Source organism: Chloroflexota bacterium (genome assembly GCA_023475225.1).
Taxonomy (GTDB): Bacteria; Chloroflexota; UBA6077; order FW602-bin22; family JAMCVK01; genus JAMCVK01.
In genome coordinates, this window is record JAMCVK010000045.1 from 1 (window position 1) to 57,671 (window position 57,671).

At 51.8% G+C, this 57,671-nt stretch carries 49 protein-coding genes, 3 tRNA genes and 2 other annotated features (1 of these 54 running past the window's edge); of the genes, 23 read left to right on the forward strand and 29 right to left on the reverse strand.

Annotated features, from left to right (window positions below; genetic code table 11):
• The first annotated feature begins 487 nt into the window (after nt 1-487).
• The gene (locus M1136_11455) at nt 488-2,482 is read left to right on the forward strand and encodes an endo-1,4-beta-xylanase (GenBank protein MCL5076239.1); all 1,995 of its coding nucleotides are present in this window, start codon (nt 488-490) and stop codon (nt 2,480-2,482) included.
• 489 nt (nt 2,483-2,971) lie between these two features.
• Here the strand turns inward: M1136_11455 and M1136_11460 are convergent, their stop codons facing one another.
• Nucleotides 2,972-3,802 carry a hypothetical protein gene (locus M1136_11460; GenBank protein MCL5076240.1) on the reverse strand — a complete coding sequence of 277 codons (831 nt, stop codon included), beginning with the start codon at nt 3,800-3,802 and terminating at the stop codon, nt 2,972-2,974.
• Between the two features lie 101 nt (nt 3,803-3,903).
• Nucleotides 3,904-4,425 (reverse strand): GNAT family N-acetyltransferase, encoded by a 522-nt coding sequence (locus M1136_11465; protein ID MCL5076241.1) that lies wholly within the window; start codon nt 4,423-4,425, stop codon nt 3,904-3,906.
• 166 nt (nt 4,426-4,591) lie between these two features.
• On the opposite strand from M1136_11465, the gene argS reads away from it, so the two are divergent.
• Nucleotides 4,592-6,244, forward strand: a complete 1,653-nt coding sequence (argS, locus tag M1136_11470; GenBank protein ID MCL5076242.1) for an arginine--tRNA ligase — start codon at nt 4,592-4,594, stop codon at nt 6,242-6,244.
• Between the two features lie 8 nt (nt 6,245-6,252).
• On the opposite strand, the gene M1136_11475 is transcribed toward argS, so the two are convergent.
• Both M1136_11475 and M1136_11480 read right to left on the reverse strand, forming a co-directional pair.
• Nucleotides 6,253-6,933 carry a PHP domain-containing protein gene (locus tag M1136_11475; protein MCL5076243.1) on the reverse strand — a complete coding sequence of 227 codons (681 nt, stop codon included), beginning with the start codon at nt 6,931-6,933 and terminating at the stop codon, nt 6,253-6,255.
• The gene (locus M1136_11480) at nt 6,933-7,736 is read right to left on the reverse strand and encodes an HD domain-containing protein (GenBank protein MCL5076244.1); all 804 of its coding nucleotides are present in this window, start codon (nt 7,734-7,736) and stop codon (nt 6,933-6,935) included. The genes M1136_11475 and M1136_11480 overlap by 1 nt, the downstream gene beginning before the upstream one ends.
• A gap of 216 nt (nt 7,737-7,952) precedes the next feature.
• Between M1136_11480 and M1136_11485 the strand changes: the two genes are divergently transcribed.
• The 4 genes from M1136_11485 to M1136_11500 all read left to right on the forward strand — a co-directional run bounded on the left by M1136_11485 (nt 7,953) and on the right by M1136_11500 (nt 15,690).
• Nucleotides 7,953-11,354, forward strand: a complete 3,402-nt coding sequence (locus M1136_11485; protein MCL5076245.1) for a CPBP family intramembrane metalloprotease — start codon at nt 7,953-7,955, stop codon at nt 11,352-11,354.
• A 112-nt stretch (nt 11,355-11,466) separates the two neighbouring features.
• Complete coding sequence (locus tag M1136_11490) at nt 11,467-14,307, forward strand: exonuclease domain-containing protein (protein ID MCL5076246.1); 2,841 nt, start codon at nt 11,467-11,469, stop codon at nt 14,305-14,307.
• Nucleotides 14,308-14,688, forward strand: coding sequence for a hypothetical protein (locus M1136_11495; protein ID MCL5076247.1), 381 nt, complete (start codon nt 14,308-14,310; stop codon nt 14,686-14,688). It begins immediately after the preceding gene.
• Nucleotides 14,689-14,697: 9 nt separating this feature from the next.
• Nucleotides 14,698-15,690: a CehA/McbA family metallohydrolase gene (locus tag M1136_11500; protein ID MCL5076248.1), complete on the forward strand. Its 993-nt coding sequence runs from the start codon at nt 14,698-14,700 to the stop codon at nt 15,688-15,690.
• Between the two features lie 77 nt (nt 15,691-15,767).
• Here M1136_11500 and ftsH read toward each other — a convergent pair whose 3' ends face one another.
• From ftsH to M1136_11525, 5 genes are all read right to left on the reverse strand, one after another.
• Nucleotides 15,768-17,624 carry an ATP-dependent zinc metalloprotease FtsH gene (gene ftsH / locus M1136_11505; protein MCL5076249.1) on the reverse strand — a complete coding sequence of 619 codons (1,857 nt, stop codon included), beginning with the start codon at nt 17,622-17,624 and terminating at the stop codon, nt 15,768-15,770.
• Nucleotides 17,625-17,699: 75 nt separating this feature from the next.
• The gene (gene hpt, locus M1136_11510; protein MCL5076250.1) at nt 17,700-18,254 is read right to left on the reverse strand and encodes a hypoxanthine phosphoribosyltransferase; all 555 of its coding nucleotides are present in this window, start codon (nt 18,252-18,254) and stop codon (nt 17,700-17,702) included.
• 9 nt (nt 18,255-18,263) lie between these two features.
• On the reverse strand, nt 18,264-19,721 hold the full coding sequence (tilS, locus tag M1136_11515) for a tRNA lysidine(34) synthetase TilS (protein ID MCL5076251.1): 1,458 nt from the start codon (nt 19,719-19,721) through the stop codon (nt 18,264-18,266).
• Nucleotides 19,722-19,939: 218 nt separating this feature from the next.
• Nucleotides 19,940-20,014: transfer RNA gene (locus M1136_11520), tRNA-Met, on the reverse strand.
• Nucleotides 20,015-20,023: 9 nt separating this feature from the next.
• Nucleotides 20,024-20,656: a mechanosensitive ion channel family protein gene (locus M1136_11525; GenBank protein MCL5076252.1), complete on the reverse strand. Its 633-nt coding sequence runs from the start codon at nt 20,654-20,656 to the stop codon at nt 20,024-20,026.
• A gap of 224 nt (nt 20,657-20,880) precedes the next feature.
• Between M1136_11525 and M1136_11530 the strand changes: the two genes are divergently transcribed.
• The 3 genes from M1136_11530 (at nt 20,881) to M1136_11540 (ending at nt 25,235) form a co-directional block, all read left to right on the forward strand.
• Nucleotides 20,881-22,524 carry a CTP synthase gene (locus tag M1136_11530; protein MCL5076253.1) on the forward strand — a complete coding sequence of 548 codons (1,644 nt, stop codon included), beginning with the start codon at nt 20,881-20,883 and terminating at the stop codon, nt 22,522-22,524.
• Between the two features lie 243 nt (nt 22,525-22,767).
• Nucleotides 22,768-24,018 carry a transcription termination factor Rho gene (gene rho, locus M1136_11535; protein ID MCL5076254.1) on the forward strand — a complete coding sequence of 417 codons (1,251 nt, stop codon included), beginning with the start codon at nt 22,768-22,770 and terminating at the stop codon, nt 24,016-24,018.
• Between the two features lie 8 nt (nt 24,019-24,026).
• Nucleotides 24,027-25,235 (forward strand): M23 family metallopeptidase, encoded by a 1,209-nt coding sequence (locus tag M1136_11540; protein ID MCL5076255.1) that lies wholly within the window; start codon nt 24,027-24,029, stop codon nt 25,233-25,235.
• 31 nt (nt 25,236-25,266) lie between these two features.
• Here M1136_11540 and M1136_11545 read toward each other — a convergent pair whose 3' ends face one another.
• From M1136_11545 to M1136_11565, 5 genes are all read right to left on the reverse strand, one after another.
• Nucleotides 25,267-25,908, reverse strand: coding sequence for an MBL fold metallo-hydrolase (locus M1136_11545; GenBank protein ID MCL5076256.1), 642 nt, complete (start codon nt 25,906-25,908; stop codon nt 25,267-25,269).
• Nucleotides 25,909-25,991: 83 nt separating this feature from the next.
• On the reverse strand, nt 25,992-26,570 hold the full coding sequence (locus M1136_11550; protein MCL5076257.1) for a DUF4340 domain-containing protein: 579 nt from the start codon (nt 26,568-26,570) through the stop codon (nt 25,992-25,994).
• A gap of 3 nt (nt 26,571-26,573) precedes the next feature.
• The gene (locus M1136_11555) at nt 26,574-28,142 is read right to left on the reverse strand and encodes a GldG family protein (GenBank protein MCL5076258.1); all 1,569 of its coding nucleotides are present in this window, start codon (nt 28,140-28,142) and stop codon (nt 26,574-26,576) included.
• A 1-nt stretch (nt 28,143) separates the two neighbouring features.
• A complete protein-coding gene (locus tag M1136_11560) occupies nt 28,144-28,854 on the reverse strand; it encodes an ABC transporter permease (protein ID MCL5076259.1) in 711 nt (236 codons plus the stop codon).
• A complete protein-coding gene (locus M1136_11565) occupies nt 28,851-29,786 on the reverse strand; it encodes an ABC transporter ATP-binding protein (GenBank protein MCL5076260.1) in 936 nt (311 codons plus the stop codon). The genes M1136_11560 and M1136_11565 overlap by 4 nt, the downstream gene beginning before the upstream one ends.
• 239 nt (nt 29,787-30,025) lie before the next feature.
• On the opposite strand from M1136_11565, the gene M1136_11570 reads away from it, so the two are divergent.
• The 4 genes from M1136_11570 (at nt 30,026) to M1136_11585 (ending at nt 33,529) form a co-directional block, all read left to right on the forward strand.
• Nucleotides 30,026-30,667 (forward strand): hypothetical protein, encoded by a 642-nt coding sequence (locus M1136_11570; GenBank protein ID MCL5076261.1) that lies wholly within the window; start codon nt 30,026-30,028, stop codon nt 30,665-30,667.
• Between the two features lie 104 nt (nt 30,668-30,771).
• The gene (locus tag M1136_11575) at nt 30,772-32,109 is read left to right on the forward strand and encodes a site-specific DNA-methyltransferase (protein MCL5076262.1); all 1,338 of its coding nucleotides are present in this window, start codon (nt 30,772-30,774) and stop codon (nt 32,107-32,109) included.
• A 5-nt stretch (nt 32,110-32,114) separates the two neighbouring features.
• Nucleotides 32,115-32,801 carry a BsaWI family type II restriction enzyme gene (locus M1136_11580; protein MCL5076263.1) on the forward strand — a complete coding sequence of 229 codons (687 nt, stop codon included), beginning with the start codon at nt 32,115-32,117 and terminating at the stop codon, nt 32,799-32,801.
• A 41-nt stretch (nt 32,802-32,842) separates the two neighbouring features.
• Nucleotides 32,843-33,529: a DNA methylase gene (locus tag M1136_11585; protein ID MCL5076264.1), complete on the forward strand. Its 687-nt coding sequence runs from the start codon at nt 32,843-32,845 to the stop codon at nt 33,527-33,529.
• A gap of 828 nt (nt 33,530-34,357) precedes the next feature.
• Here M1136_11585 and M1136_11590 read toward each other — a convergent pair.
• A complete protein-coding gene (locus M1136_11590) occupies nt 34,358-34,570 on the reverse strand; it encodes a hypothetical protein (protein ID MCL5076265.1) in 213 nt (70 codons plus the stop codon).
• Between the two features lie 686 nt (nt 34,571-35,256).
• Between M1136_11590 and tsaE the strand changes: the two genes are divergently transcribed.
• The 5 genes from tsaE to mutM are packed head-to-tail and all read left to right on the forward strand — an operon-like array spanning nt 35,257 to nt 41,054.
• Nucleotides 35,257-35,904 (forward strand): tRNA (adenosine(37)-N6)-threonylcarbamoyltransferase complex ATPase subunit type 1 TsaE, encoded by a 648-nt coding sequence (gene tsaE, locus M1136_11595; protein ID MCL5076266.1) that lies wholly within the window; start codon nt 35,257-35,259, stop codon nt 35,902-35,904.
• Nucleotides 35,888-36,601 (forward strand): tRNA (adenosine(37)-N6)-threonylcarbamoyltransferase complex dimerization subunit type 1 TsaB, encoded by a 714-nt coding sequence (tsaB, locus tag M1136_11600; GenBank protein ID MCL5076267.1) that lies wholly within the window; start codon nt 35,888-35,890, stop codon nt 36,599-36,601. Before tsaE ends, tsaB begins: the two co-directional genes overlap by 17 nt.
• A gap of 4 nt (nt 36,602-36,605) precedes the next feature.
• Complete coding sequence (gene rimI, locus M1136_11605; GenBank protein MCL5076268.1) at nt 36,606-37,310, forward strand: ribosomal protein S18-alanine N-acetyltransferase; 705 nt, start codon at nt 36,606-36,608, stop codon at nt 37,308-37,310.
• Nucleotides 37,307-40,195, forward strand: a complete 2,889-nt coding sequence (gene polA, locus M1136_11610; GenBank protein ID MCL5076269.1) for a DNA polymerase I — start codon at nt 37,307-37,309, stop codon at nt 40,193-40,195. Before rimI ends, polA begins: the two co-directional genes overlap by 4 nt.
• A complete protein-coding gene (mutM, locus tag M1136_11615) occupies nt 40,188-41,054 on the forward strand; it encodes a DNA-formamidopyrimidine glycosylase (protein MCL5076270.1) in 867 nt (288 codons plus the stop codon). The genes polA and mutM overlap by 8 nt, the downstream gene beginning before the upstream one ends.
• 58 nt (nt 41,055-41,112) lie before the next feature.
• On the opposite strand, the gene M1136_11620 is transcribed toward mutM, so the two are convergent.
• Nucleotides 41,113-42,378: an insulinase family protein gene (locus M1136_11620; GenBank protein ID MCL5076271.1), complete on the reverse strand. Its 1,266-nt coding sequence runs from the start codon at nt 42,376-42,378 to the stop codon at nt 41,113-41,115.
• 269 nt (nt 42,379-42,647) lie between these two features.
• On the opposite strand from M1136_11620, the gene M1136_11625 reads away from it, so the two are divergent.
• Nucleotides 42,648-42,944 (forward strand): zinc-ribbon domain containing protein, encoded by a 297-nt coding sequence (locus M1136_11625; GenBank protein MCL5076272.1) that lies wholly within the window; start codon nt 42,648-42,650, stop codon nt 42,942-42,944.
• A gap of 267 nt (nt 42,945-43,211) precedes the next feature.
• Entirely contained in the window at nt 43,212-43,358 is a 147-nt protein-coding gene (locus tag M1136_11630) for a DUF5679 domain-containing protein (protein ID MCL5076273.1), read from the forward strand.
• A 50-nt stretch (nt 43,359-43,408) separates the two neighbouring features.
• On the opposite strand, the gene M1136_11635 is transcribed toward M1136_11630, so the two are convergent.
• Both M1136_11635 and M1136_11640 read right to left on the reverse strand, forming a co-directional pair.
• Nucleotides 43,409-43,822, reverse strand: a complete 414-nt coding sequence (locus tag M1136_11635; GenBank protein MCL5076274.1) for a hypothetical protein — start codon at nt 43,820-43,822, stop codon at nt 43,409-43,411.
• Nucleotides 43,823-43,933: 111 nt separating this feature from the next.
• Entirely contained in the window at nt 43,934-45,142 is a 1,209-nt protein-coding gene (locus M1136_11640) for an alanine--glyoxylate aminotransferase family protein (protein ID MCL5076275.1), read from the reverse strand.
• A gap of 205 nt (nt 45,143-45,347) precedes the next feature.
• On the opposite strand from M1136_11640, the gene M1136_11645 reads away from it, so the two are divergent.
• Both M1136_11645 and M1136_11650 read left to right on the forward strand, forming a co-directional pair.
• Complete coding sequence (locus M1136_11645) at nt 45,348-46,226, forward strand: MTAP family purine nucleoside phosphorylase (protein ID MCL5076276.1); 879 nt, start codon at nt 45,348-45,350, stop codon at nt 46,224-46,226.
• Between the two features lie 37 nt (nt 46,227-46,263).
• Entirely contained in the window at nt 46,264-46,884 is a 621-nt protein-coding gene (locus tag M1136_11650) for a class II aldolase/adducin family protein (protein MCL5076277.1), read from the forward strand.
• Between the two features lie 171 nt (nt 46,885-47,055).
• On the opposite strand, the gene M1136_11655 is transcribed toward M1136_11650, so the two are convergent.
• The 11 genes from M1136_11655 to M1136_11705 all read right to left on the reverse strand — a co-directional run bounded on the left by M1136_11655 (nt 47,056) and on the right by M1136_11705 (nt 57,136).
• On the reverse strand, nt 47,056-48,084 hold the full coding sequence (locus M1136_11655; protein MCL5076278.1) for a zinc-dependent dehydrogenase: 1,029 nt from the start codon (nt 48,082-48,084) through the stop codon (nt 47,056-47,058).
• Nucleotides 48,085-48,179: 95 nt separating this feature from the next.
• A complete protein-coding gene (gene lsrF / locus M1136_11660; protein MCL5076279.1) occupies nt 48,180-48,983 on the reverse strand; it encodes a 3-hydroxy-5-phosphonooxypentane-2,4-dione thiolase in 804 nt (267 codons plus the stop codon).
• Nucleotides 48,984-49,165: 182 nt separating this feature from the next.
• On the reverse strand, nt 49,166-50,947 hold the full coding sequence (locus tag M1136_11665) for a cellulase family glycosylhydrolase (protein MCL5076280.1): 1,782 nt from the start codon (nt 50,945-50,947) through the stop codon (nt 49,166-49,168).
• A gap of 31 nt (nt 50,948-50,978) precedes the next feature.
• Complete coding sequence (locus M1136_11670; protein MCL5076281.1) at nt 50,979-51,386, reverse strand: DUF4760 domain-containing protein; 408 nt, start codon at nt 51,384-51,386, stop codon at nt 50,979-50,981.
• A 35-nt stretch (nt 51,387-51,421) separates the two neighbouring features.
• Nucleotides 51,422-51,841, reverse strand: a complete 420-nt coding sequence (locus M1136_11675) for a DinB family protein (protein MCL5076282.1) — start codon at nt 51,839-51,841, stop codon at nt 51,422-51,424.
• Between the two features lie 12 nt (nt 51,842-51,853).
• Complete coding sequence (locus M1136_11680) at nt 51,854-53,005, reverse strand: acyl-CoA dehydrogenase family protein (protein ID MCL5076283.1); 1,152 nt, start codon at nt 53,003-53,005, stop codon at nt 51,854-51,856.
• Between the two features lie 234 nt (nt 53,006-53,239).
• Nucleotides 53,240-53,530, reverse strand: a complete 291-nt coding sequence (locus M1136_11685) for a GYD domain-containing protein (protein ID MCL5076284.1) — start codon at nt 53,528-53,530, stop codon at nt 53,240-53,242.
• 258 nt (nt 53,531-53,788) lie between these two features.
• Nucleotides 53,789-53,887, reverse strand: a tRNA-Sec gene (locus M1136_11690).
• Nucleotides 53,888-54,067: 180 nt separating this feature from the next.
• A complete protein-coding gene (locus M1136_11695; GenBank protein ID MCL5076285.1) occupies nt 54,068-54,835 on the reverse strand; it encodes a DUF4115 domain-containing protein in 768 nt (255 codons plus the stop codon).
• Between the two features lie 188 nt (nt 54,836-55,023).
• Nucleotides 55,024-56,796 (reverse strand): threonine--tRNA ligase, encoded by a 1,773-nt coding sequence (gene thrS / locus M1136_11700; GenBank protein ID MCL5076286.1) that lies wholly within the window; start codon nt 56,794-56,796, stop codon nt 55,024-55,026.
• Nucleotides 56,797-56,811: 15 nt separating this feature from the next.
• Nucleotides 56,812-57,053: a binding site (T-box leader), on the reverse strand.
• Nucleotides 57,054-57,062: 9 nt separating this feature from the next.
• Nucleotides 57,063-57,136 (reverse strand) — tRNA-Val (locus M1136_11705).
• 130 nt (nt 57,137-57,266) lie between these two features.
• Nucleotides 57,267-57,554, forward strand: a binding site (T-box leader).
• 46 nt (nt 57,555-57,600) lie between these two features.
• Here M1136_11705 and thrC point away from each other — a divergent pair.
• Nucleotides 57,601-57,671, forward strand: the 5' end (the start) of a protein-coding gene (thrC, locus tag M1136_11710) for a threonine synthase (protein ID MCL5076287.1). It continues 1,171 nt past the right edge of the window; only the first 71 of its 1,242 coding nucleotides appear in the window; the start codon lies at nt 57,601-57,603; its stop codon lies off the right edge, out of view.

Genomic DNA, 57,671 nt, shown 5'->3' on the forward strand with positions numbered 1-57,671 from the left:
ATATAATTACTTTGGCGGTCAATTCGATCGTCGGCATAGGCTCTCCTCTGTAAGTATTTGGTTTCTCTTATATGAGAGCCTATCGCTTTTTTCCCCCACTTGCAACTGCGAACTCTTGGACGCATCCGTCCTCCAATCGCGTGCTGTTCCGTCGGGCGGCGGTGTGGGAATATTATACCATGCGAAGGCGACAGGTACGGTCACTTTGTGAGTTAGTGGAACCCTCTCCAAATATATTCTTGTCGGTCTTCTCATCCCATGTTATAATCCCTCCCGCCGATTGCTCCTTAATTCGGGGAAGTCCTCCGCCTCTAGCCACCAACGATCCTGACGAGGAGCACCCCGATCCTAGATCTCCCTAAAATTAGGCCCAGGCAAACCATTTAAGATGGAGGTGAAGACAGCAGGATTAACCAGTAGCCTCAAACGAGGGCATACACTTCAGCGAATAGAGCTAACCCCAAACCAAACTGAGGAGGCAAGGTAAATGAGGAGGCTGACTTGGGTTCTTTGCTCTCTGCTCTTACTGGCCGGAATATTCCCCCCAACTAACGGAATCGCTACCAGCGCGGTGGCGCTGGCCGAGAGGCCACGGACGACTGCCGCAAACGTACAGGCGGCTCCTGATCCCCGTTATTTTGCCGAAACCGGATTCAGGATAAGTGATGATAAATTCTGGGACTACTTCAACAAGCGTGGCGGCATACGCACCTTCGGCTATCCAGTTTCCCGCAAGTTCACCCTGCTGGGATCGCCGGTGCAGTTTTTCCAGAGAAGGGTAATGCAGCTCCAGAGTGACGGTACAGTTGGACAACTCAACCTACTCGATCGTGAAGTAATGCCTTACAACGTGATCCAGGGAGCAGTACTTCCCTCTTTCGACCAAAATATTGCCAATCAGGCACCAGCGGTTGGTAGCCCTGGCTACGCTACAGCGGTCATCACCTTTGTTAAAAACAAGGCCCCGGATACCTGGAACAATATTCCTACGGCTTTTTACCGCACATTCGCCACCACCGTTTCCTTCAGCGATGCTTATCCTGATGGCAATGGTGACCCCAACTGGATGCCCGGCGTCAACCTGGAGATGTGGGGCGTGCCCACCAGCGCACCCACTTACGATCCCAACAACCGTAATTTCGCCTACCTGCGTTTTCAACGTGGGGTGATGCACTACGACCAGGCGACCGGTCTGACACAGGGTCTGTTGCTCGGTGATTATTTTAAATCCATTATAACCGGCAATAACTTACCCCCTGACCTCGACTCCCAAGCGAAGGGCAGCCGTTTCTACAAGCAGTACAACAATGCCGCCCCCAATGGCCTCAACCGGCCAGGCGAACTACCGAATACTAATATGAAAGATGCCTTTGAGGCAGATGGGCCGCTGACAAGTCCAAGCCCTGCCCCCGTTTCAGACTCTACCCCTAACCCTACGTCGACCCCCACCCCGGTCGCTTCGCCACCCAGCCTCACCGCTTTTGGCTACGGCATGCAGGCCCATCTGCCCTTCCAAGATCAGGCACGCATATTTGGGCTAATTCGCAATGCCGGTTTCGGTTGGGTGAAGCAGCAGATCCGCTGGTCCGATATGGAGAAAAGCGAGGGCAAGATTGACTGGGAAATCACAGATGCCATAGCCAATAATGCCCAGCACTATGGGATCAATGTGCTTTTCAGCATCGTCACCGCTCCAGCCTGGTCGCGCCGGGCAGGCGGCGTAGATGGCCCCCCCGACGATCTGAACAAATTAGGGAACTTCGTTGCCGCTCTCGCCCAACGTTATAAGGGTAAAGTGCAGGCGTACGAGATCTGGAACGAACAGAATTTCAGCCGCGAGTGGGGTGGTGGCCGCATCAACGCTGGTGATTATGTGGAGATGTTAAAGGTAGCCTACAACCGCATCAAAGCGGTGGACCCCAATGCCATCGTCGTCTCTGGCGCCCTCACCCCTACCGGCTGGAACGATCCCAATGTAGCGGTAGATGATCTCATCTACTTTGAGCAGATGTACACCTACAATAACGGTGAGATCAAGAAGTATTACGATGTTGTGGGGGCCCATCCGGGAGGCTATAACAACCCGCCGGATGACACACCAGATCACCGCACCGTTCCCTCGACCACTTTCAAGGGACATTGGAGCTTCTATTTTGATCGGATTAAGCAGCTGCGCGAGGTGATGGTAAAGTGGGGAGACACTGACAAGAAGATCTGGTGCACCGAGTTCGGCTGGAGCACCAATAACCTGGCCCCTGGTTATGAGTATGGGCGAGACAATAGTGATATGGATCAAGCGCGCTATATCGTGCGTGCCTTCGAGAAGGCCAAGCAGTGGGGCTGGGTAGGAGCAATGTTCATCTGGAACCTCAACTTCTCTACCGCCGTGCCTCCTACTGATGAGAAATACCCGTTCAGTATCATCAACTCGGATTGGAGCCCTCGTCCTGCCTATAGCGCAGTGAAAGATATGCCCAAGTAGAGTCCGCCAACTCGGGCGAGGGGGGCGTGTTAAAACACGCCCCCCTCGCCTCCTCCATCCACGTATGAAACCGTCCTCCCTAGTGAGTTGAAAATCGTGACAGCAATCAGGATCTCCTCCCCCGGATCACAAATAAGCCGAGGGCTCGCAGAGCTGCGAGCCTATACCCAAAAAGAGAGCGTTGAACAACAGGGGTTCCAAGGGGGCGTAGCCCCTTTGGCAAGGGTCTCTCGGATGTGCCCCACCAAGATTGTGTGTGTCGACGTGCGGTCAATGGTCAGATCCCTCTTTTCCCACCGGAGCGGGGGTAGTCCAGAAGGGGATCACCCCCTTCTGGGAGGGTTCTAGAGCTCCGCCCTAGCTTCACTCCCCCCTCTCCCGCTTTGCGGGAGAGGGGGCCAGGGGGTGAGGGCACCCCACAAAAAAGCCCGCAGGGCTACTTTGAGCCCCCTGCGGGGGTTTGGGGGGGATATGCAACACTCTCTCTAATTAGGATGAAAAGCGCAAGGGGCGCGTGGTCACCTCCGCCCCCTTGTCTATAGCCTTCTCTCCTTTGATACCCCTGACCAGCTCGAAGGCACGGGCAACCTGTTCATCGTTGCCCTCCAGCACGAGCACCACAGAGCCCTCAGAGCCAGCGATACCCCCAGAAGCTACATGGGTAGCTGTCACACCGCTCAAGATATGTAAAGATTGGATCTCGGTGATGACCGTGGCATTGACCAGGGGCATCAATCCAACCGGGCTGCCCAAGCTATACTTAAAACGGAATATACCACACTTCCTTGAGGCCTCAATCACTGATGGGACCATCTTCTCCAAGCCCACCGGTACGATCAGATGTGATCCGCGCGCCAGCAGTATACCCAGGACAGCCCCAATCGTTCCCCCCGTGTCATCAGCTGTCAGGACACCGGCATATCCCTGAGGATCAACGGCATTCCCTCCTTTGATGAATACGTCATTGCCGTCAAACTCCTTGACGATCTCCAGCAAGGATGTGTTGACCACTTGCCCCCGGCGGAAAATGCATGGGGAAGTGCGCCGCTCCCGCGGAGTCTCAGCCAACTGTCCAGCCGCGATGACACCGGCGGCGTAATCAAACTTGGAAAGGGGCTTCCCCAGCACCTCTTCGGCGATGAAGGCGTTGGTAGTCCCGGCCGCAATTGCCAGGCGACCATGCTCCCTTGCCCAGCGAACCTGCGGTAGGGTGACCACCGCTTTGGCGATCAGCCGTTTCGACTCGGCCGGAGTCAGCACGATGATTCCACGCACTTCCGGAGATATTTCGGGTGGTTTGTTTGCTATTGAACGGCTCATAAATCAATCCTCCATCAGTAAGTTTCACTGGAACCGGACTGGCTCTACGTCAGACAAACAGGTCGTCATCTTGCCTTCAGGACAGCGGCAGGTCCGGGCCCTTAAACAAGCTCGGTGCGAAGCACGCCCATGATCAGCTCATCGATATAACGGCCGTTATTATAGGTATGCTCACGCAAGCGACCTTCTTCTCTAAAGCCACATTTCTTATAACAAGCTATAGCTCTGGCATTAAAATCGGCTACCCGCAGGTATATCCGCTGTAGATTCATCTTCTCAAAGGCAAAGCGTACCATTGTTTTAATCACATCAGTGCCATAGCCTTTGTCCCAGTAATCTTTTTCACCGATCATTATACCCAACTCAGCATGGCGTGCCGGCCAATTGATATGGTGGAGACCCACGTTGCCGATTAAGAGCCCCTCTTTAGTTTCGATGGCAAAGACCTTATCCGTTTGGCTCCCTTGTACTCTTTGGAAGAACTCTTCGGCATCGGCCCTGGAGTAGGGATATATCCTCTCAGGATAATATTGCATGACCTCAGCATCGTTAAACCAGCGGCACCAGTGATCGAGGTCCTCCCGCTCCAGCGATCGCAGCTTGACCTTCTCACCCTGTATCACACCTTACGCTCCTTCCAACCACAACTCTCAGAAGTCCCCTAACTATGGTCAGGACAGCAAGCGACCAGGTTCGCCGTAGGGAGATTATACTGGTGCACGAACCCATACGCAAGACGATGGAAACTGCTATAATGCGGCGAGATATTCTGAGTCTGGGAGACAAACGGTGATCAAGGGTGAGTTGGTACACCTGCTTAGAAAGGCAGGGGAAAGGGCAAAGACAACAGGTGCCCTTCCTGACCTAGATATAAATGACATTCCTATCGAGTGCCCCTCAAATCCAGCGTATGGAGACTATGCCAGCAGCTTACCCTTGAAACTTGCTAGAGCGGCACGCCTGAATCCCCTGTCCATAGCGAAGATTCTGGCTGACCACCTGCCGCGAGCGGAACTCGTAGGGAAGCTAGAGGTGGCCCCACCGGGTTTTCTCAATTTCACGCTCAGTGACGCCTGGCTGGCCAAGCAGGTGGACGTCATCCTCGAGGCTGGCCCAGATTATGGCCGAATCGGCCTCGGCCGGGGGGCCAAGATACAGATAGAATTTGGCAGCGCCAATCCAACGGGACCACTCACCGCTGCCTTTGGGCGCGGTGGTACCCTGGGAGACGTCTTAGGAAATATCCTGACGAAAGCCGGCTACCGGGTCACCCGTGAATATTATGTAAATGATGCGGGCAGCCGAATGGACGCTTTCAATAACTCCATCTACGCTCGTTATCTCCAGCAGCTGGGACAGACAGCCCAAATGCCCACCGATGGCTATTACGGCCACTATATGATCGACCTGGCCAAGGAGATTGTCGCCGAGTATGGCCACTCTTTTCAGCCGCTACCTCCTGAGCAGGCTGCCGCCGAACTGGGTAAGATTGCTATGACAAAGATCTTAAACTCAGCACGCTCAGACCTGGCCGCCCTGGGCATCAACTATGACGTCTGGTTCAGCGAGCAAAGCCTTTTCGAGCGTAGCCTGGTTGACAAGACGCTGGAGATGCTCCGGGAGAGAGGCTACTTGGAGGAGCGAGAGGGCGCTATCTGGTTCGCCTCCACGGCCATGGGGGAGGACAAGGATAACGTCCTCGTCCGCAGCACAGGCATACCCACCTACTTCGCTACCGATATAGCCTATCATTATGACAAGTTTGTGGAGCGTGGGTTCGAGTGGGTCATCGACATCTGGGGCGCTGATCACCAGGGACACGTTCCCCGCATGAAAGCGGCCATCGCCGCCTTGGGTATCCCAGAGGAAAAGCTACGAATAATCATCCATCAGATGGTCACCCTCCGGCGCGGCGCTGAGATCGTCCGCATGTCCAAACGCAGTGGTGACCTCATCACTCTGGGCGAAGTACTCGATGAGGTGGGTGCAGATGCCTGCCGCTTTTTCTTCCTCTCCCGTTCAGCTGACAGCCAGATGGACTTCGACCTTGACCTGGCTAAGACCCAGTCGGCCGAAAACCCCGTATATTACGTTCAATATGCCCACGCCCGTATCGCTAGCATCTTGCGCTACGCCGGAGAGCGCGATCTGAGTGATGCCGATCTCCGCCTACTGCGGAAAGAGCCAGAATTACTCCTCATAAAAAAGATGCTTCTTCTGCCTGAGCTGGTCGAGACCATCGCCCAGCAGCTGGAACCACACCTGTTACCGTACTACGCCCAAGACCTGGCCACCGTCTTTCACGCCTTCTATAAGCAGTGCCGTGTCGTCTCTAAAGATCAAGCCCTCTCCAAGGCCCGCCTTAAGCTGGTAAGGGCAGCCAAAATAGTGCTGGCCAACACCTTAAACCTTATGGGAATACATGCGCCCGATCATATGTAGCGCAACGATCAACCCCGATTTGGGGTGAGATACTTGCGCTGAAACTTGCCCCACGTCGTAGCCAGATGGACAAGGGGGGTAGACGTCCTACCGCTTACTTTGCCCTCGCTTAAGGCCACCAGGAACTCCTGCGCCGTATCAAATGACGGCAGATCAACATAGGTGCGGCCGATTTCACAGGCCATATGCGCATCGCTTCCCCCGCCAGAGAGTAGATTATGTCTCTGAGCAAAGGAAAGGGCACGGCGATTATCCTCAGGCAGAGTAACCCTGGAGTTGAACACCTCTATGATATCAATCAAGGGCACCATCTTCAGAAGAATTGTTTCCTTCAACCGTGAGCGGCGTAGTCGATCAAATGGGTGCGGTATACAAATGAGGCCATCTTGTTCCCGGATACGAGCGATCGTTTCCTCCGGCGACAACCGCGGCGGAATCCCCTCCTTGAGAAATAAACCTGTTATTTCCCCCGCCGAGGTGTCTATCTCTTCGCCTACAATGACCTTGAAGGGGGCGATCTCCTGAAGATGCAAGGCGCCAGCGATTGTATTGTGATCCACCAGAGCGATACAGTCCAGTTCACGCTTCCGAACAACAGCGACAATCGTCGCCAGCGACATCTGGCCATCCCCAGAGAACTGGCTATGTACGTGCAGATCGGCCCTTAGCAACCGACTCTCCCCTTCCATCACCCAATCTCAAAATTACGTGGCTGACGTCCGGTAGCAGCCTCGGTGATGACCTCTACTATGCACCTGGGTGCCTCGCGAGCACGTTTAACAATGTGGCGGGCTCGCTCCAGCTGACGCATGCGCCCCAACGAGCCAGTTAACACGAACCCTCGCTCCTGCCATCGCCGCCGTAGCTCGCGCCCATCGTCGACCCGCTCAGCCCGACAGGCCTCCTTCAAACGCTGGTATACCACGCTCGTGCTAACATCAAGTTGGGCAGCAATGGTCTTGAGGGATAACCCTTCCTCTAATAAGGGCACGATATCATTGGCATCGACCGGTGCCACCCGATGCTGTGTCGCAGAGAGGTAGTCGCATTGATGGACAAGGGCTGCTTCGGGTGTCCAAGGGGATACCTTCCCCCACGTACCGTGGTGGGAGGCGATAATATGCCAGATATGATCGAGCTCCCCCAGTGTAAGAAGGATACCTGTCCGCAGCTGTATCTTTTCGAGCAAATCTATCGCCTCAGCCACAGCCTGCGTAGGCTCACTACTCATAATCTGGCTATGGGTGGTGGTTTTAGACCGCCGGGCAGCTACCTTACTCAGATCGTGCAGTAGGCTACCAACGATCACCACGGTAAGATCCATGGTGGGGAACTTCTCGCGCCACTCCGGGAAGGCCTCGAGACAAAGAAGAGCGACGTCGATCGTGTGCGCGAATACGGGCATACCCCGATCCTTGATTTCCCAAAGACTTTGCATCTGAGGGGAAGCAAATAGCTCTTCGACAAAATAGCTGAGTTCTTCGCTGGTCACACAGGGCTCCTCAGCAGGAATCCACGTATGGAAAAATTGTAACATATACTCTGGGATGCCACAAGGCGAGGAGCCCTGAGCGATATCGGCTCGACCAAAGGATTAGTCCCCTCTTCCTTGTTATGCCAGTCAGTTCCTCTTATAATGGGATAGCAGCGAGGCCCTACCTCCTCTATTGAGGAAAAAACGAGGTGCTACCCTAGGAGCATAAGGGATATGGGTTCAACGCAAGGCAAGAGGGACTGGGTATTCCCGTTCATCATCCTCCTGGGTTGTCTTGGACTGATCGTCGCTCTCTTCCTGCAAGAGTACAGCTTCCCGATCGCCTCCATCGATTTTAAAATTCTTCAACCAGCAGCCCGCCGCCTGGCCGAGCAGTTCCTTCAGGAGCGCGGCTTTGATCCCTCTGGCTATCACAGTGTAGTAAGCTTCGAAAGCAACCAGGCCGCACGCAGCTATATCGAACACCTCGCCGGTTCAGCCACCCTGAACCGCTTAGCCAAAGAGGTCTCTATCTGGTATTGGCGAGTCAGATTCTTCAAGCCTTTTCAGGCCGAGGAGTTCAACGTCTATCTCAATCCATCCTCTCGCCTCGTTGGATTCAGGCGCACCCTGTCCGAAGAACGCTCAGGTGCCAGCCTTACCACCACAGCTGCCCAACAGCTGGCCGAGCAATTCTTGCGTGAAGACCGCCATATTGACCTCACCAGCTACCACTTGATTGGCAGCAGCAGTGAGCAAAAGATAAACCGTGTTGATCAGCAATTCACCTGGGAACGCGATAGCCCCGTTTTGGGCGAGGCCACTTACCGACTCTACGTCACCATCCAGGGAGGCCAGGTTGGTGCCTTTGGCGAATATGTTAAGGTTCCTGAAACATGGTTACGCGGACAGACGGAGGAGTCTGACCGTGGACGACTCCTTGCTCTGGTCGGCTGGACGTCCTATTTCGGCTTGAGCTTGGCTATAGCCATCATGTTTCTATTCCAATTGCGTCAGGGCGAAATTCGTTGGGGCTTCGTCCTGCCTTTCACCATTGCCCTAGTCGTGCTCGCTGCGGCGGCTGGGCTCAATTCTCTACCACTGCTTCTTACCGATTATCCAACCACATCCAGTCTAGCAGGATACCTATTAGACCGGATGCGCACCCTGTTGATGGGGCTTATACCGCTGGGGGCGATCGTTGTGCTCGCTGGCGCGAGTGGAGCGGCGTTATACAACAAAATGTTCAGTGAACGTGTGCCGTTACACCTCCTAATAACGAAAAGGGGATTACATTCTCAGGAGTTCGTCAAGGCCATCGCCGTCGGCTACGCTATGGCTGGGGTTTGCCTGGGATATGTCTGTCTCTTCTACTGGCTAGGCATCCGCTACTTTGGTGTCTGGTCACCAATGGAACTTCCTTACTCGGATCTAATGAGCACCTTTCTACCCTTCCTCTACCCTCTTACTGTGGGCGCTGGGGCGGCTATAAGTGAGGAATTCGTCTTCCGCCTCTTCGCCATACCATTCTTTCTCGTCATCGCCTCTCGCTGGCTAGCCGACAAATCGTTCAAATTGACCCTCAAGGTTCCCAGATCGCTCATAGTAGCCTCAGCCCTCATTCCCCCAGCGCTTATCTGGGCCTCGCTACACAGCACTTATCCTCAACAGCCATTTTTTATTAGGGCTATCGAGCTATCCGTTGTGGGCGTCGTCTCTGGCTTGATTTTTCTGCGTTATGGCCTCCTGGCCACGCTCACCAGCCACTACGTGTATAACGCTAGCGTTGTCGGTGGGCTCTTTCTGCTTTCCGGCAACCGTTACCTGCAAGTCTCAGCCATCATAGTCATAGCTTTACCAGCTGTGTTTCTTATCCCTGCAGCCCTCGCCAAACTGCAAGGGAAATTCCTGCTGGCTAATAAAGAGTTACGGCCAGGAGAACAGGTAGCGGTGATACCGCTGCGAAGAACCGCCGTTCTTCGTGAGGTGCAACCACCCATTGCCCTTCCCAAGACACGACTCATGTTCCTGGCCACCTTGTCACTGGTGGCCCTTCTCTTTTTGCACCTGGTCGGCACACCACGCCTGGGTGATTCCCTAAATCTCAGGATCGGAGAGGGCCAGGCCAAATCTATAGCCGACGATTATCTGTCCAAAATAGGCGTTAGCCAGCAGGGATGGTCAGTTGTAACCACCTTTGTTGACTGGTCCCAGGACAATGATACCACCTACCTACTTAGACACCTGGGCACTGCTGCCACCAACGAGCTCCTGATTCAGGAACTCCATCCCTACCTTTGGCAAGTTCGCTACTTTAAACCCCTTGAAAAAGAGGAGCTCTACATATGGGTGGGGCCTGAAGGCACAGTGCGTGGCTTCAATCATGTTCTACCCGAGGCAGCCCCAGGGGCGCCAATTGACTTAGCCGAAGCAAAACGTATCGCCGAACACTTTCTGGACAAGCAAGGGGTGAACTTGAGCCTCTACAAGATCGTCAGCTCGACAAGTCAGAAACGACCAGCGCGAGTTGACCATTATTTCATCTGGGAGAGGCAAGATAAGTCCATCGCCGCGGGCCGTTTTCGCCTATTTATTCATATTCAGGGTGATCAAATTGGCGAGTATCGCTCCTTTTTCAAGACGCCAGAATCCTTTGACCGCTCACTGGCCGAGAACACGACCTTAGATGCCATCCTCGCCACCATTCGTAGCGCTGTCGCGCTAGCGATAGCCGTAGCCCTCCTCCTGCTCTTCGTTCTCAGATTCAAGTCCAGCGACCTCAAACTACAGCTGCCAATAAGCGCCGCTACCCTCGTTGTTCTCGCCACGATCATTGGCGATGTGAATCACCTTCCCAACTTGATGGCCAGCTATTGGAGCACCATCAGTGTCGACCATTTCCTCATCTGGCGGGCGGCCGATTACCTGAGAAATATTGGACTCCTCTTTGCGCGTACCGTCATCGTCGTCGGTGTGGCTGATTCCCTTTACAACGAGTTGTTTCCCAACAGGCCCAAACTACACCACCAATTCATGAGATTCTTTGCCTTTCCAGAACGGACCTTTTACGATGCCGGTTTGACCGCCATTTTACTCCTACCCCTAATTTTTATGGGTACACTCGCTTATCGGTTGGGCCAGGAGCACTTCCTTCTAGCCACTGCACGCGCCCAATCGACCGTTCCTGTAAACCTGATCAACGCCTCGCTGCCCTCTATCGACGCCATGACGGGTGCCGTCAGTACGATCCTTCTCGATGGCTTCACCATGCTGGCCGTCGTGCTACTTATCTGGAAGATGGCCCGTCGGCCGATGCTGGTGGGCCTGTTTATCTGGTTAGGAGCGGTGCTATTCACCAATCAGGAGGCGAGGGTTCCAGCCGATTATATCTTCTTAGCTATCGCTTGGCTCCTGGTTGTGCTCTCTGCAGCCGTGATCATCTCTTACTACGCAGACCACAGGGCGGCAATCTATCTATTTACGGCCTGGTCCATCCTCCTATTACGCGATAGCTTATTCCTCATCCGGCAATCGAATTCTTTCTTTGTCCTTAATGGTTGGCTCGTACTCATTTTGGCCTTCCTACCTCTCTTGCCCGTGATCAAGCATGTTCAAGCGAGACGGTCTTCTCTATAAGAGAAGCCCTATTCCCCCTGCATCGTGCCCAATGCTATAATCAGCAATGAGCAACCATCGCTCCCTAATAAAGATAATGTTCAGACGTTTCCATCTAAGACCAGAGTAAAAAATGATGAACCAAATCTATGTCTCACTTGACCTGGAAATGACCAGCCCACGAGCTGAGGAGCAGGAAATAATCGAGATCGCCGCCATAAAGTTTCGTGGTGATACCGTTATTGATACCTGGTCAACCCTGGTGAATCCGGGCCGCTCCATACCCTTTAATATCCAAATCCTCACTGGCATCAAGCAGGCCGATGTTGATCGGGCCCCAAAGTTGCCCCAGGTGGCTGGGCCATTGGTCAAGTTGGTCAAGGATCACCCTATTGTGGCCCACAGCGTATCCTCCGACCTCAATTGCCTTCAACGCAAGGGGATCACCCTGACTAACCCCCAAATCGATACGTTCGAATTGGCCAATATCCTTATTCCCCAGTTAACTAACCGTAGTCTAGCTGCCCTGGCCGAGCATTTTCACTTGGAACATACCCTACAACACCGCGCTGCGGCCGATGCGCTTGTTACGAAAGAGCTCTTCGTAGCCCTCACGAACTTGGCTCTCGAGTTAGATATCTCAGTGATACAAGAGATCAACCATCTTACGGCCAAGAGTAGTTGGCCGCTACGATGCTTCTTCCTGGAGATTGAGAAGGAGAAAAGTCGCCTGGCTTATAACGGTACCTCAATTCGCCAGAGACTGGCCGCAAAAGAGGAGGGCGACAACGCTATTCTGGAGTTGCTCCTCCTCGGTGAGAAATATGAAACCCTTACGCCTAGCGAACGAAAGAAACAGCTGGGGGAAAGCAAACTTGTTGAGATCTTCGAGCCAGATGGCTTACTGTCCAAAACGCTATCCAGCTACGAATATCGGCCGCAGCAGATTGAAATGACCAAATCCATCATAAAGGTCTTCAATGAAGGAGGACAGCTCATCGTGGAAGCCGGGACCGGCACGGGCAAATCGATGTCCTACCTGATGCCGGCCATCTATTTTGCTGTCGAGAACAGCGAACATATCGTCATCTCTACAAACACCATAAACCTTCAGGATCAGTTGTATACGAAGGATATTCCTCAGCTCAAACAGATCTTGCCCCTAAATTTTAAGACCGCTTTGCTGAAAGGACGTAGCAACTATCTGTGTCGGCGAAGGTTCGCCACGCTGCGGCATCATCCGGGACTTACTGAAGATGAAATAGCGACCCTGGTCAAGATTCTGGTCTGGCTACAATGGACCCTAACCGGAGACTTGGCTGAATTGAACCTCACCGATACCCAAAAACCAGTTTGGGCCAAGATTTGGTCTCCAGCTGAGCTGTGCCTCGGAACACGCTGCCCATACAATGCTAAAGGGACATGTTTTCTTTACCACGCTCGCCATCAAGCGGAAGCGGCACACCTCATTATCGTTAATCACGCTCTTTTGCTCTCTGATATGGTGGCCAACAGTCAGATACTTCCGGACTATCGCCACCTCATCATCGATGAGGCCCACCATTTCGAGGATGTGGCCACCGACCAGTTGGGATTCAACACTACAGAGCGGGATATTTACAGCTACCTGGACGATTTGAGTCAAGTTCTCACTCCCGAACGACGTGGCGGATTATTAGCTGAGATAAAGAGCTGTTTTCATAATAGCACCGTGCCGGCCACGGTACAGGGAGATGTAGAGGTACTGATTCAAGAAATCTACGGGTGCATCAACCGAGCCCGGGAATCAACCCAGCGCTTTTATTCGACCCTCAATAGCTTCCTGCGACAACACGCTCAGGAGAGTCGCGGCTATGATACCCGCTTACGCCTGACCAGAAACACCCGTAGCCAACCCAACTGGGGTGGAGTGGAGATCGCCTGGGACAATCTACATCTGCAATTAGCTGAAATCCAAGATAAGCTCGCTAAGATCGCCCTCACCCTCGAGCAAATGAAGGGACAGGCTATCGCCGAGTATGACGAATCGATCACAGAGATCTCAGCCTCACTCCTCCTCAACCAAACACTTCAAGCACAGATTAACGCCGTTGTTTCTAATCCTTCGGACAACCAAATCTACTGGATAACGGGCAGTGGCAGCAATGGGGAAATCACCCTCAACGCCGTGCCACTGCGCGTCGGTGAAATCCTGGCTAAGCAGCTCTTCGCTACAAAGGAGACGGTCATTCTTACCTCAGCCACACTCAGCATCGCTGGTCGTTTCGATTATATTAAGGAACGCTTGGGGTTACCTTACGCCGATGAGCTCCTCCTTGATTCACCCTTCGATTATGAACGCTCAACGCTGATTTACATCCCCGATGATATCCCAGAACCAGAGAAGCCGCACTACCAACATCATCTGCAACAAGCTATTATGGCCATTTGTCGAGCTACAGAGGGGCGTGCCCTTATACTCTTCACTTCGCGTGCTCAACTACAACAGACCCACCAATCTATTCGACAGCCTCTTGAGAGAGAGAATATCCTGGTTTTAGGACATGGACTTGATGGCTCATCACGACAGCTGCTCCAAACATTTAAGACTAATCCCAGGACAATTCTGCTCGGAACGAACAGTTTCTGGGAGGGGATTGATGTTGTTGGAGAGGCCTTGAGTGTTCTCATCATCACCCGACTGCCATTCGCCGTACCAACAGATCCCGTATTTGCCGCCCGCAGTGAAATGTATGAAGAGCCATTCAATCAGTATAGCGTTCCTCAAACAATTCTCCGTTTCAAACAAGGCTTTGGGCGGCTCATTCGCAGTCGGACAGACAGAGGGATATTCATTGTTCTCGATCGCCGCCTTCAGACAAGGCCATACGGACAGTTCTTCCTTCGCTCATTGCCTCACTGTACGCTCCGTTATGGCCCGATCAGCAACCTGCCGGCCGCCGCTGCCGACTGGCTGAGGAGGGTTGTTGACTAAATGAGATATGTCTTCGAAGGTGAGCTGACACCATCCGACAAAGAGATCAAGGATTATCACTACCTGCCCTTTGAGGTACCACCACATACCCACCGGATCAACGTCACCTACACCTATAGCGACCCCCTCGGCGCGGAGCCGAGTTCGAAGGGCGGTAATATACTCGATATTGGTATCTTTGATAGTCGAGGTATCGCTTTTCTAAGTGGAGGATTTAGGGGGTGGAGTGGTGTCTCCCATTCTCGCTTCTTCATCAGTGAACAGGAAGCTACCCCCGGCTATCTGCCCGGACAGCTGTTGCCTGGACAATGGCATATCATCCTTGGGCTTCATGAGATTGCTAGCTATGGTTGTCATTACATCGTTGAAGTAGAGTTGTAAGCACAAAAGATGCATCTGAAAGAGGGGCAGTGGTATAAGGGCGACCTGCATTGTCATAGCCAGCACAGCGATGGGGTCAACACGCCCGCTGAGTTGATCGCCCAAGCCATAAGCAGGGGACTTCATTTTCTCTCCATCACTGACCACAACACTGTTAGCCAGATTCTAAGCTTACCTGAGCAAGTCGATAGCCCGATTATACTGATTCCTGGACAAGAGGTAAGTACCTACTATGGCCACTGTAACGTCTGGGGGACAAGAGAGTGGATAGACTTCCGAGCGCGCTCAGATACAGAGATGAACGCAATTATCAAGCATGCCCATTCCTATAGCGCCCTTGTGTCTGTGTGCCACCCCAAACATCTTGGGCCTGATTGGGAGTACAAAGAGGTCAAGGGCTACGATTGTTTCGAGGTCTGGCAAGCCCCTTGGTTCCGCTGGAATCACGAGTCGCTGCACCGCTGGCAGAAAATCCTCAATGCAGGTGGACGGATAACGGCCGTTGGGGGTAGCGATCTTCATCGACTTCCCCCCACAACAGTCGCAGCACCTTATGACCTCGGCACACCGACAACCTGGGTCCAGTGCAGCGGGGAGGCATCGCTTGGGGCGATCCTAGAAGGAATCAAGCAGGGAAGTGTTTTCATTTCCGAGAATGCAGATGGACCCCAAGTATTCTTAACTGTGAGTCAAGAGGGGCACCCCGCTTCTACCGTCTCCCTTGGCAAGACCTTACACCTAGCCGGGAAGGCGAGGCTGCACATAAAGGCATACGTGCTTGATGGACAAGGCAAAACTATGCGACTCGTAGCCAATGGTCACACCATTGCCTTTATCCCCATCAGCGGACAGGATTTTATCCACGAACTGACCTGGGAGGTGGAGGAGAATACTAATCTACGTCTTGAGCTATTCCATCTTCGGGGGAGCGATATAAGGCACGAGATCAACATGAGCGCGCTGACCAATCCCGTGTATATCGAAGTGCAAACCGAACCCTGAAAGTTCAGCCCGCCGGCACGTGCCGGTGGGCTGAATTAACTATCGTATGCGACCGATCGTCTGCCTTATCCTAGACTCTAAGAAGCTGCCACCAAACTGGGCTTAGTCTCCGCTGCTGGTGCAGCAAATATCTCTTCCAGATCCGGACCCTCGAGCGTCTCTTCCTTAACCAGTTTCTCTGCTAGTCGGGTCAAGCGGTCCCTCTCCCTGGTCAGGATCTCTTTAGCCTCGTTGTAGGCCTGCTTGATGAGCGTTTGTATCTCCTCGTCGATAAGCTCAGCGACCCTTTCACTGTAGTTCTTCTGCTCACCGATCTCACGTCCCAGGAAGATCAACTCATCTTTATGCCCTAGCGTAACTGGGCCCAGCCTCTTGCTCATCCCATATTCGGTGACCATCTTACGGGCGATACCAGTTGCCCGTTCAATATCGTTCTCCGGACCCGTAGTCATCTCGCCAAAGACTAGCTCCTCAGCCACGTGTCCCGCCAGCAATACGGCTAGCGTAGCCTCAAATTGCGACTTCGTCCAGAAATAGCGATCCTCTTTCGGCAGCAGGCGTGTATAACCACCCACCACACCCCGGGCGATGATGGATACTTTATGCACCGGATCCGTATTTGGGAGCATCATGGCCACAAGGGCGTGCCCCGCTTCGTGATAGGCGGTGATCGTCTTCTCTTTCTCGCTGATAATCCTGCTCTTACGCTCCGGGCCGGCGATAACCCGATCAATAGCCTCTTCAAATTCGGCCATGCTGATTGAACACTTGTTGCGACGAGCAGCGAGAATAGCCGCCTCATTGACCAGGTTCATAAGGTCAGCGCCAGAGAATCCAGGTGTCTGCTTAGCCAGAACTTCCAGACTCACGTTTTTGTCCAGCGGTTTACCCTTAGCATGTACTTCGAGAATCCCTTTTCGCCCAGCCAGGTCCGGGCGATCCAGAACAACCTGACGATCAAAGCGACCCGGTCGCAACAAGGCCGGGTCTAAGATGTCCGGCCGGTTTGTGGCCGCAATAACGATCACATTGGTATTAGTATCGAAGCCATCCATCTCCACCAGAATCTGATTTAACGTTTGTTCACGTTCATCATGGCTACCGCCTAATCCAGCCCCACGTTGTCGGCCTACCGCATCGATCTCATCTACGAAGACAATGCAAGGCGCGTTCCGCTTAGCTTGATCAAATAGATCGCGCACCCGTGAGGCACCGACACCCACGAACATCTCCACAAACTCAGAGCCACTAATGTTGAAGAATGGTACACCCGCTTCGCCAGCCACCGCTCGTCCCAGCAACGTCTTGCCTGTGCCAGGAGGACCAACCAACAATACACCCTTCGGAATACGCGCCCCCAGAGCGGCGAACTTCTCCGGATATTTCAGGAACTCTACTACCTCTTGTAGCTCTTGTTTTGCCTCCTCCACACCCGCTACATCAAGAAAAGTAACCGTTGGTTTATTACCCATAAACATGCGCGCCCGACTTTTGCCAAAAGAAAGGGCCTGGTTATTCGTGCCCTGCGCCTGACGCATCATAAAGAGGAAAAAGCCTGCCAAAAGAATGAACGGAAGGAGCTGAGCCAACAACCCCAACCAATTTCCGAATTCAGCCGGCTTCTTAACCTCATATTGAATCTTCTGAAGCTGATCCTGGGGTACGCCAGCCTCCCGCAGCAATTCATATACGGTGACGTTAGATTCCTTACGTAAAGTGGCCTTGCTGCCATCAGTACGCTCAACCGTGACGTTATCGCCTTCAACGATGACCTTCTTGACCTGCCCACTGCGCACCTCTTGCACAAGGTCGCTGACCATCATCGTCTGAGCCTCTTTCCCCCCGTTCGGTGGGAAGGCCGAAAAGAAGAGCGCCATCAGGGCCACTAAAATCAGTAAATATACAAAACTATTTCTCAACCACTTGCTGTCCATAGACCGTCAAATTCCTCTAAACTTATCACCAATTATTTTTATTCTATATCCATTATAGCAGAACCATCTCTAAAATCAAACCTTGGCGGCGTACAGCTCCGCTTTCAGGATTCCTACAAACGGCAGATTACGGTAATTCTCGACAAAATCGAGACCGTAGCCGATCACAAAATGATCCGGAATCTCGAAGCCGACATAATCCAGCTGAACATCAGCCTTGCGGGCTTTCTGTTTGTTCAAGAGGGTACAGACACGCAAACTGGCCGGATTACGAGACCACAAATTCTCCCTGATATATCTGAGTGTTAGCCCTGTATCGACGATGTCCTCAACGATGAGAACGTCTTTATCCTCCAGGCTTGTATCAAGATCCTTTAAGATACGAACAACGCCACTCGATTCCGTGCTGGCTCCATAGCTTGAAATGGCCATGAAATCGATCTCCAGGGGCAAGTCGATCGCTCGAATCAAGTCAGCCATAAACATCACGGCCCCCTTTAAGATCCCCACTAACATCAGATTCTTTCCCTGATAATCATGCGTGATCTGCTTGCCCAGTTCCCGAATCTTCGCCTGTAGCTCTTCCGGGGAGATAAGTATTCGATCGACATCGTTTGCTATACTGGTCATAGCACCTCCTCATTCAGCCAGCGCTGGCTTAATTTCATCCTGTCGTTCAGCAAATCTTATACAGAGCACATTGCGTGTCTGTTCAGTAACCTTGACCCGCTCATCTATGCGAAGCCCCACCACCCAGAGGATTCCCTTAGGAGAAACAAGAATAGGAACTGCATCACGTTTATAGCGTGGAATCTTGGCATCGACGAAGAAATCCTGTAGCTTCTTCTCTTGCTGCATACCCAGCGGTTGAAAGCGATCTCCCACCTCCCTTCTCCGCACAGTTAGCGGATAGCCGACAGCATCGTAGTCAAGATCGGCATGCCAAGGATCATCACTGGCATCGCTGCATCTCTCCTTCGACAGCCGTGTACTCACCTGCCAATTGGTGCCGCCTATCCTCGTTTCTCCGGGAATAACGATCGGTTCCGTGTCCTGTGGCCACAGAGAGCACTCAGGGGGACTTAGACAAAGCAAGAAGGATTTATATAATTTTAACAGATTGAGGCCATGTGGCCAAGAGAGTTTGCTACCCGCCCGTCCCTCTGAAATGAGCTCCAGCGCTTTTTCGATATTAGCGGCGGATAGTTCGCAAAGATCACCTCGCAGTTGGGCTACAGCCCGCTTTAGCAGGTGGCGTCGCAGCGCCGACGATAACGTTAGCCAGGTGGATAAATCGAAATAGAGGCCCTCCGCTCCCTCACGAACCACGCTGTTCCAAACATCAGAGACCTTCTCCTGAATATAGGCGTAATCATCAGCCACCAGGCGAGCCATACGGATGATCCCTTCCCGCAGGCGAGGATTCAATGTCTCCAAATAGGGGATGACCTCGTGGCGGATACGGTTGCGCCGGAAGCTCAGATCTAGGTTAGAACTGTCCAGACACGGTTGAAGCCAATTCTTTTGACAGTAGTCCTCCACTTCAAACCTCGTCACTTCGAGCATTGGGCGCACAACACGCAATCCCAGCGTTTGTGTCCCATCCATTGTCTTTAACCGATAGGTATTGACTGGCAACATGCCGCGCAAGCCAGCCAGTCCGCTACCTCGCAACCAGTGCATCATAACCGTTTCTACCTGGTCATCAGCCGTATGCCCAATGGCTACACAACGAGCCCCCAAGTTCTTGACCAGCTCGGCAAAGAATGTGTAGCGGGCTATTCTGGCCGCCTCTTCGAGGGATGTTCGTCTTTGGCGACGCAGCGCCGGCACGTCTCTCTTCGCTATAGTCACCGGCCAACCCAGACTCTTCGCCAGAAGCTCAACATATTCAGCTTCATGAGCAGCCTGCTCACCGCGTAACATATGGTTCAAGTGGGCCACGTGCAAAGCAATATCATCCTGGCGGGAGATGGAGGTGAGGGCATGCAGCAGGACCACGGAATCTGGTCCACCGGACACGCCGACGACTACCAGATCACCACTTCGAAACATCTGGTACTTGGTGATGGCTGTTCGCATCTTCTCCACTAACATTCTATCGTAATCCCTGTCCCTTTTCTCAGCTCTTCTTGCTATTTAGCAACCTTCGCCGCTAGCCTTGCTCTAACCTCTCCCTGACATCAAACTGTGTGAAAACCCTTTCAGTATCCAAGTTATCCTGATATGATTCTACACAAAATGCATGGCTAAAAGAAGTTTGCGTAGCAAACACAGAAGGGCACGGATCTTAATCCGTGCCCCTCGATTTCGACTGGTAGCGGGGGTTGGACTCGAACCAACGACCTTCGGGTTATGAGCCCGACGAGCTTCCACTGCTCCACCCCGCGTCGCCTCTATTATACAATATTGCCTTCTCGACCGTCAACTATAGCACGACTTTCCCCCTTTGCTGTCCCAGATGCCCCAGCCTTGCTGGCCTGGGCACTATAAGTGCCCTTGTTCACCAGTACTTCCATAAATATTGTGGCATTAGGAATGATAACTTGTTGATCATCTGGGGTGCGCAAGACAGTTGTTCGTAACCTCACATCCTCAACCAGGCCGCTGAAATCCCTTACCGTAATCTGTTCACCGATACGGAAGGGACGCTCTATGAGTAAATAGAGACCCGCGAATATATTCTTCAAGATGTCCTGTGCCGCCAGGCTGATAGCTAAGCTGATTACCCCTAAGAAGGTCAGCAAGGTTGTCCAACTTACCCCGAGGATACCGAGTACCCAGACGGTTCCCAGCAAGATGACGGTTAAATAGGCGATACGAGAAATAAGGATAACGACGTTGAGATCGGCGCGTGTGCCTCCGAGACTCTTACGCACAACGCTTCGCACCCAGCTGGCCAGCAACCAGGTGATGCTGAGCACCACTATACTTTGAATCAACGGTAAAATTAGCGGGCCGATAGTCGTTTCGAAGGTTAGCTCCCAGTTCGTCAGCCAATGTTGTGGGTTGGCCTTCCATAGCTCAGCCATCTGCCTCACCTCCTCATCTATTATAACACTGAGTTAGACAACATCGCGAAAGAGAAATATACTTAAAAATATACCCAGAATCTGGTAAAATATTGCTGTTAAATAAGGGCGATGATCTACGGTTTGGGAGGATAAATACAGCAATCGACCATATCCTTCAGCAGGCGATCAGATGCAAAATATGGCGACCTTGATCCTATACCCATCAATTAGGAGGAAGCCAAATGGCTAAATACGTTTTCGTCACGGGCGGTGTAGTCTCTGGGGTAGGGAAAGGGGTCACCGTCGCCTCTTTAGGTAGGTTGATGAAGAGCCGTGGATTATCGGTAGCCGTCGTCAAGGTTGACCCCTACCTCAACGTAGACCCCGGCACGATGAACCCCTATCAACACGGCGAGTGCTTCGTCACCGAAGATGGGGCAGAGACCGACCTGGATCTTGGACATTACGAGCGTTTCATCGACGAGAATCTCTCCAAAGCCTCCAACGTGACCACTGGCCAGGTGTATTCCTCCATCATCAACCGAGAAAGGCGTGGAGACTTCCTCGGCGGCACCATCCAGGTCATTCCGCATATCACCAACGAAATCAAACAGCGCATCGCCAAAGTAGCCAAACAGACCGGTGCACAGCTAGTCATCGCTGAAATAGGTGGCGTGGTTGGCGACATTGAGGGACTGCCCTTCCTTGAAGCTATTCGCCAGATGCACCGGGAGCTTGGGAGCGATAACGTGCTGTACATCCATACCACCTGGCTCCCTTATATCGGCGCCACTGGTGAGTTAAAGACCAAGCCCACCCAGCACAGCGTCAATGAGCTGCGCCGCATTGGTATCCAGCCAGATGTTATCGTTTGTCGATCAGATCACCCGATGAGCGATGATCTCAAAGATAAGATCGCCCTCTTCTGCGACGTAGAAAGGCGAGCCGTGATTCCCCTACCTACAGTCGAGACCGTTTATGAGGTACCGCTCATCCTGGAAAATGCGAATCTCGGTAATTTCGTCGTCGAACACCTCCAACTGCCGGCTGGTGAGCCTCAGTTGGACGAATGGCAGATCATGGTCAATAAGATCAAACAACCCAAACCGGAGCTACGCATCGGTCTGGTTGGAAAATACGTCGAGTTGGCCGATGCTTATCTCTCGGTCAGAGAAGCACTGCACCACGCAGGCATATACTATGACCGCGCTATTGTTATCGATTTAATCGATTCAGACTCGCTCCTCCATGAGGGTAATGAGGACAGGCTTTCTTGCGTGAACGGCATCGTCATCCCGGGGGGTTTTGGCTACCGTGGCATCGAGGGCAAGATCCGTGCCGCCAGATACGCGCGGCGCATGAAGATACCATATCTCGGTCTTTGCCTGGGTATGCAGGTAATGGTCATCGATTTGGCCCGTGAGGTTTTTCGATCGGATGCGCCCAACAGCACCGAATTTGATCCTAATACCCCCTGTCCAGTCATCGATCTCCTGCCAGAGCAACGCGCTATGTCTATGAAAGGAGGAACAATGCGGCTGGGTGCCTATCCGTGCCGGCTTATCCCGGGCACGAAGGCGGCGGCTGCCTATGATCAGCCATTGGTCCAAGAGCGGCACCGGCACCGCTATGAATTCAATAATGAGTACCGCGATATCCTCGTCGCGGCGGGTTTAGTCGTCAGCGGTGTCTCGCCGGATGAACGCCTCGTTGAGATCGCAGAGATCGCCGATCACCCCTGGATGGTCGGCACACAATTTCATCCTGAGTTTAAGTCACGACCCAATAGACCACATCCCTTGTTCCGTGATTTCATCGGCGCGGCGATGCAAACCTTGCGTGAGGGTGACCAACAACCACTACCGCTCGAACAGGCATTAATTTGACAGTCCTTGACAAGCATGATATAATCCCAATTGAAGGTGAGACGCCAAAATATTATATTCTCCTCGTGTAACAACCCCACAGTTAAAAGCAACTCTGATATAGAGTAGTGTGTTGAATCCTTCTTTTGTTATTTGCAAGAAACCCGATTACCAGGTATCCCAAATGAGGCGTATGGGCTGCGTAGAAGCAAACTATTGAGGTTGTTTTGGGCCATTCGGAATATATTTTGAATGGAAGGTCAAATGAACATCGCTGAACTTGAATCAAAAACGCGTGATGAGTTGCAGGATATAGCTAAGGATCTGGGCATCTCCGGCTACAGTGGACTAAGGAAGCAGGAACTAGTTTTCCGTTTGCTCCAGGCTAAAACTGAACAGCAGGGTTATCTATTCGGTGAAGGTGTATTGCAGATCATGGACGATGGCTATGGGTTCCTGCGCCATGATCGCCTTTTGCCCGGATCGTCTGACGTATACGTGTCTCAATCACAGATACGCCGATTCGGGCTTCGCACCGGAGATATGATCACCGGGCAGGTACGCCCGCCAAAGGAGAGCGAGAAGTTTTATAGCCTCCTGCGCGTCGAAGCCGTCAACGGACTCGATCCGGAGATAGCCAAACATCGTCCCCACTTCGATTCCCTAACACCCATCTTCCCCCGCGAGATGTTCAATCTGGAAACAACCGCGAATAATCTGACCCAACGCCTCATTAATCTGGTAGCCCCCATAGGGCGGGGACAGCGAGGACTAATCGTCTCCCCACCAAAGGCTGGTAAGACTACTGTTCTTAAGCATATCGCCAACGGCATCACCGCTAACTATAACGACGTCCACCTGATGGTTGTGCTTATCGGTGAGCGTCCAGAAGAGGTCACCGATATGAAGCGCTCTGTCAAAGCTGAGGTGATCAGTTCCACCTTCGATGAACCGGTTGAGGACCATAGCATAGTTGCCGAGATGGCTTTAGATCGAGCAAAGCGCCTGGTGGAAAGCGGCCGTGATGTGGTCATTCTCCTGGATAGTATTACCCGCCTTTCGCGCGCCTATAACCTCACTATCCCCCAAAGTGGACGTACCCTATCCGGGGGCATAGATCCAGCTGCCCTCTACCCACCTAAACGCTTCTTCGGCGCCGCCCGAAATCTTGAGGAGGGAGGCAGCCTCACTGTTATGGCCACTTGTCTGATAGACACCGGCTCCCGTATGGATGAAGTTATCTATGAGGAGTTCAAAGGAACTGGTAATATGGAGCTTGTCCTCGACCGAAAGCTAGCCGAGAAGCGCATCTTTCCATCTATTGATATAACCCGTTCCGGAACTCGCCGTGAAGAGCTGCTGCTGGATGAGACAACCCTACGACAGGCCTGGACTATGCGACGTATGGTGGCGGCTATCGGCGGCACCGAGGGTATCGAACTGCTTCTCACGCGCATGAGTAAGACAGCTAATAACAAGGAATTCCTAGCGACCTTGACTAAAGACATCGTCTAGGAGAATCAGTGCTCGAGCGACTCTCAGACCCCTCCTTAAGCAAGCGCTGGGAAACAATCCTACAGCTTCTCGATGGGGTAGAGGCATCAGAGGGAGCGCTAATCCTACAATGTTCACCATCTTTGGGCCCTTGGATGGGGAGCATTATCGACACAAGAACGCTCGCCCGTTATGTTGCCCATGTGATTACCATATTGTTAACGCTTTTGGTCGCCCTTTCCGCTGCGACCAGCTGGCAAACAGCTCGCCGGGATAGAGCAGCCTCCTTTGGAGGCGCCTCATACATCGAAAGTCATATCTCTCGCTTAAACGAGTCCTTGATCAAACCAGCCCTTCCAGCAACGATAGGCTCCTTCTTCGGAATCCGCACCACCGAGGTGGATCGAGCTGACGCAGGCCAAAATGATGGAACAGCGGAAACATTTGCCTCCACCCTCAGCACCGTGTCATCTGCCTCAGAATCCAAGACACCACTCAAACCGATCCAGTATAAAGTTGCCGCCGGTGATACGGTCACCAGCATCGCGGCCAGGTTCGCCGTCACAGCAGAATCTATCATCTGGGCCAACGACCTTGAAGATGACCCTGATCACCTCGCCATCGGCCGCGAGCTCGTTATTCCTCCTGTGGCCGGCATGCTGCATAGGGTTCGGGAAGGCAACACAGTGGTTGAGATAGCCCAGAAGTATCAGGTTGAGCCAAAGGTCATCATCGAGGCGAATAGTCTAGAATCTCCTTATATCCTTAGACTTGGTCAGCTACTGGTCATCCCCGGAGGCAAGCTACCAGCCAGGCCCATCCCGGTCGCCAGGAACAAAGGCGAGTTGAGCAGCGCAGCTAAACCACAACGGGCGCTAGGGAGATTTATCTGGCCCACACACGGCTCGATTACCACCTATTTCGGCGAAAGGGGACATCATGGCCTAGATATTGCCAATCGCAGCGGTACACCGATCTACGCCGCCGACAATGGGCGTGTCATCGCTGTCCGCAAGCAGTCCTACGATTATGGCTGGCATATCGTGATCGATCACGGGAACGGTTTCACGACCCTATATGCTCATCTTTCTGGATTCAACGTTGATTATGGACAATGGGTGGAGCGAGGGGCCGTGATTGGCTGGATGGGGAGCACAGGCCGTAGCACTGGCCCACATCTACACTTCGAGATCACTTTGGGGGGCACGCTGCGCAATCCGTTGACGTTCCTCCCTTGAACCAACCGTGATTTACTCCAACTTCAGGATATCAAAGTTTCCGATATTCTAGAACTGTGATCTCGAGCTCCTCCGGCAACGAACCCTTGTTTACCACCAGTTTCGGCTGCGGCTCATAGTGCTTAAGCCCAATCTCATGGGTGAAGCGATCCAGTGGATCCAAATCCACCTTGGCCGCCTCTGTCTTATAATGCATGGGGATAGCGATCTTTGGCTCGACCAAGTTTATTATTTCCACCGCCTGAGAAGCGTTAATCGTGTTGAACCCTCCCACTGGAACCAGCAAGATGTTCACATCGCTCAGCGCTTCTACCTGCTCCGCCGTCAACACGTGCCCTAAGTCGCCCAGATGACAGATAACAAGGTCATCCATCTCGACTAGGTAAGCTGTATTTTTGCCTAACCTCTGCCCATTCTCATCGTCGTGAAATGTCCTGATGCCAGTGATCACTACCCCTTTGACCTCATACTCTCCCGGCCCACTGATGATCTTTGGATTCCCGGCAATGGCCACTGTATGGGCATGCCCTGGATGCTGGTGAGTTACGGCTACGATATCCGCAGTTGGCTTTCCCAGGTTATAGCCGATGCTCTTATCATAAGGATCGATCAGCAATACCGCATCGCGGGATTTCAAGCGGAAACACGAATGGCCCAGCCAAATGATCTCCATTTTATCCCCCCTAAATGCTCTCTATAGTGAGCACTATGCGCTACCTTGAATACAAGGCCAAGGACTGTCATCTACACGTCCATTTATGAAGGTGGCGTCGCCGTCGGAGAAGGAGCAGACGTTGGGGCTGGTGTCGGCGTAGGTGTGCCCTTCGGGGGCTGATCCACCATCTTTATTAGATCATCAGCGATTTGACTGGGGATAAGGTAAACCTTATCTCCAGCTGGAAGATTGGCATAGTAGGCGGTGCCCTCCGGATTCTTGTCGCCGATGAATAATATCTCTCGTTTTGCCCCTGTCAAGGTGACTTTCGCCTCCGCTTGAGGGTTAGACAATCCGTAGGTTGCCAGATCCTGTCCGGGATTATCGAGGACCCTCGTCGCTGTCAGGGAACCAAGCCTGGTCAATACCCCCTCTACACGCCACTTATCAGCTTCTACCTGCTCAGGCTTGAGCATTTGCCAGCGATCTTCCTTCTTAGTGACCACCGTTGACCGGCCATTATGCTCCACCTCGATGGAGTTCACATCCTCAACCTTAAAGTTGAAGACAGATAGCTGCGCCTTCTCCTGCGGGCGGCCTGGTCTGTACTCCAACCAGTAAACAAAACCTCCCAGAACGAGGAGAATAACGAGTAAGATAGCCGTAGTTTTGAAGCTCACCACCTACCTCCTCGTCCACCATACTGCTCCTCCTGCCAGGAGAACAGCCAGAGGCAGGAAAATGACACTGGAGTAAAAGATAAGGTTCATTTCCGTGCCTGTCAGGAAGAGGCGGCGGTCCTGGGGTGGCTTAGCTCGAATGCCGATAAGGTCCTCCGATTGAGCCAGCCAGTCGACCGAGTTAAGGAAGAAGTCACGGTTTCCCACACTGTCCAGGAAGGCATTGGTGGCAAAGTCAACATCTCCGACAACCACCATTCTTGTTTGGGGGTGATTGGCTGTTTTCTCCGTGGCAGCCTTTTCATTTCCCGTCGTCCCGCCAGCCTGTTTTTCAGTCTCCACCGTAACCGCAATAGAGATAGGGCCTTTCGTGTCTATGCCCTCATCGTAGTGGGCCACCTTGGTATCCTTCTCCAGCCAGCTCTTGTCCGTGGTCTCAGCGATGGTCGATACTGTAACGCCCTTAGGCAGCTCCTTTCTTGGCGTGACTGAGGTTACTGTAGGAAAGATAGTCATAGGCAAATCTTTGGTAATCTCGCTCCAGCGATAGTGCGTAATGAGCGGAGTCAAGACATCATTGAGCAATGGGCTGCCTTCATCTACTACCAGACCGGTCCCAATGTCAACCCCCCAGTCTTGCAGAAGCTGGGCTGCATCTGGTACCGTGCCAGGCTCATTCAGGATAAGGGACCTCCCTCCGCGCTTCAGATAGTCTTTAAGGGCACTCTTCTCCTGCTCAAGGAATGGCTTTTGAGGGGCCGCAATGATTAAGACGCTGGTATCATCCGGTACCTTACCACTTGTAGCCAGGGCAAGAGAAGATACTTGATAGTTGTCCGCCTCAAGTGCTCTCCTGGCTGCGCTCCCACCTCTGCGGTCAGAGCTATCAATACTCATTTCGCCGTGACCAGTAAGAAAGTACACTTTCTTTGATTCGTTACTAATGACCCTAAGGATGGCACTGGTCACATCCTGTTCGTCGCTGCCCATCACCTTCTGCTTTCTGCCATTGTATTCGAACACGGTTGTACCATAACTCGCTATCTGGTATTGTCGAGCCAGGGTTGGCTGACGGTCTGGGTCAACAAATCGCACCTGTATCTTATCCGAATGAGCCTGGTACTCCTTCAGCAAATCCTGCATAGCCTGTCTATCTGACTGCTGCTGGGAGTAAAAGGCCGTAACCTGTAGCGGCTCCTTAATTCGCTTCAGTATCTGTATAGTCTGCGGGGACAAGGTATATTGTTTATTGGCAGTGAGATCCAGGTTCCACACGTGTTTGGCTGCAAGGATATTGAGAAGGGCCAGAATGCCCACGAAGGCGATGCTCATTACTACCGTGTTCGAGCCGTAGCGGGCCGTTCTTCCTCGGCCAGCCTTAAGGATTGCTTCCCACGATTCAAGTCCAGAGATGGCTAAGAGCCCAAGGCCGACGATCAACAGTGACCATATCTTACGATCGAATTCTGCCGTAACCAGATAAAGCCCCCCAGCAATGAGCAGACACCCCACTCCAACCAGGCCCAACAGGGCCGGTAATCTTTTCGACAAAGCCGTTCCCTGATTCCGCATCCTACCTCCACCTCCTCGTTTCTAGCGATCTGGTCGTCAAAAAGAGGCAAGCTATAATGAAACTAACATAAAAGACGATGTGCTGGCTCTCAATGACACCTTTCGGGAAATCGTAGAAATGTTGAGCCAACGAGAGATAATCCAGCACACCAGATAGAGTCTGCCCCAGAATCCCTGAAAGTGCATCTATGAACCAGAAGACCAATAAACCACCAAAGGATATGACAGCGGCGATAATTTGATTCTGAGTCAATGACGAGGCCAGCAGCCCGAAGGAGAGGAAGGCAGCGCCGATGAGCAACAGTCCGATATAGCCGGTTATTATGGGACCCCCATCGGGATCGCCGTAAGTGAAAAGCAATAAGGAGTAGAGCGCCGTGGGGACCAGCATCAAGATGAAAAGGGCAAGACTGGCCAGAAACTTGCCCAGAACCACCTCTGCATCCCGTACAGGGTTAGTCAGCAGTAACTCAATGGTGCCAGATCGTTGCTCCTCCGCCAGCAAGCGCATCGTTATGATCGGAGAGAGAAGCAGCAGGATAATACTCATGTTATAAAAGAGATAACGCATACTAGCTTCGCGTAGCGCAGAGATGATCGCCGCAAAGAAAAATCCTGTTACCACAAGGAAGGCAGCCATCACAACGTAAGCCACTGGCGAAACGAAATATGTCTTTATCTCCTTTTCCGTCAGAGCCAAAATGTTTCTCATTGAACCGTCACCTCTTCTGTAGTCGTTAACCTGAGGAATATCTCCTCAAGGCTCATACCCAATGGTTGTAGCTGGCGCAATCCCCAGCCATTTCCGACGATTGTCGCCGCTATCTGTTCCACTACATGGGAATCTACGGAACATTCAACCACATAGCGCTGCTCACCTTCGCTCTCTACCCGTAAGACTCCGGGTAGCGCCTGGAGGGCTCGATTAACTTCCGCAGATGGACCGCGCACTTCAAGCGCGACATGTTCCGAACCCCTCAAGCGTTGCGTTAGATTCTCCGGTGTATCAACAGCCACCACCCGGCCATCGTTAATGATAACCACGCGGTTACAGGTCATACTGACCTCTGGGAGGATATGCGTGCTCAGGATAACTGTACGTTCTCCAGCCAGCCCCTTAATCAGCTGACGCGTCTCAATAATTTGCCTTGGGTCAAGCCCTACCGTCGGCTCATCCAAGATTAATACCGCTGGATCGTGAACAAGGGCTTGAGCTAAACCAACACGTTGACGATAACCCTTAGAAAGCTTAGCGATCGTCGTATTGCTGACCTCCCCGATGTGGACTTGCTCCATCACCTCACTGATTCGGCGACGTCTTTGCTTGGAGTTAAGCCCCTTAAGTTTGGCCATGAAATCCAGATAGGCATAGACGGTCATCTCTGGGTAGAGCGGTACCGTCTCAGGCAGATAGCCGATTCGTTTTCGAACATCAAGAGACTGTGTGAACACATCATAGCCGGCTACCTTTGCCGTGCCACTGGTTGCGGGGAGAAAACCACCCAGAATGCGCATGGTGGTAGTTTTACCTGCACCGTTTGGTCCCAGGAAACCGAGAATTTCCCCCAGTCTAACCTCAAAAGTCACGTCGGCGATAGCCAGCGTGTTCCCATAGTATTTAGTCAGATTCTCAACACTTATCATCCTGCCCCCTCCATAAACAGATTTTCCTATGCGCCAGATCGAAAGGCACAGCGATAGATTTAGAACCTATCGATGTGCTTCTGGTCTCTCAACCTATATTGTCGAATCGCCAAAATGGTCATAAGTAGAATATATAGCACCGACGTTGGGCAGCGTCAAGCTCAGTGAGCGCGGTACTGGCGGGCATTGACTTCTAACGATGGCAATATATACTTAAAGACATACACTGGGTGCTAATTATGTCTATGGGATTAAGAAAGATGCTCTTAGCAATAGTAACTATATCCAACGCCTTGTCCTCCTCCTATGATGAATGGCAACCTGAGACTCCGCTTCGAGACATCTCGTGGAGGATGAATTGTTACCTCGCTAATATACCGAACCCAGAGGATGAAGATGTATTTTCTCAGTTCATCCGAGAGAACCCTCCACCTAGTGCTCGTTGCCTCTACTTCATCGAGATTTTCGATGGAGAAATCCCACATTTGGTGTATATAGAAAGCACCTTCCGACAATCAGCTCATGATCGATTGAAACCTCACGAAGTGAACGCTAAGCTAGTTAAAACACTTCAGGAGTCCCCAGGCACCCATATCTTCATTCGATACGGTGATATCCAGGCTGATTACACTCAGGGTACACTTCCACCAGACCCAGAGCCGCTTTGGACCTTCCCTGAGGATGAGCAGGAGAGAATCATAAGAGATGTAGAAGCAGCGTTGATTTTTAAGCTCAAGCCTGATTTTAACATGCGCAATAAAGCGTCCTATCGGGGATACCCAATTCGTGTGGAATTAGTGGGAGCTCCATGGCCAGGTATCCCAACTAGGTTCTCATTCACATCGAGAGCTGGGGACAGGCGAATGAGCAACGGCCGATAACATGGGCCTTGCAGATCAATTTCGTTCACGTAAGTGCTTGTGGCGCTTCGCTTATACTGAAAATGTTAGGTGAACGGCTATTACCATAGCATAAGGATGATGATATGGGTATAGTGCAACAACAGATAATACCACCGGATGAGATAATTAGATTATTCGATGCAAAACAAGTCGATAAAGAATGGTCTTTTGAAGGATACAAACCGTCGGATACTGGTAAGTGGACACACGATTACCACCGTTACCCTGCCAAGTTCATCCCACAGTTAGTTGAGAGATTGATTGACGAGTATATTTTAAGTGAAGAAGCCCACGTGAATGACCCCTTTATGGGTTGTGGAACTACTGTAGTTACTGCAATCTCAAGAGGTTTTAAAGCGAGCGGAACAGATATTAATAAAGTAGCCTATTTGATAACAAAAGTAAAATCAACGCCCATAAATCCAGAGTATCTTGATAAAAGAATAAAGCAGTTCTTATCGAAGCTGAAATTTTTGGACCAGCCCCAAAAATCGCTGTTTGATGAAAGGATCGAACCTTTAATTCCCCAGGAACATATCGATAGGATTACTTACTGGTTTGCTGAAGAATCTAGAGACGAACTTGGGAAGATCTTAAGAGTGATTCATAGCGAAGATGATGAAATCATCAGGGATTTTTTCCTTGTGGCCTTTAGTCATATTTTGAAGAGCTGTTCTATATGGCTCCAAGGCAGCACGAAACCAACGAGAGACTTAAATAAAGCTCCAATAAAGCCTTACGATGCCTTACGAAAACATTTAAACAAGATGCAGAGGGGGAATAATGCTTTTTATAATGTTGTCCCCATGAAAGTGCGAGAGGATCTCAATAAGTATTTAAACATCAGGATCGATGATGCTAGAAGACAGCCTGCGCCTGACGATAGTGTTGATTTAATCGTAACTTCAAGTCCTTATGTTACCAGTTACGAATATGCAGACTTGCATCAATTATCAACGATTTGGCTTGATTTGGCGGACGATTTAACAGAGTATAAAAAAGAGTTTATCGGAACATCGTACAAAAAGTACGAGAATAAGAGATTGAGAAGTAAAATTGCTATAGACATAGTTCATAAGATGTCTGAAAGAAGTATGAAAATGGCAAAGGAGATCGAAGCGTTTTTTATTGATATGGAGGAAGTATTTGATGAGAGCTTCCGAACCTTAAAGCACGGTGGCAGATGTTGCTATGTGATAGGTGATACGAGGCTAAAAGGTGTTGATGTACTCAATGCTGAAGTTTTCGCTGAGGATTTGCAGCACTCTGGATTTAAACTTGATAGGATAATAAAGAGGGAAATTCCTTCAAAAATACTTCCACAGAAGAGGGATGAGAAGACAGGCAGATTTGCCAATACCAGGGAGGCAAATTCAGAAGCCTATCCTCTGGAATACATTGTAATCGGCTTTAAGGAATGAGGGTTATGACATTTGAAGATTTAAAAAGATTATATCTAAGGAAGAAAGAGCAGCTAGGAGCAGGAGCATACAAGCATATCTCAGAATTGCTCGAAGAGGCTAAGGAAATCCACAGACAAGACTGGTTAAGAGATCCCACTCCTAGGGGAGATCATGAACAAAGTTGGCGCGCTTTTAAAGGGAAAAATCTGGAAAAGTTAGTTCAATATGTTATTACTGATGAAGTTGAGCAGCTTGGATTGAAAGTTGTTAATGGCAATAGATTGGAAAGAACTACAAACCTTTCCAGGGAATTAAGCCAGGTGAAAAGGAATATAGCTATTGATTATGGAGAATTTGGATTGCATTTACCAGACGTTGATATCATCATTTACAATTCTCAAAATTGCAAGGTCTTGGCAGCTATCTCAAGCAAAGTTACCCTAAGAGAGAGGATCGCTCAAACAGGTTATTGGAAGCTCAAACTTTTCCAAGATGAAGCGACGAAACACATTAAAGTTTATTTTGTCACACCTGACGAGGATGGGACATTAACTTACAAGAGTCCGGCTAAAAAGGGCAGGGCAATCGTAGAAGTGGACCTTGATGGCAGTTATGTTTTGACCGAAGAGGCGATTGAGGAAAGTGGTAAGGTCAAATTGTTCGAGCATTTTATAGAAGACTTAAAGGGGTTATTGAAAAACGGGGGGTGATAAAAAACAAACTACTATGATTGGGATAAGTAGGATAAAAGATGAGTAAGAAACAGCCCAAATTTGAAACAACCACATTATGGGACTTCCCAACCCAAAATTATGGAGATAGACCTCACGGCGACAATAGGTATCCTGGTGTGACCCCCGCATTTGTTATCTGGAATCTTATTCAAAGATATACGAAGGAAGGAGACTTAGTAATCGACCTGATGTGTGGCAGCGGCACGACTATTGATGTTTGTGAGGAAGAAAATCGAAGATGCATAGGTTTTGATATTGTGCCGTATAGAAACGATATAAAACAAGCCGATGCCAGAAATTTGTTCTTAGATAACGAAATTGCAGATTTTGTTTTTATTGATTCTCCTTATTCAGATAACATAAAGTACAATGATCATTCGGATAATATTGGCAACATATCTTGCGAAGATCCTAGATTTTTTGAGGAATTAGAAGGAGTTGCGAAAGAAATCTACCGTATTCTGAAACCATGGAAATATATGGCATGGCTTATTGGAGATCAAGCAAAAAAGAAGAAATTTGTACCAGTAGGTTTTAAACTTTACTCCATCCTTGAGAACTACTTTAAACCTATAGATATCATCTGTGTGTCGAGGCATAACCAAACATCCAATACACCTGTTTGGCATGAAAGGGCAAGAAAATACAATTTTTACCTAAGGGGATTTAAGTATCTGATAATAATGCAGAAGGTGAATAAATGAGACTGCCTCATCGCCCAAGATGGTGTAAGGGGCACGCTTTGCTTCATCCAAATTCTGCTTATGCAAAACTTCTTTTTACGCCGATTCCTCTAGGCGTACTTTGCCTAGGATAGGCTAGATAGAATGGCGGAACAAGGACAGCCATCGAATAACATTGAAAGGCGACTTCAAGATCTCCTTACTTACCCCCGCGAAGATTTGAATACAGAGCTGAAGGGCTGGCTTGATCTCTCACTCGACGACGATAAAGCCAATCTTGCCCAGGCTATCTTGGCGCTTGCCAATTCTGGAGGTGGTTACATTCTTATAGGCTTCACTGAGGTAGAGGGAAGATGGGTTCCAGCTGAGCTGAGGCCGTATAACTTAAACAGCTATAGGCAGGATTGCATTAACGGTATTGTCAAGCGTTATGCTGAACCATCCTTTCATTGTGATGTATACCATGTATCTCATCCGGAGAGTGGATGCGACTTTCCGATAATAGTAGTACCAGGGGGTCACAGGGTTCCAATTCGTGCTAAGCGAGACGGTCCCAACCAAAGCCATGTCCGCCAAAACAACTACTATATTAGACGTCCTGGACCTGTAAGCGAGCCTCCACAGTCGGGGCAGGAGTGGGATGATCTAATCAGCCGTTGTGTCAGGGCAAATAGAGAGCACCTTCTCGAGGGTATCAGAGACCTCCTGTTCGGATTTGGCGAAGTCTCTCGTGCTCCTGGGCCTGAAGAAGAGGCGCGAAGAGGACTTGAACGTTGGATTCAGGAATCGAGAGCTCGGTGGGAGTCGCTAGTAGCTGAAAAGCTTTCAGAGGAGAGACCGTCTCGCTTTTCAAATGGGATCTGGACAGTAGCCTACTCGATCATAGGCGATTTCCAGCCGCCAACGCTCGAAGACTTCTTGGACATTTTGACCGTGGTCCAAGGCCATGAGACAGGTTGGCCACCTTGGTGGGTTCCTACCAGAGATGAGATCGGGCCATATCCTTACAATGGCCTTATAGAATGTTGGCTGGTGAATACCCGCTTCAACGACGCCGCTCATTCTGACTTCTGGCGCGCTTCTCCTAAAGGGATGATGTTCCTTTTGCGAGGATATCAAGAGGACTGTGTGCCCGATCAGTTTGAGCCAGGAACTAGATTCGATCTCACTCTCCCAGTATGGCGAGTCGGAGAATGCTTGCTGCACGCAGAGCGTTTGGCCACCGTCATGCTACCAGACCAGTCGGCATCGATAATCTTTCGCGTCACATGGGAGGGTCTCTCTAGTCGCACCCTCGTACCTTGGGCAAACTCGCGAAGATTTCTGGATCCTGTTCATCAGTCAAGGCAAAACTCCGTTACTTCGAAGATACTCATCTCGGCTAACAATATTAGTGCAACCCTGCCGGAGATCATTACGGCTCTTACAAAGCCTTTGTATGAGGTATTCGATTTCTTTACGCCACCGTTAGAAATGATACAAGAGGAACTGTCAGAGATGAGAGGGCGTAGATAGACGCTAGCTGGGACATTATACAGTGCAGAGTACATCTAACGTGGGCTCTTAGGCTCGCTTCGCTCATCCAAGTGCCTGTAGACTTCGCAAATCCTGAGAACATTAGATAGACGGAGGCAAATCTTCCCTGTTCCTCGTCCAGCAGGATGGACCTTGTTCCACTATCGATGCCGCACTACATTACCTTACCTCCAGCCTGTGCCAGATAGGCCTGAGTGAGAGAGGTCTCAAGCATGGTCTGTTCCCCCTTGACGAAGGTCGTCCATCACTCACACCTAAAAGGTCAGAGGCAGGCTGAGGAGCGAACATTAAGGCTGCTGAACATTGTTTACTTTATCCTTGGATTGTATAATTTGCTTATGGAAAGAACGATGAACGTTTCTCTTCTTAGTAATAGTCCTAATCAAACAAGGCGTGTTGGTTATTGGCTAGGAAGGCTCCTTCGCGCTGGCGACATTGTTCTTTTGAAAGGTAAGTTCGGCGCAGGCAAGACGTGCTTGATCCAAGGAATAGCCAGGGGAATGAAGATTAGAGAACCGGTTACAAGTCCTAGCTTTGTGCTGGCTAACGAGTATCAGCCTGACGACAGAAGACAGGGCATTCCGCTTTACCATATCGACCTCTACCGTATCACTGATGAAGATGAGGCGATTGGTTTTGGCTTAGAAGAATATCTCTCTGGAAACGGCGTATCTGTGGTCGAATGGGCTAACCACGCCAGCGATGTTTTCCCCGCAGAGGCCCTCCACATCGAACTTACGTTAGTAGACGATCACACCAGAGAGATAAACATGTGCGCCCAAGGTCAGCGATATATTGACCTGCTAGAGCAACTGAAAGATACCCTCAGTAAGGAGCGCGACCATGCTGCTCGCCATTGACACCTCGACACGCCTGGCCAGTATAGCCCTATATCACGATGGGGTCCGTGCTGAATGTACCTGGTGGGTAGACCAGAGCTGCACCAGGCGGCTTTTACCCCAAGTGCAGCAGATGCTCACTCAAGATGGATCGGCTTCGCTGCAATTATCGGGCTTAGCCGTGGCCATCGGTCCCGGCAGCTTTACTGGACTTCGGGCCGGCTTAAGCACAGCGAAGGGACTGGCCTTCGCTCTGTCCATCCCTATTGTTGGTGTGAGCACCCTGGAGAGTACCGCTTATCAATATGCCCAGCCCGGCTTGCTGATACGCCCACTCCTGGAGGCCGGAAGAGGAGAGGTCTACACGGCCTTATACAAGGCAGAAGGGAATGACTGGAAACAGGTTGAGAAACCAGAGCTCACCATCCTCTCAACCGTCTACCAGCGGACTCAGCGGCCCACCCTCATTTGTGGAGAGATTTCTCTCCAATTGATTGGGGAGATAAAAGCACGTTTAGGGACACTAGCTATCATCCCAAGGGCCGCCGCCTTATTAAGACGAGCCGGCTACCTGGCCGAATTGGGTTGGAAACGCATACAGGACAACCAGATAGACGATCCTGCCACCCTTGAGCCCCTTTACTTGCGGCAGCCAGCAGTGACACGGCCAAAGGGTCCAGTGATGGACAGGGACACGGTGGAGAAATCCAGGGGTTAGACCGATGCGCATTGTTATCCGGACTATGGAATTAGGCGACGTACCAGAAATCGGGCAAATCGAAAAACAGACGTTTAGCTCTCCCTGGCCAGCACACGCCTATGGACGCGAATTGAGGGAGAACCGCCTTGCCCACTATATCGTGGCCAAACGACTCGATATAGAACCCAGTGAAACGCCGGAGGAATCGACACCCCCATCCCCTCAATCGACAGGCATAGCCTCATCCCTAAAGCAAGCCGTTCGTCGTTTTTTGCAACTACAAGAGTTTGGGCCACCTGCCGCAGGCCCTGAACCCACCATCGTCGGTTATGCTGGATTCTGGCTCATGGTTGACGAGGCCCATGTTACGACCATAGCTGTTAGGCCAGAGCTAAAGCGGCGAGGAGTAGGCGAGCTGCTGTTCGTTAGTCTGATTGACCTGGCTATAGCAGAAGGCGCCAAAAGATTGACCCTTGAAGTCAGAATATCAAACACTGCTGCTCAACAACTGTACAAGAAATATGGACTGACTGAAGAGGGCCTACGCCGTCATTATTACACCGATAATGGAGAGGATGCCCTAATTATGACCAGTCCACCGTTCGATTCGCCCACCTTCCAGGACAGGATCGCCGTTTTGAAGAGAGAGCTCAACCAGAAATTGGCCTCTCTCGGTGAAACCACCTGGGCAGAGTGGGGACAGAAACGTAGTATGGTAGGCAAATGAAAGAAACACTAGTCCTGGTTGATGGAAACGCCCTTTTTCACCGTGCTTTCCACGCCTTACCTCCTCTTACAACCAGCAAGGGCGAACTGGTCAACGCTATTTACGGCTTCGCCTCCATGCTTCTTAAAGTTATGGCGGAACTGAAGCCAGCATATGTGGCCGTCGCCTTTGATAAAGCCGCTCCAACGTTTCGTCATCGCCAGTTCGAGGGTTACAAGGCACAGCGTCCCCCAGCTCCAGAAGGACTCTTCGACCAATTTGATCGTGTTCACCAGCTGGTATCTCTACTTAACATCCCTATGTTCGAGGTGGAAGGGTATGAGGCAGATGACGTCTTAGGTACCCTGGCTAGACAAGCGAGCCAACAGGATATAGATACAGTAATCGTCACCGGCGATACCGACGCCCTACAGTTAGTTGGGCCTAAAATCCGGGTATTAACATCGAAAAGGGCTTTCTCCGATATCGCCTTGTATGATGAGGAGGCCGTACACCAGAAATATGGATTAAAACCCCAACAATTGCCCGATTTTAAGTCTCTCAAGGGCGATCCTTCGGACAACATCCCTGGAGTACCAGGCGTCGGTGAAAAGACAGCGGCCAAGCTGCTGAACCAATTTGGCGATCTTGATGGTATCTATGCTCACCTCGATCAAATCGAGCCAAAACTCCGCGCCAGACTCGAAGAGCATAAGGAGCTAGCGTATATCAGCAAGCAACTGGCCTTAATCGTCACCACAATTCCCATTCAACTTGACCTCTCCACCTGCCGCAGAGGTAAGTATGATCGAGCCCAAGCGATGAAGTTCCTGCGCGAACTGGAGTTTCGCACCCTGGCCTCAAAGCTACCCACTGAACCAGAGGACGAAGAGATGACCAAAGCCACTACTACCACTCCCTTAAGAGAAGGGGTCAAGGACTCATCCGTTGTACAGCTCACCCTTTTTGATGAGCTGGTTGATGAGCGATTTGAAGCAAGGGTAAAGCCGTTAATTTCACCCTTCGCCCTTAGCCCATTAGCCGTCAAACAGCCTGTAGAACAGGGTAAATATCAAGTCATCAATAGCTCAGAATTACTCCAAAACCTGATCGGCCGCTTAACGAATTCGATTGGCTTGGCCATTGACCTGGAAACAAGCGCTAAGGATGCTATGCGGGCAGACATCGTGGGAATCGCTATCGCCCTTGAGCCGGGGGGCGCTTACTATATTCCGGTAGGACACCGTCCCAGCCTAGAAACCTATAAGGAGCAACCAGCCCAGCTACCAATAGAGTTAGTTCTCAGGAAATTGCGCCCCATCCTTGAGGATCCTTCCATAGCTAAATATGCCCATAATGGAAAGTACGATTTAATCGTGCTTTCCCACCATGGCCTAGAGATACAGGGATTAGCGTTCGATACGATGGTCGCCGCTTACCTTCTAGATCCCTCGCGACGAACCCTCAATCTTAAGGATCTAGCCTGGGGGAAATTAGAACTGGAGATGACTCCCATCAGGGCGATCATCGGCGGGGGGAAGACCCAGATTTCTATGGCCGATGTCCCACTGGAGATCGCAGCCTCATACGCTTGCGCTGACGCCGCTGTGACCTACCGCTTGACGCAGACCTTAGCCCCAGAGCTGCGCGAGGCCGACCTGTGGGAGTTGTTTGCCACGGTAGAGATACCACTCGTGCCGGTCTTAGCCAGGATGGAACAGCACGGCGTGGCTATCGACATCCCCTTCCTCAAACAGATCTCACGAGAGCTCCACGATAAGCTCGCTGAGCTGGAGATGAGGATCTACCAGGAAGCCGGTCACCGCTTTAATATCAACAGCACTCAACAGCTGGGAAGCGTCCTTTACGAGGAGTTGAAATTACCGGCGACACGTCGTACGAAAACGGGCTATAGCACCCACGCTGATGCTCTTAAGGAGCTGCAGAATGTCCATCCCATCATCGATCTCATCATCGAATATAGAGAAATGATGAAGATGAAATCCACTTATGTTGATGCCCTGCCGCTTCTTATTCATCCCAGGACAGGGCGCCTCCACACTTCATTTAATCAAACGGCTACAACGACGGGACGGCTCAGCTCCAGCGATCCCAACTTGCAAAATATCCCTATTCGGACGGAAGTGGGCCGACGGGTTCGACGCGCCTTCATCGCCGACAAGCCGAATCACGTTCTGCTCTCCGCAGACTACTCCCAGATCGAGTTGCGTATCCTCGCCCACATATGTCAGGACCAGCGCCTATTGGCTGCCTTCGCCGCAAAAGAGGATATTCACGCCGCCACTGCTGCGGAGATCTTCGACGTTCCCCTGGAGAGGGTTACTCCGGAGATGCGTCGATTGGCTAAGATCGTTAACTTTGGCATTATCTATGGCATTAGCGACTACGGGCTATCGGCCAGTGCTGGAATCCCCCGACCACAGGCCGCTCAGTATATAAGCAACTATATAGAGAAATATAATGGTGTGAGCCGCTATGTGGAGAGGACAAAGCGATGGGCGGAGGAGAAAGGATACGTCACCACGCTTCTTGGCCGCCGTCGCTACCTGCCAGAGATCAGGGCTGCGCATCGAGGTATAAAGATGGCCGCCGAACGTGAGGCGATCAACATGCCCATACAGGGCACTGCTGCTGATATCATCAAAATAGCTATGATCAGACTGGATCAAACCATATCCCAACGCCGGCTAAAAAGCCGGATGATTCTCCAGGTTCATGATGAGCTCCTCTTTGAGATCCCTCTTGAGGAGTTAGATGAGATGAAACATACCGTCAAAAGCATGATGGAGAATGCCTTACCCCTCTCCGTACCCGTGGAGGTTGAACTTAAAGTTGGTCCTAATTGGGACGAGATGGGTAGAATAGACATGATGGACGATGCCTGAACTTCCCGAAGTCGAAACCATTACTCGAGACCTAGCTCAAAAATTGAACGGTCAACGAATCACCTCCGTTACCATATGCTGGCCTGGCTCCATCGCCATCCCCACTGTAGATGAGTTCCAACACCAGATAACCAATCCGAAAATCGGCGGCCTCAGACGGCGGGGCAAGTTCATCATCTTTGATTTATCCGATGGAGATTACCTGCTCGTTCATCTCAGGATGACTGGACGATTGTTATTGCGATCCCAACAGGACCCGGTGGAGGAACATACTCGCCTCATTCTTCATCTCGACGACGGCCAGGAACTGCGCTTTGTTGACTTACGCAAGTTTGGTCGCCTCTTCCTGGTGAGAGAAGCAGAATACCAGGGCATCCTCTCCGAACTGGGCCCTGAGCCATTGGAAAATGGGTTCACCCTTGACGCCTTCAATCAACGTTTAAGGACGCATCCAGGTAGGATCAAGCCCCTTCTCCTGGATCAGCGATTCATCGCCGGGTTAGGTAATATCTACGCCGATGAAGCGCTGTTTCTGGCTCGAATTCACCCCCTACGACGTGCTGCGACGCTGACTGAGGCGGAGATAGCACAGCTGTATCAAGCGATTCGCACCGTGTTACGAAGCGGTATCGAGGATCGAGGCACTACCTTTAGCGCCTATCGCGACGCCTCCGGACAGCCAGGGGCTCATCAGTTCAACCTATATGTTTATCGCCGCTTAGCGCAACCATGTCACCATTGCCAAACCCCCATCCAACGCCTCAAGATCGGCGGACGCAACGCCCACTTTTGCCCCCAATGCCAGCCATATCACAGTGAATCTCCTCTTAGGGACGATCGGGCCACAAACCTGCCTTAAATCATCTTGAGGGAATGTGCCAGTCGGTCATTTTTTGTGATCGAGCATTGGCGCAGACTTAGAGTAAACGCTGGAGGCGTTGTTCTATATGGGGGCCAAATGGCCCAACCACAGCTAATCTGAATTCTTGCTCGTCAAAGATTCGATGGGCGACACGCTGGATATCAGTAGTCGTCGTAGAGTCAATAATGCCTATAACATCGTTCAGCGTTAAGATACGCCCAAGAAGGATCTCTTGAGATCCAATCCAGGCCGCCAGACTGCGGGTATCTTCCATTCCTAGTAACATACGGCCTTTCCAGAACTCCTTGGCCGTGCGCAATTCTTCCTCCGCTACACCATCCCGAGCAATCTTCTTGATCTCTGTCATGATCGCCTCAACAGCCGCTTCTATGCGCTTCGGGTCAACTCCGGCATAGACGCCTACACAGCCCGCGTCTCGATAATGGTGAACATAGGAGTGGACGTCGTAGGCCAATCCACGCTTCTCCCGAATCTCCTGGAACAAGCGTGAGCTCATTCCCTCTCCTAACAAAACGTTCAAGAGACCTAAAGTGAAACGATCGGGATGAGCATAGGACAGGCCTCGCGTTCCAAGACAAAGATGAGCCTGCTCCGTCCTTTTCGATTGGGCATGAACCAGCGGACCTCTCATCTCAAGGAGCACGGGAGAACACGATGGATTAGGCCCGGGTTCCCAATCACTGAGGAGGCTGGCTACTCTATCAACCACCTCTTGGTGGTCTATAGCCCCAACGATGCTAACTACGGCTGAGCTAGGGCTGTAATGCTGCTCCATATATGTAAGGAGAGTCTCCCGTGTCAGAGTAGCCACCGTTTGCTTAGTACCAGCTATATTGCGTCCCAGAGGCTGATCTCCCCAGAGAATTTCATCGAAAAGGATATCCACCCATTCGTAAGGCGTATCAAAAAGCATATTTAGCTCTTCTGTAATGACCCTTCGTTCCTTTTCTATCTCTAGCGGATCAAAACGAGAATGGCGAATAATATCGGCCAGCACATCTAAGGCCAAGGGCAAATGAGAGCGCACCACCTTGGCCCAATAGACTGTCAGCTCCTTTCCGGCTTCAGCATTCAATAATCCTCCCACACTTTCGATAGCCCCGGAAACATCCTTAGGGGTTGGCCTCCGTTCTGTACCCTTGAAGAGCATATGCTCAACGAAGTGTGAGATGCCGCTCGACTCCTTAAGCTCATTGCGAGAGCCAACGTTGATAAAAAGGAGCACGCTTACCGAATGTGCATGTGGTATCTCATCTGTAATTATGCGCAGGCCATTAATAAGAATACTTTTCTGGTACAACTGGTCTCATCCCTCCATCTTCATTCCTCTTAGGACAAAGCCCACTAGGGCAGCATTATATTCGATTTCCCAGAAGTGTCAACTTCTCGTGAAAACACTTGTATTTCGCTATTTCCTGTTGTATACTACCGCCCGGTGGTACACGTTTCGGTCCATGTGGTCACTTGCGCAAGATACATACACGGTTACGCGAATGCTCTACGGTAGTACAACGAATGGCGCTGGGCCCGACCAAACAGTGACCCAATAATACATAAGGAGGTCAAAAGGTGGAGTTCAAGGACAAGACCCTAACTTGCCGGGAGTGTGGCGTTACCTTCGTCTTCACATCCGGCGAGCAGGAGTTCTACCAGCAGAAGGGACTCTTGAATGAGCCTCAACGTTGTCCGGCCTGTAGAGCCTCTAGGCGACGTGAACGCTCAGGTTCCGCCTCGCGCGTGATGCATTCTGTCATCTGCGCCGAGTGTGGCACCTCAACGACAGTACCCTTCATCCCTAGGAACGATCGGCCAGTCTACTGCAGCGCCTGCTATGACAAGATTCGCGCCTCATCCAGCGGCAGCTGAGCGGACGGCTCGAAAGACTAGGGAAACCACTAAGACAGGGGGCAGCGCCAAGAGACAAAGACTGTAGACACTCAGATAGGAACTGGGGGATAGCATCCCCAGTTCCTCTTCATTTCTAATCTAACATCTCTATAGACCGTCTCTCTGAGCAAGAGCACACACAGTAGCATTATCCTTGCAGACGTGGTATTATTGAGTGCGGGTGGTCGCAGCCGTGGCCAGGCTTGCTGCGACACTGGAAATAAAAAATGTTAGGGAGGAAGGCCGATGGAAGCCTACTGTGTCAAATGCCGAGCAACCAAGACGATCAAGGACCCCAAGCCCATAACCATGAAGACGGGTCGCCCGGCGACGGTAGGTACATGCCCCGACTGTGGGACAAAGGTATATAGGATCGGCGCAACTAAGAAATAGCGTATCACAGCACCATTTAAGCAATAGCCCTTACAAAATTAAGGGCTCGGTTATTTCCGAGTCCAGTAGTGGATTTTTGTCCGCAATTCCCGCCAAAACCGTTTCCACCAGCTGACCTGCTTAGGCCATTCGATTACTCTTCCGCGCCAGCGTTGCTCATAATGTGGCCGTTGCCAGATAAGCGTGGCGATTATAGCGGTCAAGAAAAGGAGCAGGCTGAACAGCCCGCTGTAGAAGGCAAGCGAAGGCGCCAAATGGCGCAAGATGTAACCAAGCAAAGCGAAACCAAAGCTACCTATCAGTAGCGAGGTTGGTGAGTTCTTCGCCTTTATCAGGGCCACCTGGGCACGACTAAGGAGACGCCGCAGCACCCTTCTTATCCGCTGCCGGCGCGGTTCCGCAGGCAAGAAATCCGGTATCTTACTAAGTATCTCTTCTATTTCACGCTCGTACCGCTTGCGCATACCTCGCGCCTCACCCCAACGCTAGCGTACCCAGCCGGCGCGCGGCATATCTCACTAATGGCGATATATTTTTCCCGCTTCCTTACATCGAACACGCCAAGCGGCTAACCGTCAGACGCCCGCCGTCATCGCTATCCCCCGGGCTTCACAGTACACCTGATTAGCTGCTGCTACTCCTGCCCCAGCAGGAAGACCAAAGCCTTCGCTGGCTAATACCTGCTCCAAGGCACCTAGGAACAACAACACATTATTCTTGCTGGAGGAATAGCCCATAAGTCCAATGCGCCATATTTGCCCTTTTGTGGGGCCCAACCCACCCCCGATCTCGATCATGAACTCTGTAAGTAGCCGGCCACGCACTCTGGCATCATCTATGCCCTCGGGGACGCGCACAGTAGTTAATGTCCAGAGTCGGTGCCCCTCCTGGGCAAAGGGTTGTAATTCCATAGCCAGCAATCCAGCCAATAGGGCTTGCTGGTTCAGCTGATGCCTCTTAAAACGCGCCTCAAGCCCCTCCTCATATACGATGCGTAAGGCTTCCCGCAGAGCATAGTTCATCGAAATGGGAGCCGTATGATGGTAGGTTCGCTCTGGACCCCAATACAGCTGCACAAGCGAGAGATCCAAGTACCAGTTAGCAACCTTATTCCTTCTATCCTTTAAGGCGCTTATAGCTCGTGGCCCAAACGTAATTGGCGCCAATCCTGGGGGGCAACCCAAACATTTCTGACTACCGCTGTAGCAAGCATCTAATCCCCACTCATCGGTCTTAAGAGGACAACCACCAAGCGATGTGACGGCATCAACCAGTAAAAGGGCACCGTATCCATGGACAAGGCGACTAATCCCCTCCAAGGGCTGTAGGACTCCCGTAGAGGTCTCAGCATGAACCAAAGCAACCACCTTTACCTTGTTCGCTTTCAGAACCCGCTCCACATCATCCAGTTCGATGATCCGCCCCCAAGGTATATCGACTCGAATCAACTCGCCCCCATATCGCTCCACCATCTCACACATCCGCCCGCCGAAAAAGCCATTCACGAGGACTAATATCCCATCGCCTGGCTCAATCAGATTGGCGAGGGCCGCCTCCATACCAGCACTACCTGTTCCGGAGATGGGAAAGGTCAAATCATTTGACGTCTGAAAGACATACTGGAGCAGCTCTTTGGTATCGCTCATCACCTTTAGGAAATCTGGGTCTAGATGCCCAACAACCGGGGAAGACATTGCCCGTAGCACTCGAGGATGAGGATTGCTCGGGCCAGGCCCCAGTAACACCCTGGGGGATGGATTCAGTTCTGCGTAGGTCTTCGTCATCCTGTGCGCCTCCTGTATTCACCGAAGATTTATTGAAGGGCGTCCAATGGAGAGACATGCCCTGAAGTGATCGAGAGAGCAGTAGAATCAGCGGCCGGATTTGCGTTGACATGTTGACCGACCAAGACTATAATCCAGACACGTGCATTCTAGCATACAGCCCGACAGGTTGGCAATACGGACGAAGTCTACGAGGAGTAAGTTGATGAGCAACACGATTCCAGCGGCGAACTTTGCCCTTATTCGAGGCACCGGCACCTGGGCCTGTGACTTCCCTGCTGAGGCCCAGGAAGAAGGAATACACGTCCTCCAGGATGATTTAGTCTTTGAGACCCCCTATGGCCAAAGCGCAAAATTTCAACTGCTCGAGATCGATGCCCGCTACACGGTGGATGGGATAAAAAGGTCATTCCTATCCGTGGCCTCTCATGGATGGAAGGTCGGCATCGATCCCATCGCTGACCGCTCCTCCGAACAGGTCTTTTGGGTACTACAACAGGCTGGCGTGAAGAAGATCATCGTAGAGGGCGCTGCCGGCTCCGTTAATGAGTTCATTTATCCGGGAGATCTGGTAATCCCCACCGATTTCTTCGACTTCACTAAGCGCCGCCCTACCAGTCTGGGGACCACGCGTTTTCAATATTTGATAAGACTGAAGCAGGCTATCTGTCCCCAGATCGCTGACGCCCTGGAAGATGCGGCCGCAAGGCTTGGCTTCGGCCGCGTGTACAAGCGGGGACTCATGGGTATATTCGAGGGACCGCGCTTTGAGTCACCAGCCGAGGTGCGCTTCTTCAAACAGGTAGGCTGCGACGTCCTCGGCCAAAGCATGGTCCCAGAAGTATATCTGGCTCGGGAGATCGGGGCATGTTATGCAGCCGCCTATCTCACCGTCAACTTCGCTGAGGGGATCTCCGAGGAATGGGAGAGTAAGGAATTAGACCAGGTCCGCTTACATCATAAAGCAGACATGGCCCGCTTAGTCCTACGAGCAATGAAGCAGATACCCCTGTCTGACGAATGCGGCTGCTTGCAGTATAGACAGGCTCGCCCGGCTGAGTACCGCCGTGGCATAGCTATGTGACTAACAGACAAGATCAATAAATACCGGAGGAACATTTATGGCTGAGACTAGCCTTATTGAAGCACAAAAAGATGAGTTAGCGCGCATCGCACGTCGCGCCTACGAGCGCGGACTAGTTACAGGCACAGGTGGCAATGTCAGTGTACGTATTCCAGGTACGGCTCAGCTTCTCATCACGGCAAGCGGTGTGTCGCTTGGTGATATGACTACCGATAACATCATAACCGTTGATTTGGATGGCAATCCAGCCGAACAAAAAGGTCAATCAAGACCATCAATGGAGACGGCTTTCCACGCGGCGATTTATCGTTTACGACCGGATGTAGGCGCAGTAATCCATCTTCACCCGCCCCATGCGACTGCTTACTCCTTGCGTGGTACTGAACTCCCTTTGGTAACCAGCTCGGCGCAGGGAGCCCTAAAGCTGGTGCCCTGCATTGACTACGCCCCAGCTGGATCTACTCAACTGAGGGAACTGGTCATCGAGGCCGTGCAAAAGTATGGTGGCCTGCGAGCCCTACTTATGAAGAAGCATGGCATCCTCACTATGGGCACCGACCTGACCATGGCCTACCACCTGGCCGACTTAGTCGAGAGTTCAGCCCATATTGCGTTCATCGCCTCTCTGATCCCAGCAGGGATGATGGCTGTGGAGTAGCAAACGGCTGTCTTTACTCATCCTCGACTGATAAAGTCGCCACCCACGATATAATCGTTGGTGCTATTGCCCACATTGGCCAGGGTCAAATGGAGACGATACTGATCGCCTTGCGGTCCGATTATCGTTCGCCCAAACTTATGGACCAGAATGAAGCAGGCCGCATTGCCACTACCGCTGAGGCTCGATGATCACCTTCATCGAATTCTGTGCCTCGGCAACTAATTTGAAGCCAAGTCCCGTTTCCGCAAGGCTTAGTCGATGAGTGATCATCTCCCGCACTTGAACTCGCCGTGAGCGGATCAGTTCTAGCGCCGCCACGTGGTCGGCGGGGCTGCCAGCGTAAGAGGTAGTGAGGGTGATGTCGTTACGCCAAAAGAGGTCATTTACCGAAAGGGGGATGGTGACGCCCTTGTCGGTCGGGGCGAAGAAGAGGATAGTGCCCCCACGTTCCACCGATTGCAGTGCCTGGGCCATAGCCGCTGTGGCCCCTGTGCACACTATCACCAGGTCGGCCAGCCAGCCGTCGTTTATTTGGCGTAGGCGGGCCGGCACATCATCTTCGGCCTGAATTACGGCGTCAGCCCCAAACTGTTGGGCCATTTCCAGCCGGTAGTCAATGATATCTGTCGCCACCACGCGTCCTGCCCCCAGAGCACGGGCCAGGTGTATGTGAAGCAGCCCCGCAATCCCGCTGCCGAGAACGAGCACGCTTGAGGCCGGCTGCAAACGCGCTACCCTTTGCCCCCGCAGGATACAGGCCAACGGCTCGATGAAGGTCGCCTCTTCAAAAGATACCTCGTCAGGCAGTCGATACACCCCCCGGTCCACGTTGATGCCCGGCAGACGGAGGTACTCGGCAAAGCCACCGGGATCAAAATTTGTGCGGCGAAGGGTATCGCAGGCAGTATGATGACCGCTCAGGCAGTAACGGCAGGTGTTGCAAGGGACATGATGAGAGGCGGAGATGCGATCACCCACCTTGTACTGTTGCACTCCATCGCCTATCGCTGCCACCACCCCGGCGATCTCATGTCCCAGCACCAGGGGCACCCTGTGGAGGCGATACCACTCCATCACGTCGCTGCCGCAGATTCCGCTGGCCTCCACCCGCACCAATAACTCGCCAGGTCCAATCTTGGGGATGGGCATCTCCTCCAGCCGCACATCGCGGTTGTTGTAATACATGGCAACGCGCATAGTATCGCCTCCCAAAAAACTAGTTATCGTTTTCCCTGCCCCGAGTCCTCCCAGAGTGCGTCGTTTATTCCCACCAAAGCTGGCCCTTACCCTGGCTATCTCGCCGCCACCAGCTCACTTTTCAGGCTATTGTAAAGATCAAAGGCCTCTTTTGGTGTGGCGTTTTCGTGAATAATGGCGCGCAAGGCCCTGACCATGGCCACAGGATACTCATTCTGCCAGACATTCCTCCCCAGATTCACACCAACTGCACCCTTTTGCATACCATCATGCACAAACTCCAGAACCTCAAGCTCTGTGTCCACTTTAGGCCCACCGGCCATAACCACGGGAACCGGACAACCCCTGGTAACCTTCTCAAAATTCTCACACCAGTAGGTTTTTACCACCCGTGCTCCCAATTCGGCAGCGATGCGGCAGCACAGGGCCAGGTAGCGGGCCTCCCGCCGCTCCAGCTCTTTACCCACGGCGGTAACCGCCATCACCGGGATGCCATATCTTTCGCCTTCGTCAACCAGCCTTACCAGGTTCAACAGGGATTCACGCTCGTACTCGCTGCCAACGAAGATGGAGATGCCTACTGCCGCCACATTGAGGCGAATAGCCTCTTCTATGGATGTGGTTATCCCTTCGTTGGCCAGGTCTTTCCCAACGATGCTAGTACCACCAGATACCCTGAGAATGATCGGTGTGCTTATCTTGGGATTTATGGCTGAGCGAAGCACTCCTCTGGTAACAAAGATGGCATCACAATAAGGGAGCAATGGCTCAACAGTTTTGCCCGGCTCCTCCAGCTTGGTGGTAGGGCCTTGAAAGTAGCCGTGATCAATAGGCATGAAAAGACAGTGTCCATCGGGTTGGATCACTCGTGCCAGGCGGTTTTCCATCCCCCAGTCCATGCTACGTCCCCCCCTCCATGATTCGCAGTTTACCGTCGTCTTAATAGGCGAGATGAGAATTCGAGATGGAATTTGCTTTTCCCTTGCTTTCGATTACGCGGTCATTCTAAAGCGTGCGATATCCACTGTCAATTCGACACAGCCTCCAAGGACAACGACTGTGGAGTAGCGATCGGTGGCCTTTATTCATCCTCTACTATCAAGTAGGGATCGCCACCGATGATATAATCGTCGGTGCTATTGCCCAGATTGGCCGTGGCCGGAGGCAACAGGAGATGATACTGATCCCCTCGCGCTCCGATTGCCGCCATTTGCCCAAACTTATCGACCAGGATAGCCTGTTCTCTGCTGGCCGGAACCCTGGCCTCAACCGGATTAGGACCGCTGGCCCATAGCGCCGTGATCCTCTGACCAGGACGTTCAAGAATCACCTGGTCATAACCGCTCATATTGTGACTTAAAATGACCCTTGTCACATTTTGAAAGTATTTGGTGACCACCTGATAGGCGATATAAGCCGGGCGAAGACTGCCATCACCTCTCACCATACCCCAGGCTTCCGGCTCACCGGTATCGCTTGAGCGATAATAATGAACAACGCCGGCGCTGGCCGCTAAAGCATAGGCATAGGATTGAATAACGTAAGAGGCCTGCTCGTCTAGTGTAGCGCTCCATTGGTACGGTCGAGGGTCGGTTCCGCGCACCATGTGGTCATCCCAGGCCGGAATGCCCGATTCAGTTATCCAAATCGGATGATATAAGCCGTAAGCACCAAGCTTATCCCGATAAGCATTGGTCCCATCGAACAGCTGACGCGCTCGGCTATAAGCATGCCAGGATAGTATGTCGAAATAGAAATTGTTCGCTTTGGCCGCAGGATCAGATTTAGCCACCTGAAGAACCCCATCTAAGAACCTCATATCCTGGTAGCCTGAAAATCCACCCAAAATGACCTTGGCCTTCGGATCAGCCCTTTTTATCGCCTGGTAGGCGACCTTCAACAGCTGGTAATATTCAGCCTGAGTAGCCGACCAGAATCGGGACAGGTTGGGCTCATTCCAAATCTGCCAGTAGAGCACCGCATCTTTGTAACGCAAGGCCGTATTATAGACAAAATTCCCCCAGTAATTATCCTTGTTAGGTGAACCATCGGCATGAAACACAGGTGCATAGAGATTAGAGGGCACCTGGTTTCCAAAGCCCCCTGTAATACTGGCCCAACTGGGGGTATCAATGAGGATGCCTGTCAGCACCAGGCCATAGTCGAGATTATCCTTGACAACCATATCATAGGCTGAGTAGTTGAATTCACCCCGCCGTGCCTCAATCTCACGCCACTTAAACTCTAAACGATTAGACACCGCTCCACCATCCCTGGCCAGCCGCATCCATCGTGTGCTGCTCTGCGCCTCTTTCCCACCAACAGCAGTGTGATCTGGGAAGATATTGGCCATGCCGAAGCGGGCATCCGTATTTGCCACGGCCGCTAAAGGACTATTAAGGAGCTGAGCGCTTACATCACCCGTCGAGGACACAGAAGTGGGAATGGATCTAACCGTCCAAGCCACAGATTTGCTCATCTGCCCATCTATGCTCACCTCAGTACGGTAGAGACTGGCTGGAAAACTAGCGGATGAATGGATCAAGCGGGCCATTAAGATACCACGATGCACATCGCCCGCTTGTCCAGAGATAACATGCTGATACGTGGCCACGACGATACCGCCAGCATCAAGAGCCTTGATGGTAAGGTTTTGCCCGCTCACCAAGCCGGCGAAGCCAACGATCGCTACTACGGAGGCCGTGTTGGGCTGGAAAACAGTTATCACTGGGGCATCCGGATCGAGGCGATCGCTCATGTATAAAGTCTCGATCATCCCCTGCGCGGCAACAGCGACAGGGAGGCTAGCGAAGGATAGGACGACCGTGGCGATGGCAGAGATAACATACCCTACAGTTCTCATTTAGCGGTCCTAACATGCAAGCGGCCAGAGATTATCTGGCCGTCACCTTTGGTGGGTGAGACTCTCGCCACCTCAGATAATGCTGGTGGAGGATCTCGAAATTCTCGTACATGCGGGGATCGCTTTCCGCCCTCCAACCAGGCATTATCCCCTTGACTCTGCCCCAGAGGGGTTCGATACCGCCGATCAGATCAAAATAGAGGTCTTCATTAAGAAGACCTCTTGCAATTAACAGCCCGGCCAGCTCGTAGTTGCCACAAACAAGGTTAAATTTGCGGCGCCCCTCGCTTCCTCTCGGGTACTTCTCCTTGAACTCCGTGTAGTCCTTGGCACTGAACTCCGATAGCATCCAAGCCATCGCCTCCTGCATCCTCTCCGCAATGCTCAGCTCCCAAAGTTTGAGCAAAACATCAACATCGCGTTGCGTAGGCTCACCCATAGCTATCCTCCTCATTCCTCAAACTGGCTGGCGATTTAGTCTATTTTAGCGCAAGCCCTCTCTATCTTGTCCAAGAAGGACTTCTCTGTATCACAGAGGTGTTGCAACACCTCCCTGATCGTCCATTCCCCCTCCTTTGTCACCTTTGACAGGTGCTCATCGCTTACTCCAAGCAATGCACCGATCAACTCGCCTCGCGTCTCTTCAGCCTTGGACAGAATCATTTGGGCCTCGCTTTGGGGCAATCCCAGATTCTGGCGAGCTTTCCTAATTTGAATAATATGCTCCTTCTCATGGTCAGCAAAGCGATGAAGCAAGAAGCGAACCGTCCTCTCCACCCCCGCCCACTCCACCTTTCGCTCCAACTGCTCCTCGCTCAGGCCGCCCAGTCTGCGGAGGACTTCTGCCCGTCTCGTTTGCAAATCAGCCAGGAGTAACCCAAGTTCGCCATCCATTGCTTCCTCACCTCACATTAATTTTCCCTTCAGTAGCTCTGAGGCAATAACATTTCGTTGGATCTGATTGGTTCCTTCATAGATTTGAGTAATCTTGGCATCACGCATCATCTTTTCCACTGGGTAATCGCGCATATAGCCCACACCACCAAAAATCTGGACAGCATCAATAGTCACCTTCATAGCTACATCTGTAGCAAAGAGTTTAGCCATAGCCGACTCTTTGCTGAAATCCTTAGCTCCAGTATCGATCATTCTGGCTGACGCATAGACCAGAGCCCTGGCAGCCTCGATCTGCGTGGCCATATCGGCCAGCGTATGCTGAATGGCTTGAAACGAAGAGATCGGATGCCCAAACTGGACGCGTTGCTTCGCATACTCTACGGCTGCCTCCAAGGCACCCTGGGCGATGCCCACGGCCTGCGCAGCCACTCCGGGGCGAGCGCGGTCAAAATTGCGTAAGGCCAGGATAAACCCCATGCCCTCCCGCCCCAACAGATTCTCCTTGGGAACACGACAATCATCAAAAATCAGCTCACGGGTAGCTGAGGCACGAATCCCCATCTTCTGCTCTTTGCGGCCGAAGGAGAAGCCGGGGGTACCCTTCTCCACAATGAAGGCGCTGGCCCCCCGTGGTCCCTTAGTTTTATCGGTCAAAGCTATGACAACATATATCTCCGCCTCACCGCCATTGGTGATGAACTGCTTTGTGCCATTGAGAACATAAAAATTCCCATCTTTATCCGCTGTGGTACGGATTGCTGCAGCATCGCTTCCCGCCGAAGATTCGGTCAAGGCGAAGGCACCGAGCCTTTTCCCAGAACCGAGGTCAGTGAGATATTTGCGCTTTTGCTCTTCCGAGCCAAAAGCCTCTATAGGATAAGCGGCCAAAGCACTGGCCGCATAACTGATCGCCACCCCACTACAAACGCGGCTGAGCTCCTCCATCACCAGACATAAATCCAGCGTTCCACCGCTTAAGCCACCGTATTTCTCAGGCACAAAGATGTTGAACATGCCCGCATCAGCAAGCACCTTCATCAGGTCCCAGGGAAATTCCTCGTTTTCGTCCAACTCAGCCCTAACCGGCCTTATCTTCTCCTCAGCAATCTGCCGAGCAAGATCTCTGATAGCCTGCTGCTGTTCGGAGAGGAAATAGTTCATAGCCACGCTACTCCTTAAATCGAATTTTCCTTATACTGAGGGATGCTATCCTTATAGCCAATGCTAAGCATGTTATATGCCGGGGTTTTCTCATAACTTCATTTCTCTTGTAACTGTAACCTTACGCCCCCAGATAACTTATGAGATGCCAGCAACTACGCCAGCATCCCATAACCTACAAGCAGGAGATAAGCAAGTGAGGATGGCGCACACCTACACACAAGAACAGTAACCCTACATCCTCTCCACAATCTTAGCGAACTCCTCGATCGGAATGGCGATCATCGTCTCATAGCGAACATTACCCCCGGTGGCCTCCCGCGCCAGCACCTTCAGTGCGGTCTCCACATCAGGACACTCGAGGATAACCAGGTAGTCGTAGCGGCCAAGGAGAGCATAGCTGCCAAGTACCTTACCCCCCATAGACTCCGCCCGTTTGACAGCCTGCTCATGGCGCTGTGAGAACCCTCCCAAGTTACGCATTCCTTCCTCTGTTGCTCGTCCTAGCGCAACAAAGATGGGCATAAACGTACCTCCTTTCGCTAGTGCGCCACCCTCACTAACATTATACCATGCCCATCAACGGGCCGCCGCTTGATCCTCTGCCTCATTAGCATAGGGTCGCCTTCCGCAGGCATATTCTATACACGCTATTGCTATGAATCCGTGCTTAGGAGAACAGTCTATGTTGCTAAAGGCGAAACGCTTGCGGTCTACAGAGCTGGTAACGCATTACAGGAGAAGAAGATCACACTTCAAAGAATCTTCGATCGAGGACAGCATTGGCGGGGGTGCGTGGGAGTCGAACCCACCAGAGACACCCTGTAAGTACCTCCCAACGGTTTTGAAGACCGCGAGACCCACCGGGACCCATCCACCCCCAAATCCAACTTAACCATATAGGATTGGCTCCCCCCTGTCAAGGCTGAGCTCCCCCTCTGATCCGTTCTAGTTGTTTGCTTCAGTAAAGACCTTCTCGGTACAAAGTGACCAACGTACGGTCGCCCTGAATGCAGTTATAATCCCAATAGTGAAGCTCGCTGGCCAACAGCCGTCTCACCCCTATGGCTGCCCCTCTGCCGGTTGAGCCCTTGTCCACTCTCGGTCAAGCACTTCGCCACGGCTACCCATCAGCCCCCTCTTCTTACCATTATGAGTAATCTCAACACCACCAGCATTACCAGTACGAATAAATACCTTGTCCTTCCCTGCCCAAGTCATCGTCATACCTGGTTCAAGTATTCCTTGAAAAACCATCACTCCGTCCACGATTACCCTGAGCCAGGTTCGGTCGACTATCTTAGCTTCGATCGTTACCCCCGGATATGGTGTAGGGGTCGCTGTAGGGCTGGGCCAGGGAGTAGCAGTCGGTGTAGCCGTAGGCAGAACGGCCACACTAGTAACGGTACCGCTGGGCTGAGTAGCCGAAGTCCCAACACCGCCACTGCTAGAAACGAAAGAGCTGTACTCCTGATAAAGATAAAGAAGCAATAAGGACAAGCCGAGCAAGATAATGATGGTGACAAATAGGGCTGGGGTGAAGGGGCTATTAGTGCTAATGCGCTTCGTCGCTGGGATGACGCCGTACCTTTTGGGGAGATCATACGTCTGCTCTAACAACCGAACCATCTCGTTGGCATCCAGGTTTAAGTACTCGGCGTAGATTTTCAAAAGACCCCTGGCATAGACGAACGGGGGTAACTGAGCAACGTTCTCCTCCTCGAACGCAGAGAGAATCTTCTGCCGGATCAACGTTGTTCTCTCAGCATCCTCCAGCGTCAGTTGCCTCTGTTCCCGTGCCATCCGCAGCGTCTCACCAAGCTTCGCCACTGGCCACGCCTACCTCGCCGTATCACTCCCGGCCGGGGGAAACAACACACGAATGTTGATCTCTATCCCTATCTGCTGACAGCCACCATTATCATTATAAAATACGCCCCAATTTCAGGCAAATAAAGAGCAAGGTCCATCGAATAACGGGGGTTCCCAGGGGCTGTGCCCTCATTCCCAAAATCTATCTATCCCCCTTGAAGGTCGAACGATTTAGTAGCAGCAATCTGTTTGGCCAAATGAATGAAATCAGCGATGCTCAGCGGACCGATATTTTCCCCAGAACGCAAGCGGACCGCTATCGTTCCCGTGTCCACCTCCCTATCGCCTATAACCAACATATACGGTATCTTCTGCAGCTGTGCCTCTCGAATCTTGTAGTTCACTTTCTCTCGCCGTCCATCAACCTCCACCCGCAGCTCAGTCTTTCTTAGCCTGTCCGCAACAAGTTCGGCGTAGGCCAGGTGTCTGTCCGCGATGGGGATGACGACGGCCTGAATCGGGGCCAACCAAACGGGGAAGGCACCGGCGTAGTGCTCGACTAGCCCGGCCACAAAGCGCTCCATAGATCCCAACACTGTCCTATGCACCATTACCGGACGATGTTCAGCCCCATCCTCCCCGATATAGACCACATCGAAGCGTTCAGCCAGGTTAAAGTCCACCTGGATGGTAGGACCCTGCCAGGGGCGACCGAGCGCATCCCTCAATTTTATATCGATGGCCGGCCCATAGAACTTAGCTTCTCCTTCCATCCTCTTATACTTCGATCCTTGCCGCTCTAGAGCATGGCGTAGGGCAGCCTCAGCGTGCTCCCACACCTCATCGCTGCCCATATACTTGGCCGAATCAGCCGCATCCCTAACACTCAGCTCAAGGTCATAACTATCGTAGCCAAAGACTCTTGCCATAAAGAGGGCAAAGTCTAAAACACCAACAACCTCATCCTCTAACTGGTCGGGACGGCAGAAGATATGGGCATCGTCCTGGGTAAAGCCACGCACCCGCAATGCCCCATGGAGTACCCCCGACCTCTCGTAACGATAGACCGTCCCCAGCTCAGCCCAACGCAGCGGTAGATCGCGATAGCTGCGCAGCCTAGTCTTGTAAATAAGAATATGGAAGGGGCAATTCATCGGTTTTAGCAGGTACTCCTGTCCCTCGATTTCCATGGGAGAATACATGTTGTCACGGTACCAATCCCAATGACCGCTCGTTTTCCACAGGTCGAGCTTACCGATATGAGGGGTATAGATAAGATCATAACCCCGCTTGTGATGTTCAGCACGCCAGAAATCCTCGATGATCTCGCGTATCCGAGCGCCCTTAGGATGCCAATAAATCAACCCAGGGCCACCCTCCTCGTGGATGCTGAAGAGATCGAGCTCCCGTCCCAGGCGACGATGATCACGTCGCGCTGCCTCCTCGAGTCTCGCCAGATAGCCCTTTAGCTCCTCTTCCCTCAGAAAGACCGTGCCATAGATGCGTTGCAACATTGGTCGGCGCTCATCGCCTCGCCAGTATGCCCCAGCAATGCTAAGCAGTTTGAGGGGACCGATCTCGCTGGTCCGCTGGAGATGTGGTCCCCGACATAAATCAATGAAGTCGCCCTGCTGATAAATGCTTACCCTGGCATCCGGCAAACCCTCGAGTAGCTCAACTTTATAGCTTTGTCCTCTCTCAGCAAAAAACTCTTTGGCCTCCTCTTTGCTCATCTCGCTGTGTATAAACAGTTTATCCGCGGCGATGATGGCAGCCATCCTCTCTTCGATTTTCGCTAAGTCCTCCGTGGTTAATGATCGTGGCAAGTCGAAGTCGTAATAGAAGCCATCCTCAATCGACGGACCAATGCCAAACTTGGCTTCCGGTATAAGCGATTGAACAGCCTCAGCCATCACATGGGCTGCCGAGTGTCTCATCGTTTCCAAATCAGCCATGGTCTTCCCTCCTTTTTTCCTCATCAAAAAACCTCTCGTCTATGGGACGAGAGGTTCACTCACGTGGTTCCACCCAAGTTTGCCAGACCAACCACCCGTGTCATCGAGTGTTGGGCTGACCTTTCCAGCCCGATAACGGCGGCTACCGCAGCCCTATACTAATTTCCAGGGCTGACTCCCAAGTGGTTTTCCCCGAGCCGGTTGCCGAGAGGACTCTCAGCCAACGATCCCCTCTCTCTGGAGCCCCTCGCTCAGGTACTCGTCTTGATCAACGCTTTTTCCCTATTCGGTGGGCAAGATAGGAGTCGAACCTACGACCTCAGCGATGTCAACGCTGCGCTCTAACCAGCTGAGCTACTTGCCCAAAATGCACTTTAATTTTAGCAGAGCTGCGATCCTAAGTCAAGAAAATTTGACAAAATGGCATTGCCTATGCTAAACTAACAATCAATGGTCGAGGATCTCCCCTTTGGCCATTCCTCTAAACAAATAATAAAATGGCGATGAAGAGGACGAGTAGATGGAGGGAAGGGTTACAGAGAACCGCACCGGCTGAGAAGCGGCACCTGGAAGACCACCGAAAATGACCTCGGAGCTGCAGGCCCAAAGGATGCCTTAATGGACATCTCAGTAGGTCGAGCCGGTTGTCTCTTGGTGAGACAAATAGTCCCCGTTAAAGGGCTGAAGTATCGGATCGGACTTGATCCCGTACTTAATGAGGTCATCACCGCAAGGTGATGACGAATAAGGGTGGTACCACGAGATTCGCTCTCGTCCCTCTAGAGGGGCGAGAGACTTTTTTATTCTGGACCCTTAAGGAGGTGCAGGATGGCCAGAATCAAGGGCTTAAAATGTAAAGAGTGCGGCGAGCTTTATCCCCTGGGGCCAATACACGTATG

Excerpts from the sequence above, each read along its gene's own strand:
- M1136_11545 (MCL5076256.1), bottom strand. The coding sequence starts at position 25,908 with ATGGAGATCATTTGGCTGGGCCATTCGTGTTTCCGCTTGAAATCCCGC.
- lsrF (MCL5076279.1), bottom strand. The coding sequence starts at position 48,983 with ATGGACTGGGGGATGGAAAACCGCCTGGCACGAGTGATCCAACCCGAT.
- M1136_11675 (MCL5076282.1), bottom strand. The coding sequence starts at position 51,841 with ATGGATGGCGAACTTGGGTTACTCCTGGCTGATTTGCAAACGAGACGG.
- M1136_11670 (MCL5076281.1), bottom strand. The coding sequence starts at position 51,386 with ATGGGTGAGCCTACGCAACGCGATGTTGATGTTTTGCTCAAACTTTGG.
- M1136_11665 (MCL5076280.1), bottom strand. The coding sequence starts at position 50,947 with ATGAGAACTGTAGGGTATGTTATCTCTGCCATCGCCACGGTCGTCCTA.
- M1136_11500 (MCL5076248.1), top strand. The coding sequence starts at position 14,698 with ATGCATCTGAAAGAGGGGCAGTGGTATAAGGGCGACCTGCATTGTCAT.
- M1136_11570 (MCL5076261.1), top strand. The coding sequence starts at position 30,026 with ATGTCTATGGGATTAAGAAAGATGCTCTTAGCAATAGTAACTATATCC.
- M1136_11580 (MCL5076263.1), top strand. The coding sequence starts at position 32,115 with ATGACATTTGAAGATTTAAAAAGATTATATCTAAGGAAGAAAGAGCAG.
- mutM (MCL5076270.1), top strand. The coding sequence starts at position 40,188 with ATGCCTGAACTTCCCGAAGTCGAAACCATTACTCGAGACCTAGCTCAA.
- M1136_11630 (MCL5076273.1), top strand. The coding sequence starts at position 43,212 with ATGGAAGCCTACTGTGTCAAATGCCGAGCAACCAAGACGATCAAGGAC.
- M1136_11490 (MCL5076246.1), top strand. The coding sequence starts at position 11,467 with ATGATGAACCAAATCTATGTCTCACTTGACCTGGAAATGACCAGCCCA.
- M1136_11560 (MCL5076259.1), bottom strand. The coding sequence starts at position 28,854 with ATGAGAAACATTTTGGCTCTGACGGAAAAGGAGATAAAGACATATTTC.
- ftsH (MCL5076249.1), bottom strand. The coding sequence starts at position 17,624 with ATGGACAGCAAGTGGTTGAGAAATAGTTTTGTATATTTACTGATTTTA.
- M1136_11485 (MCL5076245.1), top strand. The coding sequence starts at position 7,953 with ATGGGTTCAACGCAAGGCAAGAGGGACTGGGTATTCCCGTTCATCATC.
- thrS (MCL5076286.1), bottom strand. The coding sequence starts at position 56,796 with ATGAGGAAAAAAGGAGGGAAGACCATGGCTGATTTGGAAACGATGAGA.
- M1136_11585 (MCL5076264.1), top strand. The coding sequence starts at position 32,843 with ATGAGTAAGAAACAGCCCAAATTTGAAACAACCACATTATGGGACTTC.
- M1136_11680 (MCL5076283.1), bottom strand. The coding sequence starts at position 53,005 with ATGAACTATTTCCTCTCCGAACAGCAGCAGGCTATCAGAGATCTTGCT.
- M1136_11460 (MCL5076240.1), bottom strand. The coding sequence starts at position 3,802 with ATGAGCCGTTCAATAGCAAACAAACCACCCGAAATATCTCCGGAAGTG.
- M1136_11525 (MCL5076252.1), bottom strand. The coding sequence starts at position 20,656 with ATGGCTGAGCTATGGAAGGCCAACCCACAACATTGGCTGACGAACTGG.
- M1136_11655 (MCL5076278.1), bottom strand. The coding sequence starts at position 48,084 with ATGCGCGTTGCCATGTATTACAACAACCGCGATGTGCGGCTGGAGGAG.
- M1136_11645 (MCL5076276.1), top strand. The coding sequence starts at position 45,348 with ATGAGCAACACGATTCCAGCGGCGAACTTTGCCCTTATTCGAGGCACC.
- M1136_11575 (MCL5076262.1), top strand. The coding sequence starts at position 30,772 with ATGGGTATAGTGCAACAACAGATAATACCACCGGATGAGATAATTAGA.
- M1136_11590 (MCL5076265.1), bottom strand. The coding sequence starts at position 34,570 with ATGAGCGGCGTCGTTGAAGCGGGTATTCACCAGCCAACATTCTATAAG.
- M1136_11475 (MCL5076243.1), bottom strand. The coding sequence starts at position 6,933 with ATGGAAGGGGAGAGTCGGTTGCTAAGGGCCGATCTGCACGTACATAGC.
- tsaE (MCL5076266.1), top strand. The coding sequence starts at position 35,257 with ATGGTCTGTTCCCCCTTGACGAAGGTCGTCCATCACTCACACCTAAAA.
- M1136_11495 (MCL5076247.1), top strand. The coding sequence starts at position 14,308 with ATGAGATATGTCTTCGAAGGTGAGCTGACACCATCCGACAAAGAGATC.
- M1136_11640 (MCL5076275.1), bottom strand. The coding sequence starts at position 45,142 with ATGACGAAGACCTACGCAGAACTGAATCCATCCCCCAGGGTGTTACTG.
- M1136_11455 (MCL5076239.1), top strand. The coding sequence starts at position 488 with ATGAGGAGGCTGACTTGGGTTCTTTGCTCTCTGCTCTTACTGGCCGGA.
- M1136_11530 (MCL5076253.1), top strand. The coding sequence starts at position 20,881 with ATGGCTAAATACGTTTTCGTCACGGGCGGTGTAGTCTCTGGGGTAGGG.
- M1136_11565 (MCL5076260.1), bottom strand. The coding sequence starts at position 29,786 with ATGATAAGTGTTGAGAATCTGACTAAATACTATGGGAACACGCTGGCT.
- tsaB (MCL5076267.1), top strand. The coding sequence starts at position 35,888 with ATGCTGCTCGCCATTGACACCTCGACACGCCTGGCCAGTATAGCCCTA.
- M1136_11685 (MCL5076284.1), bottom strand. The coding sequence starts at position 53,530 with ATGCCCATCTTTGTTGCGCTAGGACGAGCAACAGAGGAAGGAATGCGT.
- M1136_11650 (MCL5076277.1), top strand. The coding sequence starts at position 46,264 with ATGGCTGAGACTAGCCTTATTGAAGCACAAAAAGATGAGTTAGCGCGC.
- tilS (MCL5076251.1), bottom strand. The coding sequence starts at position 19,721 with ATGTTAGTGGAGAAGATGCGAACAGCCATCACCAAGTACCAGATGTTT.
- rho (MCL5076254.1), top strand. The coding sequence starts at position 22,768 with ATGAACATCGCTGAACTTGAATCAAAAACGCGTGATGAGTTGCAGGAT.
- M1136_11555 (MCL5076258.1), bottom strand. The coding sequence starts at position 28,142 with ATGCGGAATCAGGGAACGGCTTTGTCGAAAAGATTACCGGCCCTGTTG.
- hpt (MCL5076250.1), bottom strand. The coding sequence starts at position 18,254 with ATGACCAGTATAGCAAACGATGTCGATCGAATACTTATCTCCCCGGAA.
- rimI (MCL5076268.1), top strand. The coding sequence starts at position 36,606 with ATGCGCATTGTTATCCGGACTATGGAATTAGGCGACGTACCAGAAATC.
- M1136_11635 (MCL5076274.1), bottom strand. The coding sequence starts at position 43,822 with ATGCGCAAGCGGTACGAGCGTGAAATAGAAGAGATACTTAGTAAGATA.
- polA (MCL5076269.1), top strand. The coding sequence starts at position 37,307 with ATGAAAGAAACACTAGTCCTGGTTGATGGAAACGCCCTTTTTCACCGT.